The sequence below is a fragment of the Gorillibacterium sp. sgz306347 genome, assembly GCF_059735245.1.
Genome location: NZ_JCAPET010000026.1, coordinates 1 through 57,417 on the forward strand (window position 1 = coordinate 1; position 57,417 = coordinate 57,417).

Here is a 57,417-nt window from a genome sequence, read left to right on the forward strand (position 1 = left end):
CCTCTTACAGGCACCATGTAAGTTTTTTTGCAAGTCTACTGCGATAATAGGCTAAAATGCTCAGATTAGTTGCTCTTTTGCACTTCCCGTCCACGCTGCAAGTGCGAAACCCTCCGGTTATTGGGCCATTCGCGCCCGCTGCCCATTTGCACAAAAAATGCCGACCGAGACTTTCTAAACAGCCTGAAGACCCCGACGGGGTCTTCCAAAGAATATGCGTTTCGTTTCGCCCGGGCCGACGTTTTGCGCCCGGGTCTTTATTTCATCCGGTAAATGATCCATCCTCCGCCCCCGATGAGCAGGAGGGCGATGATGGTTCCCCCGAAATCCCGGAACAGGTCCACCAACCAATAGGGGGCCATTTGGAACACGAACAGCGCAGCGCCTACCAGGATCAGGGCGCCCCCCATAAGCTGCGGGCGAACCGGAAGGTCGTCAAGGCCGAATTCGAGGAGGGGGTCCTCCTTCGCCCGATTGACCATCCCCGTCCGGTGGGCGGCATCAAAGATGCAGTAAATGTACAGGAACGGCAGCAGCAGAGCCACGAACACCACCATCGGCACATAAAGCTTGGGCGAGATCATGTCGTTCCGGTTGGCCACGATGAGGCACAGGAGGACGATGTCCAGCACAAGCCCCATGATGAACGCGGACCCGCGTTTCATCAGGCCCAGGTAGTAGTGTCCGGTTCCGGGCACAAACACCGAAAAGAGGACGGCGGCAGCCGAGCTTTTCTGCTTGTGGGGAGACGGCGGACGGTAGTGCGGAAATTCCGAGTAATGCGGTGCGCGGTGATCGTTATCGTACACGAGGGGCAACCTCCCTGTCGGTTTTATCGGATGGCTTCATTCTACCCCCGATTCGTCATACGGCGTTAGTGCCGGTTGTCATGCAGACTGTCACGAATCCACTTGCTTTCCATCGCCTTGCGTGCCGCTTCCGCGCGGTTGCGCACGTCCATTTTGGAATAAACCGAGCTGATGTAATTGCGGACCGTTCCCTCCGATATGAAGAGCTTGGCGCTGATTTCGCGGTTGGACAGGCCGTCCGAAAGCCCGCGCAAAACCTGAAGCTCCCGTTCACTGAGGCCGTAATCATTTTTGGCCGCCGTTTCCTCGCTTCCGGTTTTGGCGGCGGTTTGCGTGCTTCGGGCGAAGATCTCCTTGGCCATGTGCTGCGGGATCAAGGTTTCGCCCCGGTATACATGGCGAATCCCCGATGCCAGGTCTTTCGGGTCCATTGCCTTCAGCAAATATCCTTCCGCCCCGGAGGTGAGCGCGTCCAGAACCAGCTCCACCTCCTCGAACGTAGTCAGGATGATCACCTTGATCTCCGGCCACCGCGCCTTCAGCAGACGGGTTGCCTCAACGCCGTCCATGACCGGCATTTTGATGTCCATAAGAATCACGTCAGGCGGATCGGTTTCGCATTCCTCCAGCGCTTTGCTGCCGTTCTCGGCCAGCCACGAGACGCGAAATCCCGGCTCCATGCCGAGAACGATCTTCAGGCTCTTGCGGATCAGCTCCTGGTCTTCAACGATCGCCAGCGTAATGCATTCGGTTTCGTTCAACGCGATTTTCCTCCTTTTCCTCTATTCCGTTCGCGCGCGGGCGTCAGGCTTTCCGGGCTTGGGCCGGCGGCTCAGGCCAGGCCTGCGGGGCGTTCGGCACCGAACAGACGACCCGGGTGCCCATGCCGGCGGCGGAATGCAGCGTCAGCCAGCCTCCGCAGGCGGACAGCCGCTCCTTCATCGCCTTCAGGCCGAAGCCGGGAGAAATGTCATCCGACCCTTCCCCGTTGTCGAAGATGGAAAGCTCGAGCCCTTCCGTCTTGAAGGTCAGCCGGACGTCGACCAGCGACGCTTTGCCGTGCCGCTTGGCGTTGGTGAGCGATTCCTGCAGGCAGCGAATCAGCGCAAGCCGCGCCGATTGCGGAAGCGGCGTCTCCTCGCCTTCCACCTCTACGTTCACGTCCGTCCCCGTATGCCGGGCGAATTCCGCCGCCATCCGTTCCAGCGCCAGCCCCAGGCTCTCTCCGGCGTCTTCCGCCATTTGGTGTATGCTTCGCCGGGTATCGTCCAGCCCCTGCCGGGTGACAGCCAGCAGCTCCCGCAGGCTTTCCTTCGCTTCCTCCGGCGCCGTGTCGATCTGGTAGCGCACCGCGTCCATCCCGATGATCACGGACGTAAAGGTATGCCCCACCGTGTCATGCAGCTCCCGCGCCATACGGCTTCGCTCCTCGTGCAGCGTCAGGTTCTCGACCTGCCGGGCATACTGCTCCAGCACGGCATTCTTTTCTCCAATGACCTCCAGCAGCTCCTTGGCCCGTTCATGCGCGGAAACGAGCAGATTAAGCGCCACTCCGAGCCCGTAAAAAGCAAGGTAGTACGCGAAAAAATCGAACAGCTGCCCAAGCGGCGGCACGTCCCCTTTGCCAAATCTTAACGCGAGCAGCGGAATCAGGACGACTACCGCCGGTCCCGCCGTTTTCAAGCCTTTGCGGCCTGTCAGGTACCCGACCGAAAGCGGGAGATACAAAAATTTATAGACGCTGCCCCCGTCGTAATGCGCCGACGCATACACAAACAAGCCGCCGGTCACCGCAAGCTCCGTGGCCGCGTACCACAGCGGACGGATCAGACCGGGACGGAAAAGCAGCTGGGGAATGAGATAAGACAAGCAGAACCACACAAAAAAGAGCGCATCCTGCCAGCCCGTCAGGTTGTTTTGGATCAGGACCACCACGCCGGCGGCAAACCAGATGGTCCGCAGAAGAAAAATAAAGGAGTCGAGCCCGCTCCACGGACGGGTCTTTTCCCCGGATTCGTTTGGGGCTAACGCCATAAGCGCACCTACTTTACAAGCCGATGATTGTCCAGTTTGATTATACTCCCCTGCCGTCCGGAATCACCAGTGCAGGATGTCATATGATTGTCACAAGCCAAAAAGAGCAGGCGCCCGGCGCACTGCTCGATTGGAATCGCAAAAAGTGGATAAAAAAGGCCCCTTCAGGCAAGGCTCGGGTGAGCCTGGAAGACGTTTTTGGCAATGGCGGCCCGGGCCGTCTCGCTTTTGTGCGTTTCCGCCGCCTCCTGCGGCTCCAGCCGGCTGATGTCGGCTCCCAGCGCATGCAGGTTTTTCACGATGTCTACGTAACCCCGGTCGATGTGATACACATCGGTCACTTCGGAAGCCCCTTCGGCCGTCAAAGCCGCGATGATCAGCGCCGCGCCCGCCCGCAGGTCGGTGGCCCGAAGCGGTGCGCCGCCTGTCAGTGCAGCTCCGCCGTTCACGACCGCCGTGCGGCCTTCCACCCCGATGTCCGCGCCCATGGTGCGGAACGCTTCGACATGCATAAAGCGGTTTTCAAAAATGGTTTCGGTCACGAGTCCTGTTCCGTCCGCGCTCAGCAGAAGCGCCATCATTTGCGCCTGCAGATCGGTCGGAAAGCCGGGATGCGGAAGGGTCTTGATGTCGACGGCTTTCAGGCGTCCCTCCGCCTTCACGCGAACGCCGTTATCGTCCTCCTCCACCACCGCCCCCATTTCCCTCAGCTTGGAAATGAGCGGACGCAAATGGTCGGCAATCGCGCCTTCCACCCGAACGTCGCCGCGGGTAGCCGCTGCCGCGATCATATACGTGCCCGCCTCGATCCGGTCCGGAATTACGGTATGCTCGGCCCCGGCGAGCTTCTCCACTCCGTCAATGCGGATGGTGCCGGTTCCCGCACCGCGCACCTTCGCGCCCATCGCGCCGAGGAAATTCGCCAAATCGACGATTTCCGGTTCCATGGCGGCATTTTCAATGTAGGTCGTTCCTTCGGCAAGACTGGCTGCGAGCATGATGTTTTCAGTAGCGCCGACGCTGGCTACGTCCAGGTAGATCTTGGCGCCCTTCAGTCTTCCTTCGGCTCTTACCTCGATGTAGCCCTGGCCGACCTCGATGGTGGCGCCCATGGCTTCAAACCCTTTCAAATGCTGGTCGATCGGCCGAGTCCCGATGGCGCAGCCGCCCGGCAGGGCAATGCGCGCGCACCCCAAACGGGCCAGAAGCGGGCCGAGCACCAGAAAGGAAGCCCGCATCCGGCGGACCAGGTCGGGCGCCGCCTCGGGCGTGGTCAGGCGCTCCGCGTTTACGCGAACGGTTTCAAAACGGTACTCGATCGACGCCCCCAGGCTTTCCACCACCCGGTTAATGGTCAGGACATCATCCAACGCCGGGACTTCCCGGATTACGCTTTCTCCCTCGGACGCAAGCAGGGTGGCCGCCAAGATCGGCAGAACGGCGTTTTTGGCGCCTTTGATTTTGACTTCCCCTGTCAGCGCACGGCCTCCGCGGACGATTATTTTGCTCATGCGGCAGCCCTCCGGGGTTTGTTGTTGTCGTTCTGAATCGGTTTTCTCATCATGATCGCAGCCTCATTTGCTAGTTGTTTCGAAAAAAGAAGCTTATACAAATTTTGATCTAACGCGGTCCATGTTATGCAGTTCGGCGCCTCCGCCGAGGCGGTCAAAAAAAGCCTTTCAGCCCGGAGGACCAGGTGATATAGCTGGTAATAAATTGGGCGACGCCGTAGCCGAGCGCGACCGCCAGCATCGCCTGGAGCAGGCGCGCCGCAAAGGAACGCGGCTGCTTCAGAAACAGGTCGAAGCGAAACTGCTGCAGCGCTACCCAGGCCAGACAAATGCAGACCAGAGAGATGCCGATCGACGTTAAGGCGGAGACCGCCAGATACCGGGAAAACGAATCCGCTTCGTTCAAGACACTCTTCCTTTCCTAACGGTTCTCCGTCCGGCGTCCGGCTCATTCCGGCACCTGGAGCTGGAGCATATACGCGCCGCCGCTCTGGCCGGAGCCCGCCTGGAGCCGGACATAATAAACGCCGGGGTCCAGGCGGACCTGACACTCCGACCGGCGCTTTGAGGCGCCGCCGCTCGCGGAGGCCGGAACGGAATGTTCCAGCGTTCGAAGCGAATCGTCCGCAAGCGTAAAGCCGAACGCCGGCGCGTTTGCCGCCCCGGTCAGCACCAGGCGTACGTCGGTCGCCTCGGCAAGCCGGAAGCGGAACCAGTCGACATCGCCGGATGTCCCGAGCGTTCCGCTGTACATATGCCCGGGCTTCATTTCGGTGGCTTCGTATGCCTTGTCGTTCGGCTCTCCCGGATCGGGGTCGTTGCTCTCCAGCTCCACCCGCAGCGTATATTCGCCCGCAGGCGGATCATCCGACCGCTCCACGCTGCCCACCCGGATGTAGTAGAGCCCCGGCTTGATTTCGAGATCGTCCAGCCGCTCGGTTTCTCCTTCGTTGTGCCGGTCGATCACAAGCCCGGTTTCTTCCGCTCTTCTCACCATCAGGGTCGGGTCGATGCGGGGAGAATCGGTGGACACCCGTACGCTCAGCTTTCCGGGACGGTCCACCTTCAGGGAATACCAGTCCTCGTCACCCGTTTTATGAAATGAGGCCGTCAGACTGTGATTGCGGGTCGCCAAGGTATAGGCTTTATAATCCGCATCATTGTCTTCGTAAGGGTCCTTTTCCATCCGGAACTTGGCCGTCAGGTGATAGACCGTTGCAGGCTTTATTTCCGTCATCGGTATAAACCGCAAAAAATTGTAGCCCTTTTTGACTACGATGCCCGTTTGGCCGGTTCCGTTCAATGTCTGGCGGGCCAAAAGCGCCGTTCCGGCGCTATAAACTTCGACATAGCCGCCTGTATAGGAACGGGCCGGCGAGAGGGATAGGGCCACATATCCGTCATAAGGCGCATGAACGCTGTACCAGATTTCCCTGGCACCCGCCGGCCACGAGCCGTCCGTCTGTTTGTTCAGCGGCAGGGCGGGCGCTTTCTCCCGCCGGCTTTGTCCGTCGGCGGGCTTCCCCGCCTGGGTCAGGGCGGCAGCCACCGCCCGGTCGGCGCGCAGGAGGCCGTACCCCGTTTCCGGGTCCCATTCTCCGTTCCCCATGCCGATCCCCTGCGCCGTCTGGCGTAGCAGGGTGCGCACCTCGTACGGCTTCAGACCCGGGTTGACGCTCAGTACCAGCGCCGCCGTTGCGGCGGCCTGCGGGGCGGCCAGCGACGTCCCCCCGCTGAAATGATAGCTCCCGTTGCGCGCCGCCGTAAATACGTTCCAAGGGGCGAGCAGGTCCAGCTCCTGTCCATAGTTGGCCAGGGAAGCCCGCGTGCGGTCGCTCATCATCCCCCCTACGGCGACGACGGTCGGGAACGCTGCGGGGTACTTGACTTCCTTTCCCTCGTTGCCCGATGCGGCGACGAGCAGAACGCCTTTGCTTTCGGCGTATTCCACCACCGACTCCATGTAGCTGGACGGCTTGTTCAAGCCCAGCGACAGCACGACAATGTCCGCGCCCTGGTTTACGGCGTAGCGGATCCCTTCGCCAAGCCGGTCTTCATCGCCGGTGCCGTCGGCTTCCAGTGCTTTGATCGGCATTACTTTGGCATCCCAGGCGATGCCGGCAATTCCTTTTTCATTGTTGGCGCTGGCCGCGATAACGCCGGCGACGTTGGTTCCGTGCCCGTTGTCGTCTTCGGGCGGCGCCCCCGGATCAACCAGGTTGATCCCCTTCACAAGCGAGCCTGCGAGGTCGGGATGGTTCAGCTCGACCCCGGTGTCCACAACCGCCACGACCACGCCTTTTCCGGTCGACCGCTCCCACGCTTCGGGCGCATGAATGTCATCCAGATAATTCTGGTGGCTCAGCATCGGGTCGTTCGGAATGCCGGCCACCCGGTACCGCTGGTTCGGCTGCACCGATTCGGTCCACTCCGGACCGCTCCAGCGTTCCAGCCAGGCTTCTTCGTCCGTACCCGGCTTGGGCCGCGACACGGTGACGAGCGAATCGGAATATTCGCGCTCCGTCACGCTTTCCTCCCGGAAAGCGGCCGGAGGGTCCGTTTTCCATTCCATAATCCAAGAAAGACCCGGAGAGTTCCCGCTCCGGGCCGTTGTATGTAAAGACGGCGTTGCACCGGGGGAAGTTGCGAACAGGAGGCAAACGGCGGACAACACCAGCAGTACGGCTCGATGCACCTTTCCCATATCGCCGCTTACCCCCTCCTTCTATCGACTGTTTAAATTTACCTGTTGGCCGGAACAAAAAAGGGCAGCGGATGGCTGCCCGGACATGCATGATCTTCGGCGTCGTTCGGACGCTGCACGAGTTCCATGAGGTGTCATGGAACCGTAGCGTTACTGGAAACAGGCGCGCAAACCCATGTAAACAAGAATAGCATGATCGCTAGAAGAAATCCATGCCGAACGAAAAAATTGTTTGCACAATTTTCAAAACCGCCTGGGGGTACAAACCTAGCGCCAGCGTAACGGCCGCACAGCAGAAGATGATCCCTGAAATCGGCGCGGGAAAGCCGCCCGGCCGGTCCGTTCCGCTCCGCAAAAACATCTGGCGGATAAACGAAACCGCGGCAACCAGCACGAGAACGCCGGCGGCGGACACGACGGCTGCGGTCGCGTAGAGTTTGTTCTGCACGGCGCCGAAGAGCAGAAACCAGCGGCCGAAAAACCCGCCTGTCGGCGGCAAACCGGCCAAGGACAGAAGCAGCACGGTCAACGCGGCGGTCAGAACGGGCGCCCGGTGGTAGAGCCCGGCAAAAGCGCTCAGTTCGCTCCCGCCGCTCCGCTCCAGGACGGCCAAGGCGGCATACAGCCCGAAAAAGGCGGGAAGCGTCGCGGCCAATTCATACGCAAAAGCGCCAAAAGAGGATGCGCCTGTGACGGTAAACCCGGTGCCCGCCGCCGCCAGGAGGAAACCGCTGTGAGCGGCCCACAGGGCGGCGAGCAGCCGCTTCGCGTTTTTTTGCCGCAGCGCAAGCAGACCGCCCGCCAGCATGAACCCGCCCGCGAGCAGGCGGACGGCCAGAAGCGCGTCCTCCGAAAGCGGGCCTCCCGCGGAAGCCGGGAGGGCGGCATATGCGCCGCCGATGAAGCGAAAAAGCGCGGCGGCGAAGGCGACGGGCGGCAGCAGAGTCAGCAGCGCGGCGGACGGAACCGGCTCTTCTTCCGGCGCTGCCTCCGGACGCCGGAAGGGCACGGCCGTCAGCCGGAACGCAAACCCGGCCAGGAGCAGAAAAAGCGCCGCATACAGCAAGCCGTTCCAGGAAGCGTCGGCGGTCCGGATGGCGCTGCGGACGGCGGAAAGCCGGGTAGAACCGGATACGCCGTACAGCAAGGCCATCCCGTACAAAAGGAGCGCCGAGGAAATCGCATGCCCGACCCAATAGGCGAAGGTGTCCCGTCCTGCGGCGCGCAAGCCGACCAGAAAGACCGCAGCCAGCCCCGTCAGCTCCAGGCCAAGGAAAAGCGGAATCAAGTCGACGGCCGATACCGTCACCGCCATGCCCAGGGACACGGCCAGCAAAAAGACGAAAAACAAGACCGACCTCGGGCGCTCCCCCGCCTTTGCGGCCGTCAGCTGAAGAAACGCGGCAATGGCGGCCCCGCCCAACAAAAGCGGCTTGACGGCGCCCGAGAAGCCGTCCGTCCGCAGCGCCTGATCCGGGGCAGCGGAAGGAGCGGACGGCGTCAGCAAAAAGACGGCGCACCCGGCGGCGAGCAGAAGCAGAAGGACGGCCAGCCAGCCGGACGGCGCCCGGTTTACGTGCCGGGGCAAAAAGATTTCCAGCGCGAGCAGGAGCAGGATGCCCCCGGCAAGCGCCGCTTCCGGACTCCACAATATCAGATCGTTCCAGGACAACGCTCCATCACCCGCCTTTCTGCGCCGTCTGTTCCAGCAGCTGCGTTATTCCGGTCGCCGCCGGTTCCAGGATGTTTTGCAGGATGGCGGGGTAAAGGCCCAGCAGCACGATCAGCGCCGCCAGCGCGATCATCGGCGCCGCTTCGGTGAAGTCGGCGTCCCGCCATGCCGGAGACGGCGGCCCGGGCGTTCTTCTCCGGGCAAAGGCGAGCTTGCCGGCGGCCCGCAGCATCGCCGCCGCCGCGAGCAGAAGCCCCGCCGCTCCCGCCAGGGCGGCCGCCGTAAGCCGCCCCTCTCCCGGCGGGCCGCCGGACAGCCCGAGCAGCGTCAGCAGCCGCCCGGGAAACCCGGCGAGCCCAGGCGCGCCCATGGCGGCAAAGCCGGCGAGCAGCAGGATGCCGCCGGTGAACGGAAGCGAACCCGGCAAGCCGCTTAAGCGCTCAAGCGTCAGCGGGCCCATTCGCTCCTCCAGGAAGCCCGCCAGGACAAACAAAAGCGCAGCGATCAGACCGAACGACACCGAGTGGAACACCGCGCCGGTCAGGCCGTTTTGATTTACCGCCGAGAAGCCCAGCCAGACGATCCCCGTCTGGCCGAAGGCGAAGCAGCAGAGAAACGGGCGGAGCTCCGTTTGCGCCAAAGCCAGGGCGGAGCCATAAATCAATTGGGCGGCGCCGAGCAGGGCGAGGAGCGGCGCCCAGCGGACGGTCTGCTCCGGCAGCAGCTCCAGGCCGAAACGGATAAAGCCGTAAGCCGCCGCGGCCGGAAGCAGGGCGGTCTGAAGGATCAGAACAGCCGTAGAAGCGTCCCTGCCGAGGCGCCGCAAGCCGGTATGAAACGGCAGCAAGGGCGTCAACAGCCCAAACCCGCCGAGCAGGAGAAAAAAGAGGGCGTTTTTCATCGGCTCCGTTAAAGAAAACGGACTGCCGTCCTGCAGATTGGCGTAAGAGAGCGGGTTCTCGTGCAGGTTTTGCAGAAGCGCGTTCAGATTTCCGCTGTAGACGAGCCCGGCGCCGTCCAAAGAAGGCGAAGCTCCCGCCGTGGTGAGCAGAATCAGAAATGCGATGAGCAGGAGGCCCGTCCCCATCCCGGCGGCCGCCAGCCTTCCGAGGGCGCTCCGCTCCCGTTCATGCCCTCCCCAGACGGCGGACAGAAGAAAAAGTAAAACCAGCAGCCCTTGCAGGCAGACAAAAAACAAAAACAGGTCGCGGGCCAGCCAAAGGCCGAGCAGAGCCGTCTCCAGCAGCAGAAAAAGCAGATAGAACAGCTTGCGCCGTTTTTTCAGCGAGAAGGCGGAAAAGGCGGCGGCTGTCATGACCAGCGCGGTCAGGATGACCAGCGGAAGCGACAGGCCGTCCACGGAAAGGCGGTAATCCAGCGCAAGTGTAAACGAATCGGCCCCCGCTCCCAAAAGCTCGCGGTTTAACGGGATGCGGATCCAGGGAGCGTACTCCGTGAACTGCGGCGTTCCCGGATACGGATTGAACCGGACAAGCAGCCAGCAGACAAACGCCAGCGGCACACCGGCCGAGACGGCCCCGATCTGCTTCAGCAGCCGGGCATCGCTTTCCGGGGTCAAAAGCAGAAACGGAAGCCCGGCAAGCGGCGAGAATACCAATAGGGTAAGAAGCGGCCAATCAGCCCCCATACAGCCATCTCCTTCCCGTTACGGCCGCCGCAAGCAGCACAAGCGTCAAAATCAGAAGCAGGCGAAGCATCTGCGGGGATTGCCGCAGCAGCCGATGGCCCAGACGGGCCAGCCGGTCCGGCGCTTGCGCGGCCATGCCGGCAATTCCCCCCAGCACCCTGCGGTCGAAGCCGTCCAGCAGCGCGGCTGCGGCTCCCTGCCGGGTATCCGCCGGTTCGGCCGGCTGCAGCTCCTCCGCCTCTCCCGCCTCGCCAACCGGCGTTTCCGCGCAGCCGGCGCGCCGGGCCAGGAGCGCCCGCGCTCCCGCCGCAACCGCCGCCAGCGCCGCGGCTGCGGCAAGCGCCTCGCCGCCCTGGCTCCAGGCCCGCCAAACCGGCTGCAGCCGCAGAACAAGGAAGACCGCCGCAAAGCCGGCAAGCGCGCCGGTCAGCCAGGACGCCGCTTTTTCGGAGGAAGCGCCCTTCTGGAAGGCGGCTTCCGGCCGGCTGTGCAATCCGCCGAAACAAAACAAAAGCACGCTTGTCCTGCCCAGAGCGCAGAGCAGCAGCAAACCGCCCGTCCAGGCCATCCATTCCGGTCCGGCGGCCGGCTCGTTGACGAGGCGGTTGCCAATGGCGACAAAATCCAGCTGTCCGGCCGGCATGACCCCGTACAAAACCAAAACTGCCGCCAAAAGGCCCGCGCCTCCCGCGCGGTCGGCCAACACGATCCATTTGGCCTCGGCACGGCCGCCGGCTCGGGAAAGAAACCCGAGCAAAAGAAAGAGAGCAGCGCCCGCCAGCTCCCAAAACAGGTAAAGCTGCACGAGGTTCGGCGACAAAACCGCCATTTCCAGCGCAAACGCAAAAAGCGAAAAATAGCCGAGAACCGAATTTCTTCGCGCTTCCTGCCGGTAGACGCGAAGGGCAATCAGGGTAAAGGCGAAAGCGACCGCGGCGATGGCCAGCAGGCAAACGGAGACGAGCCCCGTAACTTCAAAGCCCAGCGTCAGGCCGGTTTCTCCGGCCGACAGCCAGGCCATATCGCTCCACGTGTAGGCGGATGCGCCCCCGCCCGCTCTTCCGGCTGCAAGAGTCAGGGCCATAAGCAGAGAGCCTCCGGCTCCTGTGAGCGCCGCCGCCGCTCCTGCTTTCCCGGCTCTCCGGTCGACCGCGGCCAAAACCAGGCAGGCGAGCAGCAGAAAGCCGGGCGCGATCCATGCGTATGCAGTTAGATCAGGCAGCATGGCATCGGACCTCCCCCGCTCTAGGCTTGGTTATCTTCTTTCCCCGCGCGCCCGGCTAGCGCAAAAAACAGAGCGGTCGCCGCCAACGCTTGCGCACTTCCCGTTACCGCCACAAGCACGGCGAATATGCGGCCTGTCCCGGAGGGCTGGACGCCCCACCTGGAAAAGGCGACGAACGCCAGGCTGGCCGCCCCCAGCATGAACTGCAGGGAAAGCATAACGACCACCCGGTTCCGTTTCAACAGCGCGCCAAAAAGGCCCAGGCAGAACAAAATGGCGGACAACAGCAAATAAGCGGTCAGCGAAGGAGTCATTTGTCCTTCCCCCTTCGCGACCCCGCCACATAGAGCGCTCCGGCCAGGGCGACCAGCAGCAGCAGCCCGGCGAGCACGGCAACCGGCCCGTAATCGCTTTGAAGCAGCAGTCCGGCTTGATCGCCCGGGTTCCCTTCCGTTCGGGGCCGGCGGGAAAAGTCCGCCTGCCGGACCGCCAGCCAGACCGCTCCCAATAGCACCGCCGCCGCTATCCCGGCTCCCGTTGCCGGCAGGAGGCGAAAACGGCCTCGGGCTTCCTCCGCCGGTTTGCCGACGGACAGATAAAACACCGCCAGAAAAGCGGCGAACAAGGCAAACAGGGTCTGCGCGGCAGCCGCGCCGGGCGACCCCAGAAGCGCGAACAAGCCCGCCAGGCTGAGAAACGAAACGGCGGCAAACGCGACGGCGCGCCCCGTTTTATCGGCATAAAGCATGCCCATCCCCCCGAGGATGGACAGCGTTGAGAACAAAAGAAACAGGTAGCCAGCCGGATCGGACAGCTTGCCGGCGAGGTCTTGCCCCATCGTGCTCGCCCGCCTTTCTATTCCGTTCAGAAAGAATAAGAGCAATCTTCCTCATTATAACAAAACAATAAAAAAAGCGAAGGACAAACTCCTTCGCTTTTTTGCTACTGCTGCCTTCTGTGCATGGCCACGCTGATGCGGTTCATGGCCCGCTTCAGCGCCAGCTCTGCACGAATATGGTCGTATTCGTCGCGGTGCAGCAGCTTGCTTTCCGCCCGTCTCTTCGCCTCTTCCGCGCGCTCCAGGTCGATGTCCTCCGGGAGCTCTGCGGCTTCGGCAAGGATGACCACCTTGTCCTTGCGGACTTCCAGAAACCCGCCGCTCACGGCGACTTCCTCTTCGGTACCGTTCCGCTTGATCCGAACGGCTCCGATCCGGAGAGAGGTCAGCAAAGGAATGTGGTTGGGGAGTATGCCCAATTGGCCCTCCGAGCCTTCCACCACGACCATTTCGGCTTCCTGATCGTATACTTTCCGCTCCGGGGTCACAATTTCGAGTTTAAATGTACTCACGCTGCACCCTCCTGACCGTACGGCCGCGTTTCCCGCCGCTTACGGACGGAAAACGCGCCTTGCCGGCTTACATCAATTTCGCTTTCTCCACCGCGTCTTCAATGGCGCCTACGTTATGGAAAGCCGCTTCCGGCAAATCGTCGTATTTGCCTTCCAAAAGCTCCTTGAAGCTGCGGACCGTTTCTTTAACCGGTACGTAAATGCCGGGCATGTTGTTGAACTGCTCCGCCACGTGCAGCGGCTGGGAAAGGAAATTTTGGATTTTTCTTGCGCGGAAAACCGTCACTTTATCTTCGTCGCTCAGCTCATCCATCCCCAGAATGGCGATGATGTCCTGAAGCTCCTTGTACCGCTGCAAAATTTGCTTAACCCCTTGGGCCACTTCATAGTGCTCCTGTCCGACAACGTCGGGCGAAAGAATGCGGGAGCTGGAAGCCAGCGGGTCGACCGCCGGGAAGATCCCGATCGCCGCAATGCCGCGGTCCAGGTTGGTGGTGGCGTCCAAGTGGGCAAACGCCGTTGCCGGAGCCGGGTCGGTGTAGTCGTCGGCGGGAACGTAAATGGCCTGGATCGAAGTAACGGAGCCTTGTCTGGTCGTGGTGATCCGTTCCTGCAGCTGGCCCATTTCCGTCGCCAGCGTCGGCTGGTAACCTACCGCCGAAGGCATCCGGCCAAGCAGGGCCGATACTTCGGAGCCGGCTTGCGTAAACCGGAAAATGTTATCGATGAAGAGCAGCACGTCCCGGTTTTCCTCGTCGCGGAAATATTCCGCCATTGTCAGACCGGTCAGAGCGACGCGCAGGCGCGCTCCGGGCGGCTCATTCATTTGGCCGAAGACCATCGCCGTTTTTTCGATAACACCGGATTCGGTCATTTCCTGGAACAGGTCGTTTCCTTCCCGGGTCCGTTCGCCGACGCCCGCAAAGACGGAAATCCCGCCGTGCTCCTGGGCGATGTTGTGGATCAGCTCTTGCATGGTTACGGTTTTGCCGACGCCCGCGCCGCCGAACAGGCCGATCTTGCCGCCTTTGGGATAAGGGGCGAGCAGGTCGATGACTTTAATGCCGGTTTCCAGAATTTCCTGGGTCGGCATCAGTTCCTCGAAGTTAGGGGCCGGTTTGTGGATGACGCTCACTTTGCTGCGGTCGGCCGGTCCTTTGTTGTCGATCGTATCGCCGAGCACGTTGAAAACCCGGCTCAGCGTAGCCGGACCGACCGGAACCGAAATCGGGGCGCCCGTGTCGATCGCTTCCATGCCGCGCACCAGACCGTCGGTGCTCGACATCGCGATGCAGCGGACGGCATTGTCGCCGAGATGGACCGCCACTTCGACCGTCAGCTTCAAGTCGGATTCCCCCGGCGCTTCGGCCTTTTTCTCGATGGTGATGGCATTCAAAATATCGGGCAGCTGACCGCGCTCGAACTCGATGTCGACGACGGGCCCGGTCACCTGAAAGACGCGTCCTTTGTTCATGCTATTCCCTCCTAAAAAGCTGGCATCATCTTGGCGGAAGCCGGTTGCCCGGCAAACGCCGGACTTTCGTCAGGCCTGCGAGTTCGCGCCTGCGACAATCTCGGTAATTTCCTGCGTGATCGCCGCCTGGCGGGCCCGGTTATAGGTCAGCGTCAGACTGTTGATCATTTTGGTGGCGTTTTTGGTCGCGCTGCCCATGGCGGTCATTTTTGCGCCGAACTCGCTGGCCTTGCTTTCCAGAAGCGCGCTGTAGATCAAGGTTTCCGCGTATTTCGGCAGCAGCACCGACAGGACGCCTTCCGCCGACGGCTCGTATTCGTAGTCCGTGGAGGATTTCTCGCCTTCAAAGTCATCCAAAGGCAGAAGCTTCCGCTCCACCGGCGTTTGCGTAATCGCGTTGTCAAAGCGGTTGTACACGAGGTACAGCTCGTCATACGAGCCGTCCTCGAAGTTTTTGACCGCAGCCGAGGCAAGCGCCTTGATATCGGAAAACGCCGGCGAATCGGGCAGCCCGGTAATCTCGTCGAGAATCGGATACTTGCGGCGGCGGAAGAAGTCCCGTCCTTTGCGTCCGACCACGAGAAGCGTGTATTCGTCCGGCGACGTGTGCCGTTCCCGGATGATCTGCTGGGTTTTGCGCAGCAGGTTGGAGTTAAAGCCGCCCGCCAGCCCCCGGTCGGATGTCATGACCAGATAGCCGGTTTTTTTGACTTCGCGCTTCAGCAGGATCGGATGCTTGACTTCGGTTCCCGCTGCGGCGATATGGGCCACCATTTCACGGATTTTGTCCGCATAGGGACGGGACGCTTCCGCTTTTTGCTGCGCTTTGCGCAGCTTGGCGGCGGCGACCATCTCCATCGCTTTGGTGATTTGCTTTGTATTTTGAACGCTTTTGATCTGTCGTTTGATGTCGCGCATTCCCTTGGCCATACTCTCACCTCAAACCTTTCGCTTTTAGCGCGATGCGGCAAAGCCTTTGCGGAATTGCTCGATCGCGTTTTTGAGCGCCTGCTCGTTGTCCGCCGTCAGGTCTTTGGTGTCGCGGATCGAAGCCAGGATCTCCGTGTGGCTCGTTTCCACGAAGGCCAGGAATTCCTCCTCGAAGCGCCGGATGTCCTCCAGCGGAACTTCATCGAGATAGCCTTTGGTCGCCGTGTAAAGGCTGACGACCTGCTTTTCGACCGGAAGGGGCTGGTTGACGCCCTGCTTGAGCACTTCCATCAGCCGGGCGCCGCGGTTCAGGCGGGCCTGGGTGGAGCGGTCCAGATCGGAGCCGAACTGGGAAAACGCCTGCAGCTCGCGGTATTGGGCCAGGTCCAGCTTCAGGGTGCCGGCAACCTTCTTCATCGCCTTGATCTGTGCGGAGCTGCCGACCCGGGATACGGAAATCCCGACGTTGATGGCGGGCCGTTGGCCGGAGTAGAAGAGGTCGGCCTCCAGGAACACCTGTCCGTCGGTAATGGAGATGACGTTGGTCGGTATGTAAGCCGATACGTCGCCCGCCTGGGTTTCAATAAAAGGCAATGCGGTCATCGAGCCGCCGCCCAGCTCGTCGCTGAGCTTGGCCGCCCGTTCCAGAAGACGGGAGTGCAGATAGAAAACGTCGCCCGGGTAAGCTTCCCGGCCCGGAGGACGGCGGAGCAGCAGGGAAAGCTCGCGGTATGCGGCGGCTTGCTTGGACAAGTCGTCGTAAATGACCAGAACGTGCTCGCCCCGGTACATGAAGAATTCGCCCATCGAGCAGCCGGCATACGGCGCCAGGTACAAAAGCGGAGACGGCTCGGACGCGCTCGCCGTGACGATGATCGTATAGTCCAGCGCGCCGTTGCGGCGAAGGGTCTCCACGACGTTGGCGACCGTGGATTGCTTTTGGCCGATGGCGACGTAAATGCATTTTACGCCGTTGCCCTTTTGGTTGATGATCGTGTCGATGGCGATCGCCGTTTTACCGGTTTGGCGGTCGCCGATGATGAGCTCCCGTTGGCCGCGGCCGATCGGAATCATCGAGTCGATCGCCTTGATCCCGGTTTGCATCGGTTCATGGACGGATTTCCGCGCCATGACGCCGGGTGCCGGAGATTCGATGTTGCGGGTTTCGGTCGTGGCGATGGGGCCTTTGCCGTCCACCGGCTGACCCAGCGGGTTGACCACGCGGCCGAGCAGGGCGTCGCCTACCGGGACCTGCATGATGCGGCCGGTCCGGCGCACCTGGTCGCCTTCGCGGATTTCGGTGTACGGGCCGAGGATGATAATCCCGACGTTGCTTTCCTCCAGGTTCTGGGCCATGCCCATGACGCCGTTGGAAAATTCCAGCAGCTCGCCGGCCATACAGTTTTCCAGGCCGTGCGCGCGGGCGATGCCGTCCCCGACCGTGATGACCGTGCCCACCTCGTAAACCTGCATGTCGGTGCTGTATTGTTCAATTTGACTTTTGATCAGCGTACTGATTTCTTCCGGTCTGATACTCAAAGGATGGTCACCCCTATCTACTGTGCTTGAGAGCCGGTCAACGATTTTTGCAGACGGGCGAGCTTGCCGGACAAGCTGCCGTCGTAAAGCCGGTCTCCGATCCGCACCTGAAGGCCGCCGATCAATCCGGGATCGACGACGCTGGTTACGCGGACGGTTTTGCCGGTCAGTTTGCCAAAGCGCTCCGCGATCCGGACGGCTTCTTCCGGTGCAAGCGGGACAGGAGTCGTCACCACCGCGTCAGCCCGGCCGAGCTCGGCATTGACGACGCGGATGTAATCCTCCAGCAGATAAGGAATGATTCCTTCTCTCCGGCGGTCCACCAACAGGCGCAGCGTGTTGAAAACGGCAACTTGAACCTTGCCGCCAAAGACCGTACCAATGATGCTCTTTTTCGCTTCCGACGACAAAGCCGGATGGTCCAGAGCGGTGCGCAGCTCGGCGCTTTCCCGAACCGTATCGGCCACAAGCTTCAAATCGGCCTCCACCTCGGCTACGCTTCCCTGCTCGCGCGCTACCTCGAACAAAGCCCGGGCATAACGTTTAACGGCGGCGATATCCCGGCTCATGATTTCTCCCCTACCTCGTTCAGGTATTGGTCAACCAGTTCCTGTTGCGTTTTCTCGTCGATTTGCTTTTCGATGATCTTGGAAGCGATCATGACGGACATGGCGCTGACCTGTCCTTTTAAGGCGGCAACCGCTTTGTTCTTCTCGCTTTCGATGTTCTCGATCGCGTCTTTCTTCAGGCGGTTTGCCTCCGCGCGTGCCGCTTCGACGATTTCTTCCTGCTGGCGGGCGCCTGTTTTCTTGGCCTGCTCGATAATGCCGTAGGCTTCCTGGCGAGCCGCTTCGATCGCCTGCTTCTGCTCTTCCATATATTGAACGCTCTGGACGCGGTTGCGCTCTGCGGTCTCCAGCTCGCTCTTCACCTGCTCACGGCGTTTTTCCATGACGGAGAACAGCGGCCCGAACGCATAGCGGTTCAGCAGCCAGTACAAGATCAGGAATGAAACAATCGCGACAGCCGTCGATGTAATATTAATCTCCATGAATTGCCCTCCCTTCAAGCTGCTTCTCTTTGGCGGGACTAAAACGAAGGCGCGGACGGCTTAAGCCTTCCCCGCCATTCGTCAGTTGCTGATAGGTGTAACGATCAGGCCCCACCATAGAACATGAAGGCCAGGACAACGGCCATGATCGGCACGACTTCGACGATACCGACGCCGATAAACATCGTCGTTTGCAGGACGCCGCGCGCTTCCGGCTGGCGGGAAATAGCTTCCACCGTCTTGCTTACGATCATCCCGTTACCAAAACCGGCGCCGATCGCGCCAAGACCGACCGCGATTGCAGCCGCCAGATATGCCCATACTCCCATTGTTCGTTTCCTCCTCAAAGTTGGCTGAATTTGTTGCTTTTGTTTCTATTGGTGCTCATACCGATAAACCCGTCGGGTGTCCTGCCATAACAGGACGGCGGATCGTTCGGATGAGAAAAAACCTTTGCATTAATGTTCCTCATGAACGGTGGCCCGGCCTATGTAAACCATCGTCAGCATCGTAAACAGGAAGGCCTGAATGGCGCCGACAAAAATACTGAACCCTTGCCAAACCGCCAATAGCGGAAGCCCGAACCAGGTGATGCCCAGAATGGTCGAGATCAGCACCTCGCCCGCCAGGATATTGGCGTAAAGACGAAGCGCCAGCGTAACCGGATGAAAGATGTTTTCGATCAGGTTAAGGGGCAGGAATACCGGGTAAGGTTCGACAAAGTGCTTCAGGTAATGTTTGCGGTTTTTCTTCAGTCCGCTGAAGTGGATCACGGCAAAGACAATAAGGGCAAGGCCCGCCGTAACCGAGAGGTCCGCCGTCGGCGATTTCCACCAGGCCAGCGCCAGATGCTTTCCGGCCTCGTGGGCTTGGTGAAATTCTTCGGCCGATATGCCGAGAGCAGGCAGCGGCTCGTGAACATCCGTCACGATCGTGAGCGGAAGCCCCAGCAGGTTGCTGACAAAGATAAACATGATCAGCGTCATGCCAAGCGCAATGTAGGGCTTGCCTTTCTTCAAAGGCATGGAACTCGAGACAATTCCTTGGACGAACTCAACGACCCATTCCAGAAAATTTTGCATCTTGGACGGATTGTCGACCGACAATTTCCTTGTGGCCAACCGTGCTATCACAAAAACTATCACGCAGGATACCAAGATCGCGATGAGCGCGGAAATATCCCACTCCAGTCCGAGAAACTCCACCATAGGAAATTCATGCATTCGTTTTTGTTCCCTCCTTTCCCGGTCATGCGCGTAGTGTTACTTATGAAAAACGGAGAGAAGCCCCAGCGTCAAAGCCGTAAGCGGCTGGAACATCAGACCGATCACCGCTGTCTCCAATTGCACGGACGGCTCGTTAAGAGCCACCATAATCACCAGTATGGCCGTGCAGCATCGCGCGACAAAGTTTAGACCGGCTTGCTTCCCCGTGTTTTCTAGTGCCCGATCCACTACCTGGAACGTGCGCCTGGAAAGATGCCATCCGTTAAACAGACTGCCCGCTATTCCCAAGGCAAGTCCCGCCGCCGCAGGCCGCGCTTCCGGCAGAAACGCCCAGGCTAGGAGGCATGCCGCAAGGAGCAGACATCCCAAACGGTAGATCCGCATCATCAAGCTTTTCAAATCATCCATTCGAATCCTCCAGGATTTTCTTGACCGTCAGAAAGGCTCCCGTCAGCCCCAAAGCGAGGCCGAGCAGAACCCCTCCGGCAATCCAGCCGTTCGAACCGCCGGTCCAATCGCGGATCGAACGCCCTCCCCAGTACCCCAAAAGAGCAAAAACGGCTACCTCCAGCCCGAGCGCGCCCACCAGTCCAGCGGCCCGCCAAGGGTTGTCGGCATCCGGTTTCTTGTTGTCCAAAGGGCTCCCTCCTCTTGCCATGAAGCGGTTGCAGGCGGAAGTGATTCGGATAGACTGCCTTCGCAATTCTTATTCATTGTAGTGAATTCATGAACGAGTGTCAATTCGACCAAAAAAGAATTTTATGTGAAGCAACAATCAAAAACCCTTATACAGCAAGGACTTGTGAGCGTTTGTTCGTCATGCGACCGTTTCCAATGTGAGCGAGATCATTGACAAAATTGGGGTAATGGTATAATAGACCTAGTCTCTGTATCTTTTGGCACCCCTATACATCCCCGGAAACCGCCGTATGATAAGCGAAAAGAGACCTTGCCGGAAAAAACGCCTTCCTTCGACAAGGTCTCTTCTGTCTTTTAGTTCGCCGGAACGAACGGCTCCGGCCGCTCCGCCGATAAGCCAAAATGATACTTGATGGCCGCTGCTATCCGCTGCGACGCCCGGCCGTCTCCGTACGGGTTGGCCGCCCGGCTCATCCGCCGGTACAGCTCTTCGTCGGTGAGCAGCGCGCGGGTCCGGTCGTATACCGCATCCTCCCGGGTGCCGACCAGCTCCAGCGTGCCCGCCTCGACCCCCTCGGGGCGTTCGGTCGTGTCGCGCAGCACGAGCACCGGCACGCCGAAGGACGGCGCTTCTTCCTGCAGCCCGCCCGAATCAGTCAGGATCAGGTGCGTGTGCGGGTAAAAATTGTACATGTCCATCACGTCCAGGGGTTCAATCAGACGAATCCGCGGATGATCGCCCAGAATTTCCCGAGCCGGTTCGCGTACGGCCGGACTGAGGTGCATCGGGTAGACGACGGCGATGTCCTCGTATTCATCGGCGATCCGCTTGACCGCGCGGAAGATGTTGCGGTGCGGCTCGCCCTGCGATTCGCGCCGGTGCGCCGTCAGCAGAACCAGCCGCTTGCCTTTCGCCCATTCCAGCACGGGATGGGCGTAATCCTTCTTCACCATATAGGCCGGGACGTCGGTAATCGTGTTCCCGGTGATGAAGACGGCTTCCTCCGGCTTGTTCTCCTTCAGCAGGTTGCCCGCCGACCAGCCGGTCGGAGCAAAATGCAGGTCCGCCAGAACGCCGGTCAGCTGCCGGTTCATTTCCTCGGGGTACGGCGAAAGCTTGTTCCAGGTGCGCAGACCGGCCTCCACGTGGCCGACCTTGATCTGCTGGAGAAACGCCGCGTAGCTGGCCAGAAACGTCGTGAGCGTATCGCCGTGAACCAGCACGATGTCCGGCTTCGCTTCCCGGAATACCGGCTCCAGCCCCTGAATCACGCGTACGGTGACCTCCTCCAGCGTCTGCCGGTCTTTCATGACGTCCAGGTCGTAATCGGCCGTAATGCCGAACGTTCCCATCACCTGGTCCAGCATCTGGCGGTGCTGGGCGGTCAGGCAAACGAGCGGCTCGATTTCTTCCGGATGGCGCTGCAGCTCAAGCACGAGCGGCGCCATTTTGATCGCTTCCGGCCTTGTCCCGAAGACGGTCATCACTTTGAGTCGCTGCAACGGAACTCCTCCTCCTCGTTACTTCGTGCCGAACAGCCGGTCGCCCGCGTCGCCGAGGCCGGGGATGATATAGCCGTGGTCGTTCAGATGGTCGTCGATCGCCGCCACGTAAAGGTCCACGTCGGGATGCGCCTTCTGGAACGCGGCCACGCCTTCGGGCGCCGCGATCAGGCACATCAGCTTGATCTGCGTGCAGTTGCGCTTTTTGAGCACGTCGATGGCCGCATTGGCGGAGCCGCCGGTCGCCAGCATCGGGTCGATGACAATCAGCTCGCGCTCGGTTACGTCCGTCGGCAGCTTCGTGTAATACTCGACCGGCTGGAGCGTCTCCGGGTCGCGATACAGGCCGATATGGCCGACCTTCGCCGCCGGCAGCAGCTTCAGGATGCCGTCGACCATGCCGAGGCCCGCCCGCAGAATGGGAATCAGGCCGAGCATGCGCCCGGAAATAATTTTCGATTCCGTCGTGGCGACCGGCGTCTTGACCGTCACCGTCTCCAGCGGAATGTTGCGCGTAATTTCATAGGCCATCAGCGTGGCCACTTCGTCGACGAGCTCGCGGAAATCCTTCGTTGTCGTGTTCTCATCCCGGATGTACGTCAGCTTGTGCTGAATGAGCGGATGATCGCAAATAAATACTTTGCCCATACTTATCCTCCCGAACGGTCTGCCGACCGTTTTTTTGCCCTCCTGCCAGCGTTGCGGGACGGGCCGTTCTCAAAACTTTGTTCATTATAGCACAGTGTTCCCATTTAATCTTTTCCAAAAGCGTGAAGCCTATAAATGCCGGGGACGGCGAAGCGCAAAGTACGCGATGCCGGCGGCCAGAACCGCAAGCCCGATCAGGCTCCCCTCCGCGCCGAAAACGCCGCCCGACAGCCATTCGGGGCCGGACACCCGGATGCCGATGAGCGAAGCGGTGTCATTGCCCGAAACGGCGAAGCCGAACACGTTCCCCTGAAAAAAGTTCCACGTGAAATGAAACCCGATCGGGAACCAGAGGCTTCCCGTTTTCTCCCGGCTGAGCCCGAGCAGGACGCCCGCCAGAAAGAGGTTGATCAGCGGAACCGGGGAGCTTCCGATCCCCGTGTTCATGAGGTGCATGGCGGCAAACAGCAGCGAGCTCCCGATAATCCCCGTCCACCTGCCGATCCGCGCCTTGAACAAGCCTTGCAGATAGCCTCGGGCCAGCGCCTCCTCGTTTACGGCCACACCGACGAAAACGATCAGCCAGCCGCCTACGTCAAGCAGCGTATCCGGATCGAAATGCGTGCCTGTCACCGTCAAGCCGCCGAAGGCCCAGATCAGCAGAAAAGCCGCACCGATCAAAGCGATGCCCGCCAGCATGCCGTACAGCAGCTGAAGCGCCGCGCGCGAATCCGCAAAGCCAAGCCGCCACGTCCGGTTCCGCTCGAACATCAGCAGCAGCAGCCACAGGGCGAGAAGCTGGCCCGCGATTTGCAGAAGCATAACGGCCCATTCCGGCATAGGCAGCGGCAGCGTGCCGCCGGAGTCAAACGTCAGCCCGCCGGTAAACAAAGCGGCCAGAAGCACGAACACCACCAGAATGGCGAACATCAAAAGCAGCCAGAGCGCAAACTTCCCGATGATTTCCGCCCAGGCGAGAAGCGTTTTTTTCATGGCGATCCCTGCCTTAACCAATTTCATATCTTATCCATTATAGGAAACCGGGCGCGGGCGGAGCAATCGTTTTTTCAGCAAAAAGCCCTCTTCGCCGCGAATGGCGGCAAAGAGGGCTTGCATGGGGGCGGGCGCGGAGCGGCCGGAATCCGGCGAAACCGCGGGAGCCGGCAAAGCCGAAAACCGGGCGCCGAGCCTGCCGCCCCTCAGCATTAATAGCTCAGGCCCGGGTAAAGCGGGAATTGCTCGGTCAGCTCGCCGACCAAGCCGCGCGCCTTGTCGAGCGCCGCGCTGTCTTCCGGGTTTCTCAGCGTCAGGGCAATGATGCGGGCGATCTTCTTCATCGCTTCTTCGTCCATGCCGCGGCTTGTGACAGCCGGCGTGCCGATGCGGATGCCGCTCGTGACGAACGGGCTCGTCGGGTCAAACGGAATGGCGTTCTTGTTTACCGTGACGCCCACCTCGTCGAGCAGGTGCTGGGCGGCTTTGCCCGTGATGTCGATGTTGCGCAGGTCGACGAGCATCAGGTGGTTGTCCGTGCCCCCGGAGATGATGTTGAGTCCTTCGGCAGCCAGTTCCTCGGCCAGCACCTTGGCATTTTTGACGACCTGTTCGGCGTAGGTCTTGAATTCCGGCTTCAGCACTTCCCCGAAGGAGACCGCTTTGGCGGCGATGATGTGCTCCAGCGGGCCGCCCTGGATGCCCGGGAAGATGGCCTTGTCGATTTCCTTCGCCCAAGCTTTACGCGTCAGAATCATGCCGCCGCGCGGACCGCGCAGCGTTTTGTGCGTCGTCGTGGTGACGAACTGGGCGTGCGGGACCGGGTTCGGGTGAACGCCCGCAGCAACGAGGCCGGCAATATGGGCCATATCGACCATAAACAGAGCGCCCACGTCCTGCGCAATGCTGGCAAATGCTTCAAAGTCGATGATTCGCGGATATGCGCTGGCTCCGGCGACGATGAGCCGGGGCCGGTGCTTGAAGGCGGCCTTGCGGACTTCGTCGTAGTCGATGCGGAACGTATCCTCGCGGACGCCGTAAGCGACGAAGTTATACAAAAGCCCCGAAGCGTTGACCGGGCTGCCGTGCGTCAGATGGCCGCCGTGGGCCAGGTTCATCCCGAGGACGGTGTCGCCCGGCTTCAGCGCGGCCAGGTAAACGGCCAGATTGGCCTGGGCCCCCGAGTGGGGCTGGACGTTGGCGTGCTCGGCACCGAAAATCTCCTTGGCCCGCTCGCGCGCGATGTTTTCCACCACGTCCACGAATTCGCATCCGCCGTAATACCGGTTGCCCGGATACCCTTCGGCGTATTTGTTGGTCAGCACGGAGCCCATCGCTTCCAGAACCGCGGGGCTTACGAAGTTTTCCGACGCGATCAACTCAATGTTGTGCTGCTGGCGTTTCAGTTCCTTCCCCATCGCTGCCAGCAGCTCGGGGTCCTGTTTGCGAAGCTGTTCCATGAATAATCTTCCTCCTCGGGTATGATGGATGAAATCCGTTTGGTTGGCGGGGCAAGGGTCAGTCGCATGCGCCCGTGTCCCGCTCCGTTTCCGGCTCGTAGACGGCGCGGGGGCCCCCGATCAGCTTCGGGCGGCTGTACGCCATCTGCACGTGGGCGGCCCCGATCATCCGGTTGGTCGGCCGCACCGGGACTGCGACCGGCTGCAGGTGCATGCCGATCAGCGTCGAGCCGATGTCGATGCCGGCGTGCGCCCGCACGGCTTCAACGACAACCGGGTCGGCCAGGTGCCGGTAAGCGTAGGCGGCCATCGACCCGCCGGCCTTCGGGACCGGAACAACCGACACCGGCTCCAGCCCGCCGAACCGCTCCAGCAGCGCCCGCTCGCAGACAAGCGCCCGGTTCAGGTGCTCGCAGCATTGAAAGACCGGGTGGAAGCCCGCTTTATCCCGGGCGCGGCTTACGCCCTCAAAGATACCGGCCGCTACCTCCAGGCTGCCGGAGGTTCCGATCCGCCGGCCCGCCACCTCGCTTGTGCTGACGCCGATCACCAGAAGCCGCCCGGGCTCCAGCCCGCCGGCGGCGACCAGCTCGCCGAGGGCCTGCTCCGTCAAGCGGGCAATCTCCCCGGCTTCCGGCATGCCGTGGGGAGCCGTTCCGCCGGCTTCCGCCGGGACGGGCTCCGTCCGCTTCGTGCCGTCCGTCGCTCCTGCGCCGAACGTGCTTTCGCTGCCGTTCACGCGTCCATCCCCTTTCCTGCTCTCCATTCCGCCTGCCGGCTTGCCGCCGGCCATGGCCGTCAGGGGTGAAGCTCGTTCTTTTCCTCCAGCCCGGTTACCTTGGCAATCCGGTTGGCGTGCCGCTCTCCCTGCGAAAAGTCCGTGCCGAGCCAGACGCGAACGATCTCCTCGGCCACGCCCGGGCCGATGACCCGTTCGCCCATCGCCAGCACGTTCGAATCGTTGTGCTCCCGGGTGGCTTTGGCCGAAAACAGATCGTGCACCAGCGCACAGCGGATGCCGGGAATTTTGTTCGCCGCGATCGTCATGCCGATGCCCGTTCCGCAAACCAGAATGCCCCGGTCGGCCTCGCCGGACACCACCTTCTCGCAGACGGCGAGCGCGTAATCCGGGTAGTCCACCGAATCGGCGCAGTCGCAGCCCAGATCGAGGACTTCGTGGCCCAATCCTTGCACAAAAGCCCGCAGTCCGTTTTTCAAACCGAAGCCCGCATGATCGGCTCCCATCGCGATTCTCATAAACGTTCCTCCTTGGCCGTCCCGCAAAGGGGACAAACTGTCTTTCCTATTATACCCGAAGTTGGGACCGCGGGAAGAAACGGACGGACAAAAAAAGAGCAGGCGCGCGTAAAAACGCAACGCTGCTCTGCCCAGGCGGCCGGCCGTTCTCCGAAGCTTCATCGTGGTTGCCTCCACTATGCCGCCAGTCACTCCGGAGTCGCAATGTTTCTTCTATCATAGCGGCCGCCGCCCGGTTTGTAAAGCCGGAAGGCTCCGCCAAGGGCGCCGGATCCGGCTTCAAAAAAAACGGACTTGAGACAAGTCCGGCGGGTGCGGCGGCGAATGAATCTCCGCCGCCGGCCGGCCGCTTGTCAAGCCCGGTCCTGCTGCAGCTTGCGGATGACTTTCCGCAGCGCATCCTCTATCTCTTCCGCACATACGCGGTAATCTCTAAGCGATCCGCCAAACGGGTCGGAAATGTCGTTGTCCTCGTCCAGCATCTGGAGTATCGCGGCGCGTGACCGCTCCTCCGGGCTGACGCTTCCGTTCAGCGACTGTTTCACCAGAAGCTCGACCACTTCGCGGTCGGCCTGCGTGCGGCCCGCATCCTCGCCGCCTGCAAACTCCTTCAGGGTGTACACCTTGCCGGCAGACGACGGGAAACGCGAAAGCACCTGGCTTTTGTGCCGGGCCGTCATCGTCAGGATGAGGTCGGCTTCCTCCACCAGCGGGGCGCTTACGGCTTTCGAAGCCAGATCGGCCGCCGCTCCCTTGTCCTCCAGAACGCGTTTCGAATGGGCGGAAATGGAGCCTCCTTCCATGGCGGCGACCCCGGCCGATTTGACGGTCAGCTGCAGTCCGGCCTCTTCCGCCATCCGGCGCAAAAGGCTTTCGGCCATCGGGCTGCGGCAGGTGTTGCCCGTGCAGACGAACAATATGGTTTTCCCCATGAAAGATTCTCCTTCCTCTCAGGATCGGTCTGTCGTTCTATTATAACGCAAATGCCGGAAAATATGGAGTCCCCTGCAATCCAGGCTTCGGAGCCGCAAAAAATCCGTGCAAACCCGTCCGGATCAAAACAAAAAACGGAGGCCGAAGGAGAGCAGAATCAGCCCGCCAAACGCCTCTCCATAGGTTCCCGCCCACTGTCCCGCGCGCCGGCCGAGCAGAAGACCGAGCACCGACATGGTCCCGCCGAAAGCACCGAACAGGAGCACCGTGAGGATGACGTCGGAAGCGAACATGCCAAGGGAAACGCCCACGGAAAAAGAATCGATGCTCACGGACAACGCAAACAGCAGCATGCCCCAAAAGGTCCGATGGTCGACCGCCCGCTTTTCCTCTCCGGTCAGGGAGCTGTAGATCATGTGCCCGCCGAGCACAACCAGCAGGCAGCCGCCCGCCGAGGTGGCGATGCCGCCCAGAAGCCCGCTCACGTAATACCCCATGAACATGCCGATGAGCGGCATGAACACATGAAACAAGCCGATAATCAGACTCATTTCCAGCACGTGCAGAAGACGGATGCCCCGCAGCCCGATGCCGATCCCGAGGGAAAACGCGTCCATTCCGAGCGCAAAGGCCATAAACAGCAGGGTAAAAAACTCGCCCCACTCCGCAACCGCCTGCATGTTCCACTCCCCCTTGGAGGGGCTTGCCGGTCCGATTCCGCCGTCCGTAAAAAGCGAACGGCCCGCGCCTTCACCCAGGCCGGCAAGCGCACCTCTTGTCCCTACCCATCCTATGCCGGGCGGCGGGAAAACATGTCCGGTCCGCCGGGGCGGCGGCACGAAGCGGCGGAAGCGAAAACGGCGGACGGAGGGAAGAAGCGGACAGGCCGGAGGCTCGCTTCAGTTCTCCCGGTCGGCGTCGATGACGCGCCCTCCGGCCGCCTTGCGCAGCCGGTTCATGACGGCGGCCCCGATGCCGCTCTCGTCGAACGCTTCGGCGAGAATGAAGGTGGCGCCCGCCTCGTCAAAGCCGCGAAGCGCATCGTACAGCCCGCGCGCCAGGGAGGCGGGCTCCTTCAAGCTGCCGCACACGATCACGGTGTCGGCCACGTACGCGCCCGCGTGCTCGGCGCTCGCCAGCACGCCCGTACGCTCGCCGGCGGCTTTGGCGCGGGCCAGCTCGCGGTTGATGCACGCGGCGGCCCGTGCGGGCGACGCCGCCCGCACGATGGCCATCCGGCCGCGCGGCGCGTAATGCGCGTACTTCATGCCCGGCGACTTCGGCGCCTGCGAAGCATCCGGTGCGGGGGCTCCGGGCGGCGCGGCCCCCAAGCCGGACGCGGCGGGCGCACAGGACGCACCGGTCGCGCTGGCCGGCCCCTCCGCCGCCGGCACGCCCGCGCCCGGCTTCTCCGCGCCGGCCCCATGCTCCCGCGCCGCCTGCTGCGGGTCGGTCCCGGCGGCCGTTTCGGCGGCGGTGCGCACCGGCACGCCCGGCAGAGCCCGCCGCAGCGCCTCCGCGCTCACGCCGCCCGGGCGCAGAATGTGCACCTCGCCGCCGGTCGCCTCGACCACGGTGGACTCGACGCCGACGCCGGTGGGGCCGCCGTCCACGATCCCGGCGATTGCGGCGCCGAGGTCCTCCAGCACATGCGCGGCCCGCGTCGGGCTCGGCCGTCCGGACCGGTTGGCGCTCGGAGCCGCCACCGGGCAGCCCGCTTCGGCGATCAGCGCCAGCGCAACGGGGTCGGCCGGCATGCGCACGGCCACGGTCGGCAGCCCGGCGGTCACCCGGGGAGACACCGCGCCCGGCTTCACGGGAAGCACCAAGGTAAGCGGCCCGGGCCAGAACGCCTCCATCAGCCGCAGGGAAAGCTCGTCCGGCCGAAGCACAAGGCCTTCCAATTGGGCCTTATCCGCGATATGCACAATAAGGGGATTGTCCGAAGGCCGTCCTTTGGCCCGGAAAATCCCCTCCACCGCCGCTTCATTCCCCGCATCCGCCCCGAGGCCGTATACGGTTTCCGTCGGAAAAGCCACCTGCTCTCCCTGCCGAAGCAAAAGGGCCGCCTCCCGGATTGCCGGATGGCCCGCCCCCGCTTCTTCCGCTTTCAGTTCCCACACCCGCGTCATGGCTGTTGTCCCTCTTTCAATTGGCCGTTTCAAAGGCTGTTTCATTGGTGCCCATTATACCGTTTCCGCTTCCCCCTGTCACGGCTTCCGGCCCGGCGGCAAGCCGTCAGCTAAACCAGCTTTTGATTCGGCCGAACAGCCCGCCCAGCTTGTCCCCGAAAAACGAACGCACCTCGGGTTGTTCTTCCGCCGCATCTTGACCGGCATCCGAACGGCTCTCGGACAAGCCGGCCGGCTGCTCCTCCGGCGCCCGGTTCTCCGGGTCCGCCTGGCCGGCTGCTTTACCAGCCGTCTTTTGGACCGAAGCCGCCGCCTCCCGCTTTCCGGCCGGTGCCGGTCCGGAAGCCGTTTCTTTCTTCTCCGTCACCGCGCCGGAAAAGCAAAGCGGCGGGAACAGCACGCACCACCAGTTGTTTCCGCCCCCTTGGCCGAGCGTGATGCGCAGCGCCTCATATTCTCCCGCCGGGTAGAGCGCTGCGCCGTACATTTTTTCCGGAAAACGAAAACGCCCAAGCTCCACGTTCGCCCGGTACGAAAAGCCGCGTTCCTCCAGCAGCTTGTCCGCCAGCGCCTGAATTTCCGGCAAATGCGCCCGGATGCTTCGCCGCGCTTCCTCCAAATCCTTCGGCCCGTCCGCCCAGGCCTGCGTTTCCCGGTACACCCGGTCGCGGATCAGCCGCTTGACCGCCTGGTCCTCCAGCGTGTCGGAGTTCGCCAGAATGCGGATGCGGATCGCTTCCCCCGGTATGGAACCGGCCGCAAGCGCCGCGCCGGCTTTATTCGTTTCCCAACTGACCAGCATAAAAAGCAGACAAAAAAGGACAAGTGCGATCGTTTTCTTATCGGTCCGTCTGACCATGTGCTCCGCCCCCCGGTTTTCCGTTCTCTAGCACCAGTATGACCCGGGAGCGTTTCTCTTAAACCCGGCGCTCTCTTTTTCTTTTGCTAGATGAGAGAATGGCCGGACCCGTTGGCGTGCAGGCGGATTTTTCCTGCAAAAAAGCGGTTTCTTTGTGGTTGGAACCTCTTTTATGGTATGCTCAATGCGGGTTTTCGGTCATGGGCCCGAGCTTGGCGCCGGACCGAAACATTCAAGGCCGGAGGGGTTTGACTCATGCTTTATACGTTTTTAACCAACATTTGCATTCTGCTGGCGCTTACCTATTTGGCCAATTTGCTGAACAAGTATTTATTCAAAACCATGTATGCCTGCAAACGCGACTGGCTGTTCGCTCTGGCCGCCGTCGCCGGAAGCTGGGTGTGCATGGAGTTCGGTCTCCCCCTCTCGGATGGCGTTCTGTTCGATCTTCGCGTTGTGCCTCTGATCATTGCGCCCATGTTTATCAACCGTTCCTACATGCTGTTTATTATCGGGTTCGGCATCGGCCTCGTCCGGCTTTCCTTTGGCGTAACTCCCGCCGCTTGGGCCGGGGTCCTGAACCTGACGCTTCTCGGACTCGTTTGCGCGCTTCTGAACGAATGGCTCAAAACACGCCCCGACTGGTCCTTCCGGAAACGGATGACCTTGTTTGTCGTTTTGATTAACGTGCTCAATGTGGTCAACATCGCCATTTTCGGGGTTATTCCCGCCGACGAATACATGCTGAACATCGCCAGCCGCAGTTTCCCGCTCACGCTTGCGCTGAGCGCCGGGTTTGCCTTGATTCTTCGCGACTTCCAGCTGGAATACCGGCGGCAGGAGCGCCTCCGCGAGGCCAACCGGCGGCTTGCCCTCCAGAACGCCATCGCCGAGGAGAAAACGGCGGAGCTGGAAAAAGCCAAAAACGCGCTCGAGGAGCAAGCCCGTCTTCTGATGCTCAGTTCCAAGTACAAAAGCGAATTCCTGGCCAACATGTCCCACGAATTGAGGACGCCTTTGAACAGCCTTCTGATCCTTTCGCAAATTCTGGCCGAAAACCGGAATGCGAGCCTGACGGCGGAAGAGGTTTCGTACGCGGAAATGATTCATTCCTCCGGCAACGATCTGCTGCATCTGATCAACGACATTCTCGATCTGTCCAAAATCGAGGCCGGCCGCGCCGAAATCGTGCATGACGCCGTGAACATGAGCGAGCTGCCGCAGATCATGGAACGGATTTTCCAGCCGGTGGCCCAGCAAAAAAAGCTCGCCTTCCACATCGCGACCGGACCGGGCCTGCCCGACATTATTTACACCGACGGCCAGCGGCTGCAGCAAATTCTCAAAAACCTGCTGTCCAATGCGTTCAAATTTACCGAAAAGGGCTCCGTCACCTTCGAGGTGCGGCGGGTGCCGGAGGCCGAGCTTCAATCCTTCGGCCCTGCTTACCCGGCCTCCATTCCGGCGGATTCCCAGGCTTCTCATACGGCGGCCCCTGCTAATAAAGTAGAGAGCTCCCCGCAGCAGGCGGCAGGCCAGCGGCAGGCGGCAAGCAGCTGGTGGGGCATTCCGCAGCCGCCGGACCCGGACATGCCGGCCGATTCCGCCGCCCCGGAAGAAACGCCGCCCGGGGCAAGCCGGTGGCTTTCCTTCACGATCCGGGATACCGGCATCGGCATTCCCGAGGACAAGCAGTCCATCGTGTTCGAGGCCTTTCAGCAAGCGGACGGAACGACCAGCCGCAAGTACGGCGGGACCGGACTCGGCCTCTCCATTTCACGGGAGTTCGCCAAGCTGCTGGGCGGGTTCATCGTGCTCCAGAGCGATGTCGGATACGGCAGTACGTTTACGCTTTATTTGCCCTACGGCGGCGGAGCGGAGACGGAGGGGACGGCCGAAGCCGGAAGCTTCGGAGCGGACGGGAGCCCGTCGCAGACCGGAGCGGCGAATTTCTTCCCGTCGGAAAGTATCGCGCCGAACAGGGCTTTGCCGTCTTCACCGGCGGGCTTCCCTTTTTCCTCTCCGGCCCGGACCGCAAAGGATGCCGGTGCCGTGCCGCCGGAGAGCCAGCCCGGTGCCGACGCGCCGGATATTTTCGGCCATATGCCGGTCGGCCAAGCGTTTCCGGGCAAAAAGGTGCTGGTCGCGGACGACGACTCCCGCAACGTGTTTGCTTTGACGGTCGCCCTTCATTCCCAGCTGGTGCAGACCGTTTCTGCGTTCAACGGCCGCGAGGCGGTGGAAGCCCTGCGGGCCAACCCGGACACGGACCTTGTGCTCATGGACGTGATGATGCCCGAAATGAACGGCAACGAGGCCATCCGCATGATCCGTCAAATCCCGCGGTTCGCCAAGCTGCCGATTCTCGCGCTTACCGCCAAGGCGCTGCCCGCCGACCGGCAGCAAAGCCTGGACGCCGGCGCTTCCGGCTATCTCAGCAAGCCGCTGGACCTCCAGCAGCTTCATGAATCGCTGCGCTTTTGGCTGGCCTGAGCGAAATACGGCCGTACGCGGCAGCCCGAATCTCCATGCAGGTCAGCCTTTTCCAGCTTGGACAACCGGCTGCCGGCTGCTAAAAAAGGACTTCCTTCTCCGCTTGGCGCGAGAAAGAAGTCCTTTTCCTGTTCTACCGGAAGGTATACGCGATCACATGCCGGTCGATGCCCGCCAGATCCGGGATGATGTCGATTTGCTCCCACCGGCCGATGCGGCGCAGGAGCCCGGCTACGTCTCCGGCCTGACCGGCGCCGACCTCGAAGCCGACCAGGCGCGGATAAGCGGGCAGCCGCCCCATCTGCCCGGCAATCCGGCGGTAAGGGTCGAGCCCGTCCGGGCCGCCGTCCAGCGCGAGCATCGGTTCGTGCACACGCACCTCCGGCTGCAGCCCGGCAATATCGGCGCTGGGAATATACGGCGGGTTGGAGACGAGGATGTCCGGCGCGAGTCCGGCTTCGGCAAGCGGCTCAAGAAGATCGCCCTGCAGCCAGCTCATTCCGGCCGCCACGCCGTTGCGTTCCGCGTTGCGGCGCGCCGCAGCCAGCGCCGCCGGGGAGAGATCCGTCGCTACGATCCGCCAGGAAGGCTGCAGGTACGCCACCGACACCGCAATCGCTCCGCTTCCCGTGCCGATGTCGGCAAAGAGCGGCCCCCGGGCGGCCAACGGGACACCTTCACGGCCGGTTCCGCAGGCTTCGCGTCCTGGGTCTTCCGCCGTTTCCTCCTCCGGCCACAGCAGCTCGCCCCGGCGGACGATGGCGTCCACCAGCAGCTCGGTTTCCGGCCGCGGAATAAGCACCGCCGGGCTTACTTCAAACGGAAGCCCGAAAAATTCCTGCTCGCCGGTAATGTACTGAAGCGGTTCCCCCTCCGCTTTCCGGTTGACCGCTCCGGTCCAGGCCGCGAAAAACTCTTCCGGAAACGGTTCTCCAAAACGGAGAAACAGCCCGGTCCGGTCCAGCCCGAGCACATGGCCGAGCAGCAAAGCGGCATTGCTCTCAGGCTCCGAAACGCCGCGCGTTCGTAAAAAAGAAGAAGCCTCTGCATAGGCTTCCCGGATGCTTGTGTCCCTTGCCGGAACGAACGCGTGTCCTTCCGGCTGGTTGCGGCCGTCCGTCATTGGCAGCCTCCTTTGTCTTTTGTCCCTCATCGGGATGTTGCGGCCGATCCCCGTTCCGTTCCGGCCGCCTGCGGCAGGCGGCCCGGCAGGCAGATTCCTCCTGCTGCCGGACCCGCAGTCTGCCGCTGGTTTCCCAAGCGGTTACTGCGCTTTTTCCAGAAGCTCCGCTTGCGAGGCAACGGTCAGGGAAGAAATAATCTCGTCCAGGTCGCCGTTCAGCACCGAGTCGAGCCGGTGCAGCGTCAGACCGATCCGGTGATCGGTCACACGGCTTTGCGGGAAGTTGTACGTGCGGATCCGCTCGCTGCGGTCGCCCGTGCCCACCTTGGATTTGCGCTCGTCGGCGTATTTGGCCTGCTCTTCCTGCAGGAACTTGTCGTAAATCCGCGCGCGCAGCACCTGAAGCGCCTTTTCCTTGTTGGAGTTCTGCGATTTGCCGTCCTGGCAGGTGGCGACGATGCCCGTCGGGATGTGCGTTACCCGCACGGCCGATTTCGTCGTGTTGACGGACTGTCCGCCCGCTCCGCTGGAGCAGAAGGTATCGACCCGGATGTCGCTTTCGCGGATGTCGATTTCCACTTCCTCCGCTTCCGGGATGACCGCGACCGTCGAGGTGGAGGTATGAATGCGCCCGCCGGACTCCGTGACGGGAATTCGCTGGACGCGGTGCGCTCCGCTTTCGTACTTCAGCTTGCTGTAAGCCCCTTTGCCGGAAATCATGAAGACGACTTCCTTGAATCCGCCCAGGTCGTTCAGGCTGGAATCCAGCACTTCCACTTTCCAGCCCTGCGTATCGGCGTACCGCGTGTACATACGGTACAGATCTCCCGCAAACAGGGCGGCTTCGTCGCCGCCCGCCGCGCCGCGGATTTCCACGATGACGTTCTTGTCGTCGTTCGGGTCCTTCGGCAGCATGAGAACGGTCAGCCGCTCCTCAAGCTCTTCCGACCGCCGGGACAACTCGTCGATTTCCTGTTTGACCATCTCGCGCATCTCGTCGTCGAGCTTTTCGTTCTGCATCGCCTTGGCCGCTTCCAGCTCTTCGGTCACGGTCTGGTATTCCTTGTAGGCGTCGTAAGCCTCCTGCAGATCAGACTGCTCCTTGGAATACTCGCGGAGCTTGCCTGCATCGTTCGCCACATCCGGATCGCACAACAGCTCGCTCAATTTCTCATATCGGTCCGCCAGCGCTTGCAGCCGGTCCAGCATGGTTGTTTTCCCTTCCTTTCTGTTCGAAACCCTCCGACCCGAATCCGGTTCTGGGCGTTTGCCCGAACCGCCAGATGCATGGCGGCTAAACGTTAAACCGGAAGTGCATGACGTCCCCATCGGCAACCGTGTAATCTTTGCCTTCCAGCCGCAGCTGGCCTTTCTCGCGCGCCGCGTTCATGGAACCGGCCGCGATCAGGTCGTCGTAGGACACAACCTCGGCGCGGATGAATCCCCGCTCGAAGTCGGTGTGAATAACGCCCGCCGCCTGGGGCGCTTTCGTCCCCTTGCGGATGGTCCAGGCCCGCACTTCCTGCACGCCTGCCGTAAAATACGTATAGAGCCCCAGCAGCTTGTAAGCCGCCCGAATCAGCCGGTTCAGGCCCGACTCGGCAAGCCCCAGCTCCTGCAGGAACATTTCCTTGTCTTCGCCTTCCAGCTCGGCGATTTCCGATTCCACTTTGGCGCTGATCGGCACCACCTCGGCGCCTTCCGCAGCCGCAAAGTCCTGAACCAGCTTTACATACGGATTTTCATCCGCATTGCCCGCCTCCGACTCGCTTACATTGGCGGCGTAAACGATCTGCTTCATGGTGAGGAGCGGCATCTCGCGGATCAGCAGCTTTTCTTCGTCGGACATTTCCACGCTGCGCGCGGGCTGATCGTTGTAGAGGGCTTCCTTCAGCCGTTCCAGCAGCTCGGCTTCCGCGGCGTACTTCTTGTCGCCGCCCTTCATGTTCTTGCGCGTCCGATCCAGCCGTTTCTCGACGGACTCCAGGTCGGCCAGAATCAGCTCCAGGTTGATCGTCTGGATATCGCCGATGGGGTCGACCTTGCCCGACACGTGCGTAATGTTCTCGTCCTCGAAGCAGCGCACGACGTGAACGATCGCATCCACCTCGCGGATATGGGCGAGGAACTTGTTGCCGAGCCCTTCGCCTTTGCTTGCGCCCTTTACGAGACCGGCGATGTCGACGAACTCAAACGCGGTCGGCACGATCCGGTTCGGGTTGACAATCTCGGCCAGCTTCTGCAGCCGCTCGTCCGGCACTTCCACCACGCCCACGTTCGGATCGATCGTGCAAAACGGATAGTTCGCCGATTCCGCTCCCGCCTGCGTGATCGCATTAAACAGCGTCGATTTGCCCACGTTGGGCAGACCGACGATTCCGGCTTTTAACGCCATCTATAACACAACTCCTTATCTTCGCTGGCATATCCTTTTTATTATACAGAAAAAAGCCGGAAATGCCTACAGGCGCATTTCCAGGCTTCCCTTGGCCCTGGTGTTCCGGCATGGACCCTGTTTGCGGTCCATCCAATAATTTCATATAATGGAACCCAATCCATAAAAACAGGGAGGGTTCCTCTATGTATTCGAAATGGAAGCGGTCCGGTTCTGCGATGTGGGCCATCATCGGCGGGATTATCCTCTCCCTGTTCGGCTTCTTCCTGCTGCTCTCCGTGCTTCGTTCTCTTCTGACGGGCTGACTGAACTGCCGGTCAAACCGCGCGGTGGGCGACAGGCATGACGGCCAGCACGTTCTCCGTGCGGAACAATCGCGGCGCCTTGCGCGTGAAGCAGTATGCGGTCATGCCTTCGCGGTCCGCGGCCAAGACCCGTATCCTGCGCTGCGTCAGCCGGTTGCGCCGATCCAGATAGATAATGTCCACGGTCTCTCCGACATAGCGTTCAAATATCCTTCTCACCTGCGCATCCCTCCATAGCGAACGTTTGTTCTTCTATTATATACCCGTTGCGGCTAATTTGCAAACATGTGTTCGCCTTTTTTTATTCCTCTTAAAGTCTTATTTTCTCCGTCCGCCTTCTTGCTTTTCCCGACCGAACAAGGGGATTCTTTACTGCGGTCTGCGGCGTTGCTATAATATAACAATCGAATCCGCCTTTATCGGAAGACCCTTCATCGAGGGCTTTTTTTCGTTATCCGCTTCCTATTTTTCTCTCATCGAAGGAGGTCCTTTTATGGACCGGCAGGCGCTCATCGCCATCGGCATTTTTGTTCTTACTTACGGTCTGATTATCTCGGAAAAGGTGCACCGCACCATCATCGGCATGGTCGGGGGCATCGCGCTTGTCGCGGCGGGCGTCGTAACGCAGCACGAAGCGCTGGAACACATCGACTTCAACACCCTGGGGCTTCTCGTCGGCATGATGATTATTGTTTCGGTCACGGCCGAAACGGGGCTGTTCCGTTTCCTCGCCGTCTGGTCCGCCAAAAAAGCCGGCGGCTCGCCCGTCAAAATTTTGGCGGCGCTGTTCGTCATCACGGCGGTTTGCTCGGCCTTTCTGGACAACGTGACTACCGTCCTGCTGATCGTGCCCGTCACCTTCAGCATCACCAAGCGGCTGGACGTCAGTCCGTTTCCGTTCTTGTTCAGCCAGGTGCTCGCCTCCAACATCGGAGGCACGGCCACGATGATCGGCGACCCGCCGAACATCATGATCGGCAGCGCCGTCCCGGAGCTGTCCTTTCTGGACTTTATCACCAATCTGGCTCCTATCGTCATCGTGCTGATTATCCTTGGCGCGCTGTTTTTCGTCCGGTTCTACCGCAAGTCCCTCACAGCGGCGGAAGAACGCAAGAGAGAAATCCTTGCCCTTGACGCGAAAAAGGAAATTCTGGACGTCCGGCTGCTGGTCAAATCGCTTGCCGTGCTCGGCCTTACCATCGCCGGTTTTTTCGCCCATCAGGCGCTCGGCCTTGAATCGGCCACGGTCGCCTTGGCCGGGGCATTCCTCCTCCTATTGCTCACCGGGGAAAAGCATCTGGAGCAGTCGCTGACCCGGGTGGAGTGGACGACCATCTTTTTCTTCATCGGGCTGTTCGTGCTTGTCTCCGGCCTGGTGAAAACCGGTGTCATCGCCGATCTGGCCGCCGGCGCTGTGGAGCTGACCGGGGGAAACGTCACCGCCTCATCCTTCCTGATTTTGTGGCTGAGCGCGATTGCTTCGGCTTTTGTGGATAACATTCCGTTTGTCGCGACCATGATTCCGCTTATTCAGGAGATGGGCCAGCAGGGGGTATCGAATCTCGAGCCGCTGTGGTGGAGCCTTTCGCTCGGCGCCTGTCTGGGCGGGAACGGCACGCTGGTCGGGGCAAGCGCAAACCTTGTGGTGGCGGGGCTTTCGGCCAAGGAAGGGCATCCGATTACGTTCGGCCGGTTCTTCAAGCTGGCCTTTCCGCTGATGCTCGCCAGCATCGCTATCAGTTCGGTGTATCTTTATCTGCGCTACTTGATTTAACCCCAAAGGACAAGCTGCGGCGTGGATAACCGCTCAAGTTATCCACAATTTTATCCACAACATGTTAACAACGAATGGATGTTCGTTTTTTTGCTTTTTCCACAGGCGGCGCTTGTGCCGGAAAGGAGGATGGCCTCGGTGAAGGAACAACAGGAACCCGGTATGAACCGGGAAGAAGAAGACCGGCGCTGGATGCGCGAAGCGATGGCCGAGGCCGAGAAGGCCCGGAGGCTTGGCGAGGTGCCGATCGGAGCGGTCGTGGTGCGGGACGGGGAAGTGCTGGGCCGGGGCCACAACCTGCGGGAAACAGCCGGCGATCCGACCGCTCATGCGGAGATGATCGCCATCCGCGAAGCGAGCGAGGCGCTTGGCGCCTGGCGTCTTCTCGGCTGCACGCTCTACATCACGCTGGAGCCGTGCCCGATGTGCGCGGGCGCCATTGTGCAGGCCCGGGTGCCGCGCGTGGTATACGCCGCCCCGGACCCGAAGGCGGGCTGTGCGGGCACGCTGATGAATCTGGTGCAGGAGCCGCGCTTTAATCACCGCGTCGAGCTGGAATCCGGCGTGCTGCGTGAGGAATGCGCCGAGCTGTTGAGCGGCTTTTTCCGCGAGCTTCGCCGCAAGGGGAAAGCGGGCGGTTCCGCTCCGGCCCCGGTCCCGTCGCCGGAAGGGGAGGCGCCATGATGCGCTCCGCACCGGCTTCCGGCGGCGGAGACCTGCGGTTCGGCGGGCGGTCCGTTTCCCCCCGCCGGCTGTGCCTCCTGCTGCTGGCCGCCGTCCTGCTGCTCAAAGTGCTCTTTGTGTTTGCTTACGGCCCCCGGTACGACTACCAGTCGGACGACCGGGAGTATTTGCGTTCCGCCGCGATTTTGCTGGCCGAGGGCACCCTCACGTACAACGACCCGACCCGGCCCACGGCGTTCATCACCCCCGCCTATCCGGGTTTTCTCGCCGCGCTGCTGTGGCTGTTCGGCCCGGACGCCGCTCCGCAGGCCGCCCGCATCCTTCAGGCCGTTGCCGTCACGGCCGCCCTTTGGCTGCTGTTCCGCATCGGCTCCCGGCTGTTCGGCGAACGGACGGCCCTCGCCGCCGTCGCCCTCGGGTGCCTGTATCCGCCGCTTTGGCTCATCTCCAACTTTTTGTTCACGGAGTCGCTGTTTCTCCTGTCTCTCCTTCTCTTGACCGGCTTGGCGCTGCGGACGGAGCGCCGTCCCACGCTCGGGACGGCCGTCCTCTTTGGCCTGGTTTGGGCCGCCGCCGTCTACATCCGGCCAACCATCGCGCTGTGGCCGGGGCTTGTGCTGCTGCTGCTCGCCTTCCGCAAGCGGGTGCCGTTCCGCCGCCTGCTCCGCTGCGGGCTGGCCGCGGCGCTCGTATTCACGCTCTGCCTTGCGCCCTGGTGGGTGCGGAATTATCAGATGTCGGACGGAGAATTCATCCCGCTTACGCGATCCTCCGGCAATCCGCTGCTGCTCGGCACCTATCCCTGGACCGTGCCCGCGCTGTTTCTTGACGAGCAGCGGACCTGGCACCAGACGGACAACCTGTGGGTCAACGATGAAGAAGACCGGGTGCGGGCCGCGGAACGCCTCAAGGAAGGCTTCCGCAATTCCTTCTGGGTATACGCCAGTTGGTACACTGTCGGCAAGCTCCTGCTGTTCTGGGGGGATGTCTTCTATTGGCTGCCGCTTCCCGGCGTTCCGCTCGCTGCGGCCGTACTGATTCATTACGTTTTGCTCATCCCCGGCTTTATCGGCCTGTGGCGTAACCGAAAGCGAGAGGGAGTGCCCCTTCTCCTTACGCTCTTGGGGTACATGACGGCGCTTCATATGATCTACCTGCCGCACTCCCGCTACGCGCTGCCTTTAATGCCGCTTCTGCTTCTGTTTTCCGCCGACGTCCTCCTTCGTTTCCGCAGAAAAAGGAAAACGGCGACGATTGTCGAATAAAAGGTTCAGAAAAAATCGGTGCCGGAAACGAGGGTGTAAGGGTGTCTCCATTGATGCAACAACTGGCGATCAACGGTTCGCTTCTGCTTTCCTTACTATTTTTGTTAAACCGGCTGATTGTCCGGCTCGATCCGATTCGAGCCCCCCGGCTTCCCAAAACGCTGATCGGCGGACTCGGCTACGGGCTGATCGGCAGCGTCCTTATGCTGTTTTCCATTCCAGTCGGCAGCGGCATCTACCTGGATTTGCGGCTGATCGCCGTCCTGCTTGCCGCCATGGAGGGCGCGGTTCCGGGCGCTTTTCTGGCGGCCGGCGTTATCGCGCTGGTCCGGCTGGCGCTGTTTGGCCCGACGTTCTCTTCCGGTCTCGCCGCCATCGTGCTGCTCGGCGCCGCCCTGATCGCGGGCCTCGTGCACACCCGTACGCGGCTTTCCGGCCGCGCGCAGTGGTGGCTGGCCCAGCTCCTCCTGTTCCCCCTGGCCAGCGGCTTGCTCTACCTGGGGCTGTCCGACCGCCAGCTGTTTTGGGGAACCGTAGCGGCCTACTGGCTCTGCTTTATTCCCGCCGGCGCCGTTTGCCGGTATTTTGTACTTTACCTGCACCGCTCGGCAGCCAACTCCAGAGAAGTGGTGCGCCAACGGGAAGAGCTGGAGCATATTCTCGAGAACGTCGACGCGGCGGTCTGGTCGTGGGACGCACGCACCCGCGAGGTGTCCGTTTCCCGCGCAATCGAGCCGATCTGCGGCTATTCCCGCGACCGGCTCCTCCGCCAGCCGGATCTGTGGGAACGGCTTCACCGGCCGGACGACGGAAGCTGGCGGCAGGCCGTGCTGGAGTCGGTCCAAAGCCGGACCAAGCGGGCGGCCGAGCTGCGCATCGCGCACGCCGACGGAAAAACCGTCTGGACCAAGGAGTCTTTTCAGCCCCTCTTTGACGAGGCGGGCCGGCTGGAGAAGCTGGTCGGCTCCATCCTGGACATCACCCAATTGAAAGAAAAAGAAGAGAAAATTCACCACTTCGCCTTCCACGATTCGCTGACCGGTCTGCCCAACCGCCGGTATTTCCGCGAACGGCTGGCTCTGGAGATGGAGCGCTGCCGCGCCGCCGGCGACACGCTGGCCGTCATGTTCCTCGACCTGGACCATTTCAAAACGATCAACGATTCCCTTGGCCACGAGACCGGCGATCTTCTGCTGATCGAAGCGGCGAAGCGCCTGAAGACCGGCATGCGGCGGCAGGATGTCGTTTCCCGGCTCGGCGGGGACGAATTTACGCTGTTCCTGAGCGGCGTCTCGATGAAAAAAGCCGGTGAATGCGCCCGCTACATCAGCTTCTTGCTGAGTCAAAAATACGCGCTGGGCACCCACGAATGCTTCAGCAGCCCCAGCATCGGCATCAGCATGTTCCCCGAAGACGGAACGGACGTGGACACGCTGATCAAAAACGCCGACACCGCCATGTACAACGTCAAGCTGAACGGGAAAGGCCATTTCCGCTTTTTTGCCGCCGACATGAAGCAGAAGGTGCAGCGCCGCGTGGAAGTCGAGAAAGGCCTGCGCCAGGCGCTTGAGCAAAACGGCCTGCGGCTGGAATACCAGCCCAAAATCGACCTGCTGACCGGAAAGCTGACCGGCCTGGAGGCGCTCCTGCGCTACAGCCATCCGGAATGGGGGCCGGTCTCCCCGGACGAGTTCATTCCGGTCGCCGAGGACACCGGCCTGATTGTGCCGCTCGGCGAATGGGTGCTGCGTACCGCGTGCCGGCAGTTCCGCGGCTGGCTGGAGGAGGGCGTCGTGGACGGCCGCATCGCGGTCAACCTGTCGATGAAGCAGCTTCAGGAGCCCAGCCTGCCCGGCGTCATCGAGCGCATCCTGCTGGAAGAGCAGCTCGACGCCGTGCGGCTGGAGCTGGAAATCACGGAGACGATCATGAATCAGGGCGACCATACCATTGCCATTCTTCACCGGTTGAAGGAAATGGGCGTCTACATCTCGATCGACGACTTCGGCACCGGTTATTCCTCGCTCAGCTACCTGAACCGGCTGCCTATTGACGCGCTCAAGATCGACAAGTCGTTCATTCGCGGCATCTTTACGGATCACACCGACGCCGAGATCGTCACGGCGATCATCTCGCTGGCCAAAAGCCTGAACCTGAAGGTTATTGCGGAGGGCGTCGAAACCACGGAGCAATTGGATTTTCTCAAATCCAACCAATGCCACGAGGGACAGGGCTATCTGATCGGACGGCCTTCCATGCCGGAGAAGATTCGGGAAACGTTCCTCGCCTAACTATAAAAAGCCGCTTCCGCCGGGACAGCTCCCGTGCGCGAAGCGGCTTTTCTGTGGAAAATGGTTTGTGCGTGGCGGAAGCTTCTCAGCCGAAAGCCTCCCCCCCGATGCCTCCGCTAATTGACCTGCCGGTTGTTAAAAAAACGGATGGACAACAGCATGGAGCCCAGGAAAATCAGCACAGCCAAGACGATAAGGAGCCCGAACAGAAGCGACGGGCCGATTCCCTCCATAACCTCCATCATCCGTTCCACCCAGGGCGGCGGCCCGTCGCCCTGTCCTCCCCGATTGGCTGCCACGGCAGCCAGAGCGGCGCCGGCGCCGAATACGGCGAAGATCAGAAACCGGTTGATCATCTGGGCCTTTACCACGCCAAGCTTGTATACAATCGGCAAGTAGATCGACAGGATCAGGCTGAGGATGCACAGGTGCAGTCCCATCACAAGCAGCGTCAGTATTCTCCCCGACGCTTCCCCGTCACCCCCCAGGCCGAGCCCCAGGGAAACGCCGAGGGCGCCAAAGAAGAAAAACAGCGGCACCGTTACCAGCGCCACGCTGGCGTATTTGGAGATCACCAGCTTTCGCCGTTCAATCGGCAGCGCAACCAAAAGCCGCAGCGTGTTGTTGCGCTCATCCTCGTAAAGCGAACGGTTCAGGAAGCTGTAGCCGATGATGTAAACGGGCATCAGCATCGTCGACAGCGTCATGTCCCCCATCGTTTGAAAGAACAGGAAGAAGATTGCGGCCAGCGAAAGATAAACCGGAAACGCCCGTTTCTGCACCGCGAAATCCTTCAGAATCAGTTGGCCCATGCCGCATCCTCCTCTTTTACAATCCGCAGCAGCAGCTCATCCAGGGTGACCTTTTCCGTCCGGCATTCCGCTCCCGGGAACAGCTCCAGCCATCTTCTTCGGAACTCCGGCAAGTTTTTGGTTACGCCGCTGTAGCCGAATTCGCCCGCCTTGATGCCCAGCAGCATGGCATCCGTCTGCGGATGGCGAAAGCGCGCATCCGCTTTGACAATCGTCCATTCGTCAAGCAGCTTGTGCTTCTCGGCGCTGACGACGACTTTGCCGTCGTTAATGATGGTAACGTAATCCGCGATCTTTTCGATGTCCGACGAGATATGGGACGAGAAGAAAATCGAACAGCGTTCGTCCTGAATCACCTCGCGCAGCACATCCAGCAGCTCGCTGCGGATTACAGGGTCGAGCCCGGAGGTCGGTTCGTCCAGAATCAAAAGCTCCGGCCGGTGCGCGAGCGCAAGCGCCATGGACAGCTTCACCTTCATGCCCCGCGACAGTTCTTTCACCTTCTTGGAGGGTTCCACGTGAAACCTTTCGAGCAAAGAGCGGAACAGCTTCTCGTCGTGATGCTTGTAAAAGCCGCCCACAAATCGCCCCGTCCAGGCCACGCTCATCTCTTCATAAAAATACGACTCCTCGCTAACGTAGCCGATCCGGTTGCGGACCTCTTCCTTGTTCCCGCGGTTATCCTCGCCGAACAGCCGGATTTCGCCCCCGTCGCGGTCGACCAAGTCCATGATGCACTTGATCGTGGTCGTTTTCCCGGCTCCGTTCTGGCCGACAAAGCCCATGATGTAGCCGCGCGGGATGGAAAACGTCACGTCCTCCAGCCGAAAGCGGTCGAACTGCTTGTGGAGCCCCTTTACTTCCAGTATCCACTCCGACATGCGGATTCCTCCTTATTGATCCTCCAGAAGCAGCCGGGCCGCTTCCATAAACTCTTCGTCGCTCATTCCGGTGTCCCGGGCCGCCTCGATCGCCCGCTCCAGATGCTCCTGCATTTCCTTCAGCTTCCGCTCCTTGACGAATTCCGCCCCCGCCTCGGCCACGCTGGATCCTTTCCCCGCCCGGGTGACGATAAAGCCCTCCGCTTCCAGATCGTCGTACGCTTTTTTCACGGTGATGACGCTGATCTCCAATTCCTTCGCCAGCGCTCGTATGGAAGGCAGCATTTCGCCGGGCGCCAGCCGGGCGCTTACAATCTGCTCCACAATCTGCTTTTTGATTTGCTCATATAACGGAGCCGAGTCGCTGTTGGACAAAACAATGTACAAGCCTTCACCCCGCAACTGTTTATACTGTTATTAACAACATATATACAGTTTAGCACGTTTATGCACAGTGTCAAGAGGCCGCCCAACAGTTGGGAATGCTTGCGCAGCCGGAATCCCGCATGGTAAAATAAATGATGCTGCGTTCCCGTAGCTCAGCAGGATAGAGCGACAGTTTCCTAAACTGCAGGTCGGAGGTTCGAATCCTCTCGGGAACGCCAGATTATTCAACGAAAACCCGCGCCAGTAAAGGATTTATAAATCCCCTTTCGTGGCGGCTCTGATAAGATAATGTGAATTGGGAACGGATTGGGAACGTTTTTTGCTAATGGGTTTGACCGGAATTTACTAAAAATGGAAAATTAAAGAGCAGAAAGGCGTTCGGGCCTTCCTGCTCTTTTTATTTTATCGGCGAGTGTTTTTACCCCTCACTTAGGAAGATGGTGTCCAGATAACGGCCTTTCCTACTCCATTCCGTTTTCTTGCGGCTCATTCGGACCTGCAGTGATTTCTCAACGGTCATTTATGGACAACTCTCACTAAACGCAGACATTCCCTATAATTTTTTCATAGGTCGTTGCAGTGTCTTGTTAATTCAATATTTATAGGCGACTGCAAATAAAAATGACCACCACTATATTAAGAAGTATAATAACGAGGGAGGAATACGCTAAGTACTTCTCTCTCATTTTTACTGTAGCCAAGCCAAAGAAGGTGACTAATACGAATTACTTTAATGAAATATCAGGCGAACAATATAATCGATACTGCAATCCCCCTCTGTTCCCCCTGAGCACGATAAGACCTAAAATCGAAAAGTTAGTGACTGTAGAACAACATAAAAAAGATATGTCTATTACAGACCAGTACTTTTTAGCCCCTTTTCTTTTCTTTAATACCGAGATAATGTTGACTATTCCAGCACATGAGGAACAAACTTTAAATACAATTGTCTCGGAAATAGCCCCTCATTTCTCATTAGCGAAAAAGGTAACATTTGATAATCAGTTTCAGGTTATGCTTCAACGACCAATAAAGAACTCATTAACAAAAATGAATGAATTATTACAGAAAAATCAAATGAATCCGTTTATCTATGATCTTTATGCAGACAACAATTGCAACTATCATATGGATACGGATACAGAATCTAAGTATTACAAAGTTGATTTAGCAACGTTTCCCTCAAAAATAGATAACTCGATGACTGAATTATGGAAACTAATTCAAAAAACATATATTGCGGTTAACGGGGAATTAATTCTATCCCCAAAAAACTGGTTATTTGACAACAATTTATCGAATCGCATTGCACTTCAATCGTTGGCTGGTTTCGGCTCTTCTATAATGATTACTGTAAGCGGCGATAGAGTATTATCACTTACTATTCATTGAGTATTCCAATGAAATATAAGAGCAGGAGGCGATACGGCCGGCTTGCTCTTTTATTCATAATCGGCTGACATCAATAGAATCCATGCCATCCCTACCCGCTTTCTTTGGCGAGCGGGTAGGGGTTTTGGTTATTTTTTCATCTTGGTTTGTTCATTTATTCAACCGGATTCCGGTACTGCATCACCCAGTCCCGGATGCGGGCGGCAACCTCGTGCACCGGAGTGGCGGTCGTATCGACAAGCGGGATCGGAGGATAAAACGTCCCGAGGACGGTCAGCATATCGTCGGCAAATAACTTCGACGCCTCAATGATCCACTCATCCCAACCGCGAGCTTCCAGCCGGGCCCGGCGGACCTCGTCGCTGCAGTGCAAATTGAGAAAATAGTATTCATCGATTTTTTGATAATCTTGCAGTTGGCCGAAATGCGAAGGCTTCATGTTGCCGCACAATACAGTCGGAATTCGGCTGTCTGTCAGTGAAAGCACCACTTTGAGCCAGCATTTCCCTTTGCTTTCCCACGTTCCATTGCCCAGAATATCGGCATCAAAAACAGCGGTCCCCGGGAGCATGCGGCGCAAATCCGGAATAACCGACGTCTTGCCGGAGCCGCATGCCCCCGTAACGACAAAAAGCTGGGTTTTGTCCATCCCGTTCCCTTCTCCTCGAGTGCTGCCCCTTCACTTTTGGCGTGCTGGAACATACGAGATTTTTTCTTTCAGTTTATGCGAAACGCCGGTTTCTGCTATACCGGACCTTCCCGGCCATAAAAGCAGATTTCCCCTTTCCGAAGTTTTTATTTCTATCCTAATACTAGGAATATGTATATAATGAAAGATAAGTAACGGAGGAAAAGAATGGATGGGGGGCCGGATATTTGTTAGGCTACTGGAGAACGAACATACGGACCAAGATTGTGCTGGGGTACGTCCTGGTGATCCTCTGTCTGGGTCTGTCCGTTCTGCTTGTGAACGACCGGACGGCTACCATGCAACGAACCACGGAGACCATTACGACGCATGACCGGAATGTAAACGACCTGGCCAACCGGATCGAGAAGCATTTGCTGGATATGGAAACCGGGCAGCGCGGCTTTTTGATCACGGGAGACCTTCGATACCTGGATCCGTATAACGCCGGAAAAATTGAATGGCATGAGGATTACAACAAGCTGCGGCAGCTTATTTCCGACAACCCCGAGCAAGTGCGGCAGCTGGAAGCCATTTTGGCAAATATCGAGGATTGGGTGGATACCATCGGGGACCGCCTGATTACACTGAAACAGCAGGACCGGCAGGACGAAATCCGCCTTTCCTTTGAAAGCAACGAAGGAAAAGCAAAATTCGACACCCTGCGGACCCAATTTGAAACCTTCCGCCAATTTGAAAATGACTTGAGCAGCGAACGCATTGACCGGCAGAAGCAGGCCAACCGCGACCTGATCGTGCTCTTGTATGCCATCTGGATCGCCGTTACGCTGTTGACGCTGACCGTCGCTTTCTTCCTGGCCCGGTCGATCGTGAATCCGATTCATCAGGTGACCGAGGCCATCCGCCGAATCGCCGAATCGCGGGAAACGGGCGCGCGCATAGAAGTGAAGCATTCGGATGAGGTCGGCGACCTGGCCCGCACCGCAAACCAATTGCTGGACCGGTACGAGCAGCAAAGCTGGCTGGAGCGCGGCACGGTGGAGACCACCGCTTCCTTTGGAGGCGTGAGTGACGTAAAGAGGCTGGCGGAGACCTTTCTTTCGAAGCTGACGGAGCAGTTGGAAGCTCCCTATGGAGCCCTTTATGTCCGGGGGGATGATTCGGCCCCGGAACGATACGTCCGTACCGCTGTCTACGCCGGCTCCATCCGGAACGATTCGGACACCGAAACCGAGGCGGCTTTCCGCACCGGAGAGGGGTTAGTCGGCCAATGTGCCAAAGAAAACCGCCGGCTGCTGCTTCAGGAGCTGCCGGACCATTACATAACCGTTCGTTCGGGACTCGGCCAATCGGCGCCGGAGTGCCTGCTGCTTCTGCCCGTCGCCTTTGAGAACAAAGTGCTGGCGGTGCTGGAGCTGGCTTCGCTCCAGACATTCGGTCCCCTTCAGCTGGAATACGTGAGCCGGGTGGCGGCCGCTTTTGGAGCGGCGCTCCACACTACGGTCAGCGCGGCAAAAATCGAACAGCTGTATCGCGAAACGCAAAAGCTCTACGTCGATCTGCAGGTTCAGGCGGAAGAAATCCAGTCCCAGTCGGAGGAAATCCATGCGGTCAACGAGCAGCTTGCGCAGCAGATCGGCCTCGCCAACCGAAAATCCAACGAAGCCGAAAAGGCCAAGGAAGACATCGAGCGGTATGCCGAGGAGCTGAAGCTGAGCTCCCGCTACAAATCCGAGTTCTTGGCCAACATGTCGCATGAGCTTCGGACCCCTTTGAACAGCATGCTGATTCTCTCCCAATTTCTGAGCGAAAGCGCAAATGGCACGCTGACGGAGGAAGAACGGCAATACGCTCATATGATCCATTCCGCAGGCAACGATCTGATGAAGCTGATCAGCGACATTCTGGACCTGTCCAAAGTGGAAGCGGGCAAAATGAACATCGATTTCGGCCCGGTTAATTTGAGCGAGCTGCCCGGCACCGTGGAGCGCCTGTTCTCTCCCCTGGCACAGCAAAAGGGAATCCCGCTCCAGGTGGAAAAGGAAAGCGCCGTCCCCGATCTGATTTACTCCGACGGACAGCGGGTTCAGCAAATCGTCAACAACCTGCTCTCAAACGCGATCAAATTCACCCGGAACGGGTTTGTAAGATTTCGGATGACGCTCGTGAACCGGGAGGACATCGACCTGCCCGAGCTTCCCGTCCTCCCCTACAACCGCTTTATCGCCTTTGAAGTGACGGACACCGGGATCGGGGTTGCCGAAGACAAGAAGGAACAGATCTTCGACGCCTTTAACCAAGGGGACGAGTACATCCAGCGGCAGTTTGGCGGAACCGGCCTCGGGCTCTCCATCTCCCGCGAATTGGCCCGCCTGCTGGGCGGAGGCATCGCGTTGAGCAGCCGGGAAGGGGAAGGAAGCGTCTTTACGCTGTACCTCCCCGCCCTGGAAAACCCGAGCGAAGCCGCGGCGCTGGCGGTCATTGCGGAAACGGCGGCGGCGGCCGACGAACCGGTGTCCGCTCCTTCCGATCCGGATGCGGCAGCCGAGGACGACCCGGATGCGGCCTTCCGCGGCAAAACGGTTCTCCTTGTCGACGACGACCCGCGCAATGTTTTTTCGCTGTCCCAGCCCCTGAAGCAAAAGGGAATGATCGTGTACTCCGCTTACAGCGGCGAAGAATGCCTTCGTTTTTTGCAGCGGCAGCCCGCTGTAGACCTTGTTTTGATGGACATTATGATGCCCGACCTGAACGGCTACGAGACCATCGAGCTGATCCGCAAGGAACCGGCCTTCCGCCAGCTCCCGATCATCGCGGTGACCGCCAAAGCCATGAAGCAGGACCGGGAGCAGGCGCTCCGGTCGGGGGCGTCCGATTACATCAGCAAGCCGGTCAACCTGATCCAGCTGTTTTCGCTGATGCGCGTCTGGCTGAGCAAATCCTGATGCGGCCGTCCGTTTGCGGCGATGAATACAAAAAGCAGGTCCTCCCGGGCTTCACAGCCGCCCGCAGGACCTGCTTTTTCAATAGCGCTACCCGGCATCCTTCGGCGCACTAGCCGACTATTTCATCAAACTTGTCGGCCAGGAACAGCTTGTACACCCGCTTGGCGATGATCTTTAACACCATATAGATCGGAATTGCCAGCAGCATCCCCATGATGCCGTACAGGTCGCCGCCGATCAGCAGCAGCACGATGATGGTCATCGGATGGACTTCCAGACTGCGGCCATAGATCATCGGCGACAATACGTTGTCCTGAATTTGCTGCGCGATGACAATAATAATGATCGACCAGAGGGCCAGCATCGGCGACTCGATAAAGGCGACGATCACGACCGGAATGGCCGCGAGCAGTGCGCCTACATACGGGATAAAATTCAGCACGATGGAAACCAGCGTCAGCAGAAGCGCGTAAGGCAGGTCAATGATCAGGAAGCCGATGAACATCATGACCCCAAGCGCTACGTTAATCAGCACGCGGCTGACGATAAAGCTGCTGAGCGCCGAGTCGATTTCCACCAGCATGTCCTTCGCTTCCGCCTTGTACGAGCGGGGAACGAGCCGCAGCAGAATGCGCCCCAGCTTGCGTCCTTCCTTCAGCAGGTAATACAGCAGGATCGGAACCGTACCGGCCACGATGACAAAGCTGGAAATGAACCCGCTCAAGCTGGCGACGTAATTCGAAACCATGTTAAAGCCCTGGTCGAGGTAATCGGAAAGCGGGAGCTCTCCCGTCGAGCTTTCCGGAAACAGCTTGGACAGGTACCCGTTGCTTTGCAGCCGTTCGTACTGATCCCGCAGGTTCTCCATAAACGTAGGCGCGCTGTTGACGAACAGCAGGATTTGATCCCGCAAATAGGGCCACACGCTGCGCGACAGCACGGCGATGATCAGCACAAACAGAAGGTAAAGAATCAGGATCGCGTACATCCGCTTTAATTTTTGCTTCTCCATGTAATCCACAACGGGCCGGAGCAGATAATACAGGAAGAGAGAAATCATCAGCGGCACAATCATGATGCGGGCAAACGAAAGAAACGGCCGAAAAATAAAGCTGACCTTGTGCCCCAGGAAAATAATCAGCAAAATGCCGATTACCGCCAGGATAAACCTGAAAAACCGCCAGGATTTCACATCGACCCCTCCAGCTGACTACGATTACGATATCCTTACCCAAGATCCGGGGGTTCAAAAAAGGGGCTTCGGGGAACAAAGCGTTTTTTGCGCCATTCCCGCGGTTCGGCCGTACCGGGCAGCCATTGCCGTTTGACGGACTCCCGAATCGGTTATTTAACTCTCAGGACTCCCGGTTTCGGCTGACCTTGTCCGCCCCGGGAGCCCGGCCTGCTTTCATCATAAAAGGTTTGCCATACCCTGTCAAAGAAGCGGCACGCGGGCGTGAACGGCTGCAACAGGCTCCCGCTGCAACCGTTTTTATCCATTCACTTACCTTACACGGGAGGAATGCAAGTTGAGTATCAGCGTGAGCCTTGTCTTGTTTGTCCTATTGATCGCGGCGACCGCGTTCTTCGTCGCTACCGAATTTGCCGTCGTCAAGCTGCGGCCAAGCCGCGCCAACCAAATGGTGGCGGAGGGCAGAAGAAACGCGCTGTCCGTGCAAAAGGTTGTCAATAACCTGGACGGCTACCTCTCGGCGTGCCAGCTGGGCATTACGATTACCGCGCTGGGACTCGGCTGGCTGGGCGAACCTACGGTCGAGCGGCTGCTGCACCCGCTCTTCGAAAGCCTGCACGTTCCGGAAACGCTGACTTCCATCCTGTCTTTTCTCATCGCCTTTATCGTCGTTACGTTTCTTCACGTCGTAGTAGGCGAGCTTGCGCCCAAAACGTTCGCCATCCGCAAAACCGAGCGAATTTGTCTGCTTTTTTGCCCGGCCATCGTTGTTTTCAATAAAATCATGTACCCGTTTATCTGGCTGCTGAACGGCTCCGCCAACGGCATCGTCCGCTTGTTCGGCGTCAAGCCCGCCACCGAGGCAGAGGAAGCCCACTCGGAGGAAGAGCTGCGGATCATTCTTTCGGAAAGCTACGAAAGCGGCAAAATCAACCGGGAGGAATTCGGGTACGTGGACCGGATCTTCAACTTCGATAACCTGCTGGCCCGCGAGATCATGATCCCCCGCATGGACATGGCGTGCCTGTCGACCCAGCAACCGCTGGCGGAAAACCTGCGGACCATCAAGGAAGAGAAATACACCCGGTTCCCGGTTATCGCCGGCAGCAAGGACGAGGTCATCGGGATGGTCAACACGAAGCAATTTTTTCTGGAATACGACGACAACCCCAACTTTGACTTTTCGACGCTCCTGCACCCGATTTTGTCCGTACCCGAAACCATTCCGGTCAAAACCCTGCTGACCCGCATGCAAAAGGAGCAGGTTCATCTGGCGCTGCTGGTCGACGAGTTCGGAGGAACGGCCGGGATGATCACGCTGGAGGACATCATCGAGGAAATCGTCGGCGAAATCCGGGATGAATTCGACACGGAAGAAAAACCGGACATCGAGACGGTCGGGGACAATCACGTCATCGTGGACGGCAAGCTTTCCTTAACCCACGTCAACAACCTGCTGCACGTGAACCTGCACAGCGAAGACGTCGACACGATCAGCGGCTGGCTTCTGGAGCATTTCCCGCACCTACGCGAAGGAGAGACACAGCCGTTCGGGGAATTGACCTTTATCGTGCGCGAACGGGAGGAGCACCGCATCGGGCGTGTGGAGATCATCGGCAACGTGCGCACGGAGGAAGATCCCTTGGAAGATCTGGACACGGCAAAGGACGAGGACTAAGTCGGGCCGTTTCGGAAGACTCCGGCCGTAATCGCCGGGAATCCGGGGAGGCCGGCAGCCGTTTGCCGCATAGGAGAGAAAGCCGCTATAAAGATTAACCCGCCTATTCCGGGAAGCCCCTTTGCAGTACGGGAGCTCGAACACTCGGAACGGCGGGTTATTTATGTAGGACACTTGGGCAAACTGGAATTAGCGGATGACAAAGAAGTAAAACACCGCGGCCAGCACGAACCGGTAGTAGGCAAAATAGGAAAGCTTGACGCGCTTGATCAGCTTCAGAAAGCCGACGATCGCGATCATGCCGACGACAAACGCAGCGGCCAGACCGGCGAGGAACATCCCCAAATCGTCCACCGCCAGGTGCTCCCGGCTTTTGTACAAGTCATAGCCGGTTGCGCCGAACATAATCGGCACCGAAACGAGGAACGTAAACTCGGCCGCCGCTTTTTGGCTCGTGCCGAGGAAAATCCCGCCGGAAATCGTCGAGCCGGACCGCGAGAAGCCCGGCCAGAAGGCCAGCACCTGGAACAAGCCGATGCCAAACGCCTGCTTGTAGGTAATGTCGTCTACTTCGGGCGAGGTGACTTTACGCTTCGAGCGTTCGGCCGCAATCATCAGAATCCCGCCCACAATGAGGCTGACCAATACGGGCTCCGGCCCGAACAGATATTTTTTGATAAATCCGTGCAGCAGGAGAGCGACTACGGCGGCCGGAATCATGGCCAGAATGATGTGCAGCAGGTTAAGGCGATGCTTGCGTTCTTCCCGGGCCCTCTTGGTGAACACCGTGAGCAAATCGATAAATTTGCGCCAATAGAGGACAGCGACCGCCAGGACCGCACCAAGCTGTACGACAATTTCAAAGGTTTTGGCCCGTTCTCCGGTAAAGTCCAGAAGATGGGCGGTCAAAATCATATGGCCGGTTGAAGAGACAGGAAGAAACTCCGTCAGGCCTTCAATGATGCCCAGAATAATTGCTTTTAAAATGTCCATTCGGTCACTTCCTTTCTTTGTTTGGTTTAGCGGAACATTGGAGGATTGGCGAATCGATCTTATCCATTTTAGCGCAAATCGGGGCGCGAGACAAAACGTGCCCTTTTGAATACGGAACGAATGGGCACGGAGCAGCTCTTACGCCTTCTCAGGATATAAAATCCGAACGGCGTCCGGTAGTGACATCCGTCCAAAGCGGAGCGCTGTTCGTATGACATTCGGCGGGTAAGGCAACGTGAGCGATGGACATAAGAAAGCCGCCATGCGCTTTGGCATGGCGGCTTTGGCGTCCGCTCGGAGCGGCTTGTTACATCGCCAGGTTGGTTTCATGGTTTTCCCGTTCGCCGGCCCAGTTTCGGCTGAAGGTGATCACGAGGTACGTCAGGGTGAGAGCGGCGAATACGCCGATGTACCCCAGAAGGACGCCCGCGTTCTCCCACATGGCCGTGAAGTTGCCGCTGGAGATGACATCCTTGAAGCCAAAGACGGAGTATGTCATCGGGAGCAGCTTGTGGAAATGCTGCAGGAAGTTCGGCAGCAGCTCCACCGGGAAGGTGCCGGCCGAGGTGGTCAGCTGCAGGATCAGCAGAATGATCGCCACAAACCGTCCGGCATCGGCGAAGGCCGTAACCAGGAACTGAATGATGGTCATAAACGTGATGCTCGTCAGGATAGACATCATCAGGAACAACGGTATGCTTTGCACCTTGAGGCCAAGCACCGTGAGCAGGATGAGGTCCAGCGCCAGCGCCTGGATCGTGCCAACGCCCACTACAATCAGGAATTTGCTGGTGAACCAGCTGAAGCCGTTCTTGGGTGCCGCAGCAGGCTGCTTGATCGGGAAGACAATCGTCAGAAGCAGCGCTCCGACGAACAGCCCCAGCGAAATGAAGTAAGGCGCAAACCCCGTGCCGTAGTTCGGCACTTCGGTAAATTTCTGTTCGTTGATCTCCACCGGTCCGGCGAACATCGCCATGTTGGCGTCGCTCAGCTTCAGCTTGCCGGTTTCGCTGTCGGCGCTGCCCAGCTTGTCGGCCAGCTCGGCATTGCCGCTGGCGACCTGGGATGCGCCGTCAACAAGCTTGCCGGCGCCTTCGTCCAGCTGTCCCGCGCCGCTCGCCACTTGATCCGCTCCGCCCGCCAGCTTCGCCGTACCGGCGCTCAGCTGCTCGGCGCCGTTGTGAAGCTCGCTGGCGCCCGTCGCCAGCTTGTGCGTACCGGCGGTCAGCTGGCTCGTGCCGTCCGCCAGTTTCCCGGCACCGGCCGACAGCTTGGCGGTGCCCGCCTGCAGCTGCCCGGCACCGGCAATCAGCTGGTCCGCGCCGTCCGCCAGGCGGTCGATGCCTGCCGTCAGCTGGCCCGCGCCCGCCTGCAGCTTGGCGCTTCCGGCCGCGAGCTGTTCGCCGCCGCCCTGCGCTTCTTTCAGCTTGCTGTTCAGCTGATCGAGCCCTTGCTGCAGCTGGGTCGTACCGGCGGCCACTTGCTGCGCTCCGGCGGACAGCTTATCCTGCCCCTCGGCGGCCAATTTCAGCCCTTCGCTGACGCTCTTGCTCGCCGCGAGCAGTTTCGCAAAGCCGGGGTCCTCCGCCAGCTCCGGATGGGCCTTTGCGTAGGCTTCCAGGCCGCCTGTCACGCCGTCGGAACCGGCGGACAGCTTCGCCATGCCTTCCTTGGAAGCCGTGAGGCCCTTCTCCAGCTCGCCCGCTCCGCCCGCCGCCTGCGCGGCTCCGGCCGACAGCTTGCCGCCGCCTTCTGCGAGCTGCCCCAGCCCGCCGGCCAAAGTCCCGGCGCCCTGGTGCAGCTCGTCGATGCCGCCGCTGAGCGCGCCCGCGCCGTCCTTCAGCGCGCTCACGCCAGCCTTGAGCGGCGCCGCGCCCTGTACCAGCTTGTCGAGGCCGTCGCCCAGCGCGTCGGCTCCGTTCTTCAGCTCGGTCGCCCCACTCGCCAGCTGCCCGGCGCTGCCGTCCAGGGTTTGCAGACCGCCATCCAGTTGGGCGGCTCCTCCCGCCAGCTTGGCGGTGTTTTCATCCACCAGCTTGACGCCGCTCGCCAGTTCTCCGGCGCCCGAGGTCAGCTTTTCGAGGTTGGTTTTGACCGTCTGAATGCCTTCGTCCACTTGCTGGGAGCCGTCGGCCAGTTTCTTGGCTCCGTCTCCCGCTTGCCCAATGCCGTCCGCCAGCTTTTGCACGCTTTCGAACGTCGCTTGGGTGTAGGCTTCGGTCACATTCCGGGAAAGCTCGCCCTTGATCCGTTCCATCGCCGTTTTGCCGATTTGACCGGCCAGGAAGTTATAGCTTTCGTTCGGAAGGTAATAAACCTCGGCCTGCTGCGGCTGATCGTCGAGCACGGTCGTGACCTTCTCGGTGAAATCGGCGGGAATTTCAATGGCCATGTAGTACGTCCGGCTGGACAGGCCGCTTTCCGCCTTCTCCTTGCTGACAAACTGCCAGTCAAAATCCTTGCTTTCCTTTAATTTGTCCGCCAATTGCTGGCCGACGTTCATCGACTCTCCGTTAAACTCGGCTCCCTGGTCGCTGTTGACGACCGCCACGGGAAGCACATCCATTTTGTCATACGGGTCCCAAAACGCCCACAGGAACATCCCGCAGTACATAAGGGGCACCAGCAGCACCGCGATAAGCGGGATCAATACCTTTTTGTTGCGGACAATGGACGACAGCTCACTGCCTAACGATTTTGTTTTCATCGGTTTCCTGCCCTATCCTTTCTGATGATAAAATTTCTCTTTTCGGCTGCCAGCCGTCTGTAGTCAATCGGCGTTCTTGCGTTTTCCTGCGGAGGAACGTCCCGCTTTCCCCCGTCCCGTCAGTCTTGGGGCAAAGCCAGCCCTTCGATCAGGTACAAGCGGAACAGCTCGGCGATCTGCTCGTTTTGCAGCTTGCCGTGCTTTTCGCCCCACTCAAATACAAAGGCGACGTAAAGCTTCAGCATGACGAAAGCGGTGATCTCGGGATCGCACGGCCGAATTTCGCCCCGCGCCAAAGCCCGCTCTACTTCCCGGCGGATAAAGCCGATGATCGCCTGCTCCACGCTGGCGAGCGCCTCCGCCGCCGCGGGCGTGCCCATGTTGCGCGCCTCGTGCGTCAGCTGAATGGTCAACTCATGCGATTCGCGGAACCGGACCATCGCCAGCAGCACCTGATGCAAATTTTCAAAAAAGGACGTTTGCTCGTCCAGCACCGACTCCGCCACCTGCTTCATCTGCTGAATGAACCGGTCCATGATGGCCCGAAACAGCTCATCCTTGTCGGCAAAAAACGTATAGATCGTTCCCTTGCCCACATTGGCGTCGCGGGCTACTTTGTCCATGGTGGTGGCTTTGTAGCCGAAGATGCTGAAAGAGCGGGCGGCGGCGTCCAGTACAGCCTGCCTTCTGTCTATGGTAGCGATCGGTTTCACCTCCTTCGACGAAAAGTGACTAAATGTCCAATTTGGTCAATTTGTTCTGAGGACCATTCTACTCCCCTTCGCCCGAACTTTCAATCCCTTTTTCATGCTTTTTCAAAAATCTTTTTTGATTGCTTGCGAAAAAAGGTTTGCTTTTTCTATCCGATGTGATATAATCTTTTTTGCTGGTGTTAAAACCGGCGGGTGAACAACCCATCGAGACGTGGCTCAGCTTGGTAGAGCGCTTGCTTCGGGAGCAAGAGGTCGCAGGTTCAAATCCTGTCGTCTCGACCATACATAAGAAACAGACCGCAGTCGGCTGACTGCGGTTTTTTTATGCCCAATAACGAGGTTCTGTAACCAGACCGGAAAGAATACATCCCCTAGCCTTTTCATTAAGGTAGTGACTCCGAATTATTTTTGCGAAGTGGTAAACAACAAGGGAGCTCCTTTGGGGAAGCTCCCTTGGCTTTATTTTTTCCAGCTTGAGCGGCTCACTGCTAAGCCAAACACCTAATCCGCCAACGGGTTGTAATCAAACCAATCGAAATAAGCCGCATTCGCGCAGTCCCTGCCGTTGCCGGTCGCATACAGCACGATGTAGGCCCCGGTGAACTTCCCGCCCACTTCCGTGGACAAATAGTGGACTTCCCCTTCACCCAGCGGTGCGGGTTCGCCGCCCTCCGGCGCGTAGCTGAACCGGTACATGGTCGGGCTGGCGTCCAAACCCAAAATCACGCGGTCGTGCTCATAAGGGACGCACTGCTCCACCTTCCACAGGGTTCCGATCTTTCTGCGGAAGAGGATGGACCTCCGGCCGTCCACCCGGGCAAGCGCGATCTCATAATGGTGGTCGCAGTTGAGAAACACGCTTAACCCCGCCTCTTCCCCGTCACTCCTAGGGGCAAACGAAAGCAGCGTCCGGACGGAGCAGTCCATGTGCTGCTGCCTCCTGCCCAGCCAGGCGGAGGTCTCCTGGTCGTTCAGACTGACGGCGTTGCCCCGCAAGGCCAGCCATCCGTTCTTCTCGTCCAGCGACCACAGCTCATCATTGGGATTGTAGATAAAATTCCAGCTAAGGTCCAGTTTTCCGGCGTCAAAATCATCCCGGACCGCTTTTTTGGGGTAGGTTACTTCGGGCAAGCAGGGCGCT

General features: G+C 59.9%; 51 protein-coding genes, 2 tRNA genes, 1 pseudogene and 1 riboswitch (1 of these 55 only partly in view). Of the genes and pseudogenes, 10 read left to right on the forward strand and 44 right to left on the reverse strand.

Features of this window, described 5'->3' with window-relative positions; all coding sequences use genetic code 11:
* Positions 1-257 precede the first annotated feature (257 nt).
* From AC6I6H_RS14445 to spoIIR, 31 genes are all read right to left on the reverse strand, one after another.
* Positions 258-809, reverse strand: coding sequence for a hypothetical protein (locus AC6I6H_RS14445; RefSeq protein WP_497954594.1), 552 nt, complete (start codon positions 807-809; stop codon positions 258-260).
* A 65-nt stretch (positions 810-874) separates the two neighbouring features.
* Positions 875-1,570: a response regulator gene (locus AC6I6H_RS14450; RefSeq protein WP_497954595.1), complete on the reverse strand. Its 696-nt coding sequence runs from the start codon at positions 1,568-1,570 to the stop codon at positions 875-877.
* Positions 1,571-1,613: 43 nt separating this feature from the next.
* Positions 1,614-2,843, reverse strand: coding sequence for a sensor histidine kinase (locus tag AC6I6H_RS14455; RefSeq protein WP_497954596.1), 1,230 nt, complete (start codon positions 2,841-2,843; stop codon positions 1,614-1,616).
* A 164-nt stretch (positions 2,844-3,007) separates the two neighbouring features.
* Positions 3,008-4,354, reverse strand: a complete 1,347-nt coding sequence (gene murA / locus AC6I6H_RS14460) for a UDP-N-acetylglucosamine 1-carboxyvinyltransferase (protein ID WP_497954597.1) — start codon at positions 4,352-4,354, stop codon at positions 3,008-3,010.
* Positions 4,355-4,508: 154 nt separating this feature from the next.
* A complete protein-coding gene (locus AC6I6H_RS14465) occupies positions 4,509-4,760 on the reverse strand; it encodes a DUF1146 domain-containing protein (protein ID WP_497954598.1) in 252 nt (83 codons plus the stop codon).
* Between the two features lie 42 nt (positions 4,761-4,802).
* Positions 4,803-6,881, reverse strand: a complete 2,079-nt coding sequence (locus tag AC6I6H_RS14470) for a S8 family serine peptidase (protein WP_497954599.1) — start codon at positions 6,879-6,881, stop codon at positions 4,803-4,805.
* A gap of 376 nt (positions 6,882-7,257) precedes the next feature.
* The gene (locus tag AC6I6H_RS14475) at positions 7,258-8,730 is read right to left on the reverse strand and encodes an NADH-quinone oxidoreductase subunit N (protein ID WP_497954600.1); all 1,473 of its coding nucleotides are present in this window, start codon (positions 8,728-8,730) and stop codon (positions 7,258-7,260) included.
* Between the two features lie 7 nt (positions 8,731-8,737).
* A complete protein-coding gene (locus tag AC6I6H_RS14480) occupies positions 8,738-10,378 on the reverse strand; it encodes an NADH-quinone oxidoreductase subunit M (protein ID WP_497954601.1) in 1,641 nt (546 codons plus the stop codon).
* Positions 10,368-11,603 (reverse strand): proton-conducting transporter transmembrane domain-containing protein, encoded by a 1,236-nt coding sequence (locus tag AC6I6H_RS14485; RefSeq protein ID WP_497954602.1) that lies wholly within the window; start codon positions 11,601-11,603, stop codon positions 10,368-10,370. Before AC6I6H_RS14485 ends, AC6I6H_RS14480 begins: the two co-directional genes overlap by 11 nt.
* Before the next feature lie 20 nt (positions 11,604-11,623).
* Complete coding sequence (locus AC6I6H_RS14490; protein ID WP_497954603.1) at positions 11,624-11,917, reverse strand: NADH-quinone oxidoreductase subunit K; 294 nt, start codon at positions 11,915-11,917, stop codon at positions 11,624-11,626.
* Positions 11,914-12,441, reverse strand: a complete 528-nt coding sequence (locus tag AC6I6H_RS14495; protein ID WP_497954604.1) for an NADH-quinone oxidoreductase subunit J — start codon at positions 12,439-12,441, stop codon at positions 11,914-11,916. Before AC6I6H_RS14495 ends, AC6I6H_RS14490 begins: the two co-directional genes overlap by 4 nt.
* A gap of 104 nt (positions 12,442-12,545) precedes the next feature.
* A complete protein-coding gene (locus AC6I6H_RS14500) occupies positions 12,546-12,953 on the reverse strand; it encodes a F0F1 ATP synthase subunit epsilon (protein WP_497954605.1) in 408 nt (135 codons plus the stop codon).
* A 67-nt stretch (positions 12,954-13,020) separates the two neighbouring features.
* Positions 13,021-14,427, reverse strand: coding sequence for a F0F1 ATP synthase subunit beta (atpD, locus tag AC6I6H_RS14505; RefSeq protein ID WP_497954606.1), 1,407 nt, complete (start codon positions 14,425-14,427; stop codon positions 13,021-13,023).
* Between the two features lie 69 nt (positions 14,428-14,496).
* Entirely contained in the window at positions 14,497-15,357 is an 861-nt protein-coding gene (gene atpG / locus AC6I6H_RS14510) for an ATP synthase F1 subunit gamma (protein WP_497954607.1), read from the reverse strand.
* 24 nt (positions 15,358-15,381) lie between these two features.
* Positions 15,382-16,896 carry a F0F1 ATP synthase subunit alpha gene (atpA, locus tag AC6I6H_RS14515; protein WP_497954608.1) on the reverse strand — a complete coding sequence of 505 codons (1,515 nt, stop codon included), beginning with the start codon at positions 16,894-16,896 and terminating at the stop codon, positions 15,382-15,384.
* A gap of 17 nt (positions 16,897-16,913) precedes the next feature.
* Positions 16,914-17,465, reverse strand: coding sequence for a F0F1 ATP synthase subunit delta (locus AC6I6H_RS14520; RefSeq protein WP_497954609.1), 552 nt, complete (start codon positions 17,463-17,465; stop codon positions 16,914-16,916).
* Positions 17,462-17,947 carry a F0F1 ATP synthase subunit B gene (atpF, locus tag AC6I6H_RS14525; protein WP_497954610.1) on the reverse strand — a complete coding sequence of 162 codons (486 nt, stop codon included), beginning with the start codon at positions 17,945-17,947 and terminating at the stop codon, positions 17,462-17,464. The genes AC6I6H_RS14520 and atpF overlap by 4 nt, the downstream gene beginning before the upstream one ends.
* A gap of 104 nt (positions 17,948-18,051) precedes the next feature.
* Positions 18,052-18,276, reverse strand: coding sequence for a F0F1 ATP synthase subunit C (atpE, locus tag AC6I6H_RS14530; RefSeq protein WP_497954611.1), 225 nt, complete (start codon positions 18,274-18,276; stop codon positions 18,052-18,054).
* Positions 18,277-18,405: 129 nt separating this feature from the next.
* Positions 18,406-19,170 carry a F0F1 ATP synthase subunit A gene (gene atpB / locus AC6I6H_RS14535; RefSeq protein WP_497954612.1) on the reverse strand — a complete coding sequence of 255 codons (765 nt, stop codon included), beginning with the start codon at positions 19,168-19,170 and terminating at the stop codon, positions 18,406-18,408.
* Between the two features lie 39 nt (positions 19,171-19,209).
* The gene (locus AC6I6H_RS14540; protein WP_497954614.1) at positions 19,210-19,581 is read right to left on the reverse strand and encodes an ATP synthase subunit I; all 372 of its coding nucleotides are present in this window, start codon (positions 19,579-19,581) and stop codon (positions 19,210-19,212) included.
* Positions 19,574-19,810, reverse strand: a complete 237-nt coding sequence (locus tag AC6I6H_RS14545) for a hypothetical protein (protein WP_497954615.1) — start codon at positions 19,808-19,810, stop codon at positions 19,574-19,576. The genes AC6I6H_RS14540 and AC6I6H_RS14545 overlap by 8 nt, the downstream gene beginning before the upstream one ends.
* 356 nt (positions 19,811-20,166) lie before the next feature.
* A complete protein-coding gene (gene wecB / locus AC6I6H_RS14550) occupies positions 20,167-21,315 on the reverse strand; it encodes a non-hydrolyzing UDP-N-acetylglucosamine 2-epimerase (protein ID WP_497954616.1) in 1,149 nt (382 codons plus the stop codon).
* Positions 21,316-21,333: 18 nt separating this feature from the next.
* On the reverse strand, positions 21,334-21,963 hold the full coding sequence (upp, locus tag AC6I6H_RS14555) for a uracil phosphoribosyltransferase (protein ID WP_497954617.1): 630 nt from the start codon (positions 21,961-21,963) through the stop codon (positions 21,334-21,336).
* A 129-nt stretch (positions 21,964-22,092) separates the two neighbouring features.
* Positions 22,093-22,956 (reverse strand): CPBP family intramembrane glutamic endopeptidase, encoded by an 864-nt coding sequence (locus tag AC6I6H_RS14560; RefSeq protein WP_497954618.1) that lies wholly within the window; start codon positions 22,954-22,956, stop codon positions 22,093-22,095.
* Positions 22,957-23,168: 212 nt separating this feature from the next.
* Positions 23,169-24,416: a serine hydroxymethyltransferase gene (gene glyA, locus AC6I6H_RS14565; protein WP_497954619.1), complete on the reverse strand. Its 1,248-nt coding sequence runs from the start codon at positions 24,414-24,416 to the stop codon at positions 23,169-23,171.
* Positions 24,417-24,474: 58 nt separating this feature from the next.
* On the reverse strand, positions 24,475-25,056 hold the full coding sequence (locus tag AC6I6H_RS14570) for a TIGR01440 family protein (protein WP_497954658.1): 582 nt from the start codon (positions 25,054-25,056) through the stop codon (positions 24,475-24,477).
* Between the two features lie 158 nt (positions 25,057-25,214).
* Complete coding sequence (gene rpiB / locus AC6I6H_RS14575; protein WP_497954621.1) at positions 25,215-25,673, reverse strand: ribose 5-phosphate isomerase B; 459 nt, start codon at positions 25,671-25,673, stop codon at positions 25,215-25,217.
* A gap of 122 nt (positions 25,674-25,795) precedes the next feature.
* A riboswitch (ZMP/ZTP riboswitch) is annotated at positions 25,796-25,875 on the reverse strand.
* Positions 25,876-26,026: 151 nt separating this feature from the next.
* Complete coding sequence (locus AC6I6H_RS14580; protein WP_497954622.1) at positions 26,027-26,605, reverse strand: low molecular weight protein arginine phosphatase; 579 nt, start codon at positions 26,603-26,605, stop codon at positions 26,027-26,029.
* 123 nt (positions 26,606-26,728) lie between these two features.
* On the reverse strand, positions 26,729-27,286 hold the full coding sequence (locus AC6I6H_RS14585) for a manganese efflux pump MntP (protein ID WP_497954623.1): 558 nt from the start codon (positions 27,284-27,286) through the stop codon (positions 26,729-26,731).
* Positions 27,287-27,505: 219 nt separating this feature from the next.
* Positions 27,506-28,738 carry an L-threonylcarbamoyladenylate synthase gene (locus tag AC6I6H_RS14590; protein WP_497954624.1) on the reverse strand — a complete coding sequence of 411 codons (1,233 nt, stop codon included), beginning with the start codon at positions 28,736-28,738 and terminating at the stop codon, positions 27,506-27,508.
* A gap of 106 nt (positions 28,739-28,844) precedes the next feature.
* Entirely contained in the window at positions 28,845-29,597 is a 753-nt protein-coding gene (spoIIR, locus tag AC6I6H_RS14595) for a stage II sporulation protein R (protein WP_497954625.1), read from the reverse strand.
* 255 nt (positions 29,598-29,852) lie between these two features.
* Between spoIIR and AC6I6H_RS14600 the strand changes: the two are divergent.
* Positions 29,853-32,060: pseudogene (locus AC6I6H_RS14600) on the forward strand (ATP-binding response regulator); the annotation flags it as partial.
* Positions 32,061-32,223: 163 nt separating this feature from the next.
* Here AC6I6H_RS14600 and prmC read toward each other — a convergent pair.
* The 4 genes from prmC to AC6I6H_RS14620 all read right to left on the reverse strand — a co-directional run bounded on the left by prmC (position 32,224) and on the right by AC6I6H_RS14620 (position 36,132).
* The gene (prmC, locus tag AC6I6H_RS14605) at positions 32,224-33,213 is read right to left on the reverse strand and encodes a peptide chain release factor N(5)-glutamine methyltransferase (RefSeq protein ID WP_497954626.1); all 990 of its coding nucleotides are present in this window, start codon (positions 33,211-33,213) and stop codon (positions 32,224-32,226) included.
* A gap of 141 nt (positions 33,214-33,354) precedes the next feature.
* Positions 33,355-34,422 (reverse strand): peptide chain release factor 1, encoded by a 1,068-nt coding sequence (gene prfA / locus AC6I6H_RS14610; protein WP_497954627.1) that lies wholly within the window; start codon positions 34,420-34,422, stop codon positions 33,355-33,357.
* A gap of 85 nt (positions 34,423-34,507) precedes the next feature.
* Complete coding sequence (gene ychF, locus AC6I6H_RS14615) at positions 34,508-35,608, reverse strand: redox-regulated ATPase YchF (RefSeq protein WP_497954628.1); 1,101 nt, start codon at positions 35,606-35,608, stop codon at positions 34,508-34,510.
* A 317-nt stretch (positions 35,609-35,925) separates the two neighbouring features.
* Complete coding sequence (locus tag AC6I6H_RS14620; RefSeq protein WP_497954629.1) at positions 35,926-36,132, reverse strand: hypothetical protein; 207 nt, start codon at positions 36,130-36,132, stop codon at positions 35,926-35,928.
* Positions 36,133-36,406: 274 nt separating this feature from the next.
* Between AC6I6H_RS14620 and AC6I6H_RS14625 the strand changes: the two genes are divergently transcribed.
* The 4 genes from AC6I6H_RS14625 (at position 36,407) to AC6I6H_RS14640 (ending at position 41,927) form a co-directional block, all read left to right on the forward strand.
* Entirely contained in the window at positions 36,407-37,687 is a 1,281-nt protein-coding gene (locus AC6I6H_RS14625) for an ArsB/NhaD family transporter (protein WP_497954631.1), read from the forward strand.
* A 162-nt stretch (positions 37,688-37,849) separates the two neighbouring features.
* Positions 37,850-38,371, forward strand: coding sequence for a tRNA adenosine(34) deaminase TadA (gene tadA, locus AC6I6H_RS14630; RefSeq protein WP_497954659.1), 522 nt, complete (start codon positions 37,850-37,852; stop codon positions 38,369-38,371).
* On the forward strand, positions 38,368-39,636 hold the full coding sequence (locus AC6I6H_RS14635) for an ArnT family glycosyltransferase (RefSeq protein WP_497954632.1): 1,269 nt from the start codon (positions 38,368-38,370) through the stop codon (positions 39,634-39,636). The genes tadA and AC6I6H_RS14635 overlap by 4 nt, the downstream gene beginning before the upstream one ends.
* Positions 39,637-39,689: 53 nt before the next feature.
* A complete protein-coding gene (locus tag AC6I6H_RS14640) occupies positions 39,690-41,927 on the forward strand; it encodes a putative bifunctional diguanylate cyclase/phosphodiesterase (protein WP_497954660.1) in 2,238 nt (745 codons plus the stop codon).
* Between the two features lie 116 nt (positions 41,928-42,043).
* Here the strand turns inward: AC6I6H_RS14640 and AC6I6H_RS14645 are convergent, their stop codons facing one another.
* The 3 genes from AC6I6H_RS14645 to AC6I6H_RS14655 are packed head-to-tail and all read right to left on the reverse strand — an operon-like array spanning position 42,044 to position 44,007.
* Positions 42,044-42,739, reverse strand: a complete 696-nt coding sequence (locus tag AC6I6H_RS14645) for an ABC-2 transporter permease (protein ID WP_497954633.1) — start codon at positions 42,737-42,739, stop codon at positions 42,044-42,046.
* Positions 42,727-43,620 (reverse strand): ABC transporter ATP-binding protein, encoded by an 894-nt coding sequence (locus tag AC6I6H_RS14650; protein WP_497954634.1) that lies wholly within the window; start codon positions 43,618-43,620, stop codon positions 42,727-42,729. Before AC6I6H_RS14650 ends, AC6I6H_RS14645 begins: the two co-directional genes overlap by 13 nt.
* 12 nt (positions 43,621-43,632) lie before the next feature.
* Positions 43,633-44,007 (reverse strand): GntR family transcriptional regulator, encoded by a 375-nt coding sequence (locus AC6I6H_RS14655; RefSeq protein WP_497954635.1) that lies wholly within the window; start codon positions 44,005-44,007, stop codon positions 43,633-43,635.
* Between the two features lie 141 nt (positions 44,008-44,148).
* On the opposite strand from AC6I6H_RS14655, the gene AC6I6H_RS14660 reads away from it, so the two are divergent.
* Both AC6I6H_RS14660 and AC6I6H_RS14665 read left to right on the forward strand, forming a co-directional pair.
* Positions 44,149-44,225: transfer RNA gene (locus AC6I6H_RS14660), tRNA-Arg, on the forward strand.
* Positions 44,226-44,628: 403 nt separating this feature from the next.
* Entirely contained in the window at positions 44,629-45,399 is a 771-nt protein-coding gene (locus AC6I6H_RS14665) for a hypothetical protein (RefSeq protein ID WP_497954636.1), read from the forward strand.
* A 154-nt stretch (positions 45,400-45,553) separates the two neighbouring features.
* On the opposite strand, the gene AC6I6H_RS14670 is transcribed toward AC6I6H_RS14665, so the two are convergent.
* Positions 45,554-46,048: an AAA family ATPase gene (locus AC6I6H_RS14670; protein WP_497954637.1), complete on the reverse strand. Its 495-nt coding sequence runs from the start codon at positions 46,046-46,048 to the stop codon at positions 45,554-45,556.
* Between the two features lie 227 nt (positions 46,049-46,275).
* On the opposite strand from AC6I6H_RS14670, the gene AC6I6H_RS14675 reads away from it, so the two are divergent.
* Positions 46,276-48,993: a CHASE3 domain-containing protein gene (locus AC6I6H_RS14675; protein ID WP_497954638.1), complete on the forward strand. Its 2,718-nt coding sequence runs from the start codon at positions 46,276-46,278 to the stop codon at positions 48,991-48,993.
* Between the two features lie 109 nt (positions 48,994-49,102).
* Here the strand turns inward: AC6I6H_RS14675 and AC6I6H_RS14680 are convergent, their stop codons facing one another.
* The gene (locus AC6I6H_RS14680; protein WP_497954639.1) at positions 49,103-50,185 is read right to left on the reverse strand and encodes an AI-2E family transporter; all 1,083 of its coding nucleotides are present in this window, start codon (positions 50,183-50,185) and stop codon (positions 49,103-49,105) included.
* 337 nt (positions 50,186-50,522) lie between these two features.
* Here AC6I6H_RS14680 and AC6I6H_RS14685 point away from each other — a divergent pair, with 337 nt between their 5' ends.
* A complete protein-coding gene (locus tag AC6I6H_RS14685; protein WP_497954640.1) occupies positions 50,523-51,863 on the forward strand; it encodes a hemolysin family protein in 1,341 nt (446 codons plus the stop codon).
* A 189-nt stretch (positions 51,864-52,052) separates the two neighbouring features.
* Here AC6I6H_RS14685 and bacA read toward each other — a convergent pair whose 3' ends face one another.
* From bacA to AC6I6H_RS14700, 3 genes are all read right to left on the reverse strand, one after another.
* The gene (gene bacA / locus AC6I6H_RS14690) at positions 52,053-52,856 is read right to left on the reverse strand and encodes an undecaprenyl-diphosphate phosphatase (RefSeq protein ID WP_497954641.1); all 804 of its coding nucleotides are present in this window, start codon (positions 52,854-52,856) and stop codon (positions 52,053-52,055) included.
* Positions 52,857-53,163: 307 nt separating this feature from the next.
* Complete coding sequence (locus tag AC6I6H_RS14695; RefSeq protein ID WP_497954642.1) at positions 53,164-55,563, reverse strand: YhgE/Pip family protein; 2,400 nt, start codon at positions 55,561-55,563, stop codon at positions 53,164-53,166.
* A 119-nt stretch (positions 55,564-55,682) separates the two neighbouring features.
* The gene (locus AC6I6H_RS14700; protein WP_497954662.1) at positions 55,683-56,267 is read right to left on the reverse strand and encodes a TetR/AcrR family transcriptional regulator; all 585 of its coding nucleotides are present in this window, start codon (positions 56,265-56,267) and stop codon (positions 55,683-55,685) included.
* A 214-nt stretch (positions 56,268-56,481) separates the two neighbouring features.
* On the opposite strand from AC6I6H_RS14700, the gene AC6I6H_RS14705 reads away from it, so the two are divergent.
* A tRNA-Pro gene (locus AC6I6H_RS14705) sits at positions 56,482-56,558 on the forward strand.
* A 219-nt stretch (positions 56,559-56,777) separates the two neighbouring features.
* On the opposite strand, the gene AC6I6H_RS14710 is transcribed toward AC6I6H_RS14705, so the two are convergent.
* Positions 56,778-57,417: the 3' portion of a glycoside hydrolase family 43 protein gene (locus AC6I6H_RS14710; protein WP_497954643.1), read on the reverse strand. It continues 869 nt past the right edge of the window; 640 of the gene's 1,509 nt are visible here — the last part of the coding sequence; its start codon lies beyond the right edge, outside the window; it ends in the stop codon at positions 56,778-56,780.

Bases quoted from the DNA above. Each gene is read 5' to 3' on its own strand.
- AC6I6H_RS14455 (WP_497954596.1), bottom strand. From the start codon at position 2,843: ATGGCGTTAGCCCCAAACGAATCCGGGGAAAAGACCCGTCCGTGGAGC.
- murA (WP_497954597.1), bottom strand. From the start codon at position 4,354: ATGAGCAAAATAATCGTCCGCGGAGGCCGTGCGCTGACAGGGGAAGTC.
- AC6I6H_RS14480 (WP_497954601.1), bottom strand. From the start codon at position 10,378: ATGGGGGCTGATTGGCCGCTTCTTACCCTATTGGTATTCTCGCCGCTT.
- AC6I6H_RS14485 (WP_497954602.1), bottom strand. From the start codon at position 11,603: ATGCTGCCTGATCTAACTGCATACGCATGGATCGCGCCCGGCTTTCTG.
- AC6I6H_RS14490 (WP_497954603.1), bottom strand. From the start codon at position 11,917: ATGACTCCTTCGCTGACCGCTTATTTGCTGTTGTCCGCCATTTTGTTC.
- AC6I6H_RS14495 (WP_497954604.1), bottom strand. From the start codon at position 12,441: ATGGGGCAAGACCTCGCCGGCAAGCTGTCCGATCCGGCTGGCTACCTG.
- atpD (WP_497954606.1), bottom strand. From the start codon at position 14,427: ATGAACAAAGGACGCGTCTTTCAGGTGACCGGGCCCGTCGTCGACATC.
- atpG (WP_497954607.1), bottom strand. From the start codon at position 15,357: ATGGCCAAGGGAATGCGCGACATCAAACGACAGATCAAAAGCGTTCAA.
- AC6I6H_RS14520 (WP_497954609.1), bottom strand. From the start codon at position 17,465: ATGAGCCGGGATATCGCCGCCGTTAAACGTTATGCCCGGGCTTTGTTC.
- atpF (WP_497954610.1), bottom strand. From the start codon at position 17,947: ATGGAGATTAATATTACATCGACGGCTGTCGCGATTGTTTCATTCCTG.
- atpE (WP_497954611.1), bottom strand. From the start codon at position 18,276: ATGGGAGTATGGGCATATCTGGCGGCTGCAATCGCGGTCGGTCTTGGC.
- atpB (WP_497954612.1), bottom strand. From the start codon at position 19,170: ATGCATGAATTTCCTATGGTGGAGTTTCTCGGACTGGAGTGGGATATT.
- AC6I6H_RS14540 (WP_497954614.1), bottom strand. From the start codon at position 19,581: ATGGATGATTTGAAAAGCTTGATGATGCGGATCTACCGTTTGGGATGT.
- upp (WP_497954617.1), bottom strand. From the start codon at position 21,963: ATGGGCAAAGTATTTATTTGCGATCATCCGCTCATTCAGCACAAGCTG.
- AC6I6H_RS14560 (WP_497954618.1), bottom strand. From the start codon at position 22,956: ATGAAAAAAACGCTTCTCGCCTGGGCGGAAATCATCGGGAAGTTTGCG.
- glyA (WP_497954619.1), bottom strand. From the start codon at position 24,416: ATGGAACAGCTTCGCAAACAGGACCCCGAGCTGCTGGCAGCGATGGGG.
- AC6I6H_RS14570 (WP_497954658.1), bottom strand. From the start codon at position 25,056: ATGCCGGAAGCCGGGGAGATTGCCCGCTTGACGGAGCAGGCCCTCGGC.
- rpiB (WP_497954621.1), bottom strand. From the start codon at position 25,673: ATGAGAATCGCGATGGGAGCCGATCATGCGGGCTTCGGTTTGAAAAAC.
- AC6I6H_RS14580 (WP_497954622.1), bottom strand. From the start codon at position 26,605: ATGGGGAAAACCATATTGTTCGTCTGCACGGGCAACACCTGCCGCAGC.
- AC6I6H_RS14585 (WP_497954623.1), bottom strand. From the start codon at position 27,286: ATGCAGGCGGTTGCGGAGTGGGGCGAGTTTTTTACCCTGCTGTTTATG.
- AC6I6H_RS14590 (WP_497954624.1), bottom strand. From the start codon at position 28,738: ATGACGCGGGTGTGGGAACTGAAAGCGGAAGAAGCGGGGGCGGGCCAT.
- spoIIR (WP_497954625.1), bottom strand. From the start codon at position 29,597: ATGGTCAGACGGACCGATAAGAAAACGATCGCACTTGTCCTTTTTTGT.
- prmC (WP_497954626.1), bottom strand. From the start codon at position 33,213: ATGACGGACGGCCGCAACCAGCCGGAAGGACACGCGTTCGTTCCGGCA.
- prfA (WP_497954627.1), bottom strand. From the start codon at position 34,422: ATGCTGGACCGGCTGCAAGCGCTGGCGGACCGATATGAGAAATTGAGC.
- ychF (WP_497954628.1), bottom strand. From the start codon at position 35,608: ATGGCGTTAAAAGCCGGAATCGTCGGTCTGCCCAACGTGGGCAAATCG.
- AC6I6H_RS14625 (WP_497954631.1), top strand. From the start codon at position 36,407: ATGGACCGGCAGGCGCTCATCGCCATCGGCATTTTTGTTCTTACTTAC.
- tadA (WP_497954659.1), top strand. From the start codon at position 37,850: ATGAACCGGGAAGAAGAAGACCGGCGCTGGATGCGCGAAGCGATGGCC.
- AC6I6H_RS14635 (WP_497954632.1), top strand. From the start codon at position 38,368: ATGATGCGCTCCGCACCGGCTTCCGGCGGCGGAGACCTGCGGTTCGGC.
- AC6I6H_RS14640 (WP_497954660.1), top strand. From the start codon at position 39,690: ATGCAACAACTGGCGATCAACGGTTCGCTTCTGCTTTCCTTACTATTT.
- AC6I6H_RS14645 (WP_497954633.1), bottom strand. From the start codon at position 42,739: ATGGGCCAACTGATTCTGAAGGATTTCGCGGTGCAGAAACGGGCGTTT.
- AC6I6H_RS14650 (WP_497954634.1), bottom strand. From the start codon at position 43,620: ATGTCGGAGTGGATACTGGAAGTAAAGGGGCTCCACAAGCAGTTCGAC.
- AC6I6H_RS14665 (WP_497954636.1), top strand. From the start codon at position 44,629: ATGACCACCACTATATTAAGAAGTATAATAACGAGGGAGGAATACGCT.
- AC6I6H_RS14670 (WP_497954637.1), bottom strand. From the start codon at position 46,048: ATGGACAAAACCCAGCTTTTTGTCGTTACGGGGGCATGCGGCTCCGGC.
- bacA (WP_497954641.1), bottom strand. From the start codon at position 52,856: ATGGACATTTTAAAAGCAATTATTCTGGGCATCATTGAAGGCCTGACG.
- AC6I6H_RS14695 (WP_497954642.1), bottom strand. From the start codon at position 55,563: ATGAAAACAAAATCGTTAGGCAGTGAGCTGTCGTCCATTGTCCGCAAC.